The organism is Bacteroides timonensis (assembly GCF_000513195.1).
Classification (GTDB): Bacteria; Bacteroidota; Bacteroidia; order Bacteroidales; family Bacteroidaceae; genus Bacteroides; species Bacteroides timonensis.
Genome location: NZ_CBVI010000063.1, coordinates 1 through 57,671 on the forward strand (window position 1 = coordinate 1; position 57,671 = coordinate 57,671).

A 57,671-nucleotide genomic window follows, 5' to 3' on the forward strand; every position below is an offset into this window, starting at 1 on the left:
ATGTGCAGGTCGTTGCAACGCCAGAACACTTCATCGGCATCGTTCATCTCGACGTTCTCCAGGTCGATGTCGTTCATCTCGCGGAACATCTTGGGGGCGTCGATGCGGGTATCTTTCATCTTCAGGTGGTCGGAATACCACAGGGCCGAGCGTCCGCCCACGTCGAAGAAGCAGCGGTCGATGGTGAAGCCATGCACGTGCCAGAAGGGGTAATTGCCCTCGAAGCGGCAGTTGGTGGCGATGATATTGCTGCATTCCTTGATGGCGGATTCTCCGGCACGGATGATTACGTTTTCCAGTTGCAGGTCGTGTGTTCCAAACAGCGGACGTTCGCCGCCAAATTCTTTGTCTTTTATCAGTTCCATTGTTATCTATTTATTATTGTATTTCAAAAGTCACGCTCACATTCCCCGCCCCGAGGGCTGCGGCAAGTCCCGAAGCATCGCTCATCCGCCCCAAGCGTGTATAGTTATAAGAGGTGCTGAACGTTTCGTAGAACAGCACCAGGCACGACGAGCCGTAGAGCATCAAGTCGCCCGCCCCGATGGTTCCCGGATGGACGGATGCCGTGGGCAGGCTGCCGGACAAGTAATAGTATTTCTCGTTGCCGTTCAGTTCGGACATGTTCACGGTCATGGGCAGCAGTGCCTTGAAAGCCGTTGCCGCCGCATTGTTCTCTAAAGCGACGCTGAACGAGGCAGTGCCGACTGTTATCTTCAGATGATTGCTCATGGTAGGGTTGTTATTATCATTATTATTATTGTCATCAGGCGTTTCCGGCTGCCCTGCCTCCACTATCGGCTCGTCCGTACCACATGATACGGAACTCACCGAAAGGGACATCATTATAAAAAGGATTGAAAGTAAACGTTTCATCAGTTATCTGTATTTCATTTCTACACCGCAAAGATACGGCAGAAAAAGTATCGGCTTTGTAGATAAATTACAGACATATTAACCCGAATTACTGAAGTTTGCCCAGCTTCAACCATTTCCCCCTCCAGAGGCGGAACAGGAAGATGCTTCCACGGAAACAAAGCTCGATGCACATAGCAATCCACACCCCTTGCAGTCCTATCATCGGGGCAAGCCATGCGGCAAGCGTGAGGCGCACCGCCCAAATGCTGCCCAAGTTCATTGCACTGGGTATCAACGTATCGCCTGCCCCCACAAACACGCCGTAGCCCACGATGGAAGCGGCAAACATAGGTTCGGCAAAGGCTTCGATGCGCAACGCCATCACGCCCAGCGACAAAACTTCGGCATCGGGCGTCATCAACCCCATCATCCACGGAGCTGCCACGTACATCACCACGCCCATCACCCCCATCACCACCATGCCCAGTAACACTGTGATATGGGCGAAGCGTTTCGTCAGTTCCCGCCGTCCGGCACCGATGCTCTGCCCCACCAGCGTGGTGGCGGCATCGGCAATGCCATAACCGGGCATGTAGCAGAGACTTTCGGCAGTAATGGCAAAGGAATTGGCGGCAATCGCCAACACGCCCAAGGGTGCTACGATGACGGTGGTCATAATCTGTGCGCCACATAATATAATGTGTTCGGCACCCATCGGCAGACTGATGCGGAGTGCCCTTTTCAGGCAGTCGGCCTTGGGCAGAAAGTTGCCGTGTTCCTTCGTCAACTTTAAGTCGGGAGAACGGAAACAGAGAAACCACATCATGAGTACCGCTGTCACTACCTCGGCAAGTCCCGTACCTAGTGCCGCACCCACTACACCCAGTCCGGCACCCGGCAGGGAGAGTGTGAAGTCGAGGCATTGCCACTCACGGGAGGGGAAGATGAGGAAGAGATTGAATACCACGTCCAGCACACACATCAGTACGTTCAGCAGGCTGGGCACAAACATATTACCGCTGCATCGCAGCATGCTGCCGCCCAAGAAACTAAGTTGGAGAGCCGGAAGGGACACGGCGAATATCAGAAAGTAGAGCGAAGCATCGTGCGCAATGGAAGTATCGCCTCCCAGCCACATGGGCAGCACGCCACTAATGCCACACCCCACGGCAAGCAGCAGGAAGCTGAACAGCAGTGTCGCCACAATAGATTGGCGCAGCACCGTCCTTGCCCTCTTCCGGTCTCCGGCACCGATGCTGTGCGCCACCTGTACGTAGAAGCCCGTGGCAACCGAGGTGCAGACACCCCAGAACAGCCAAGTGGTGGTGGATACCAGTCCGATGGAAGCGGAAGCGTTGGCTCCCAGGCTGCCCACCATCGAAGCGTCAATATACTGCATGACGATGGAGGACACCTGCGCCATAATGGCAGGCATACTTAGTTGAGCGGTCAAGCGCAACTGCTGTTTCAGTGTCATAGGTTGTCCGTCACGAATGAGGGACAGGAAGGTATTGCTTTGTTTCTCCAGATTCATCTACTTTAGAAGTTTGAGCCACTTGCCGTAGGTCAGCATCCGCCAAATCCATTCCAGCGGACCGAACAGGCAGTAACGCAGCCACAGGTGGCTGAAAGCTATTTCAGCGGCATATACGCCGGTGGCTATCAGCAGCACATGGACTAGCCCCATATCTGCCCCCAGTCCCCAGCCGATGCCATAGAAAATGAACATTCCCCAAAGGGACTGCCCGATGTAGTTGGTAAGAGCCATGCGCCCCGGAGTGGCGAGCAAACGGAAAACGCCGTATTCCTTATTCCGAGAATAGCAGAGAGCAAAGCCTGCCGCATATGCCATACCCATGGGAAAGACGCTGAAGGTATAAAATAAGGTATGTACTGCCAATCCGCAAGGATGTGCATTGAGCGCACTCCACGCATACAGCAGCGAAGTGGGTAGACCGATGAAAAAGCCCCAACGGGTGACTTGTTTCAGCAGTTGGCGGTTCTCGTCCAGACGGGCATATAAACGATTCTTACCGATATAGAAGCCTATCAAGAATAATCCCATCACCTTGAATATACGGTTGCCATCGATGAATTCCTGTATCCGGACCAGCGCACCTTGTATAAGGAAATGAAAGACCTCTTTATAACTTTCCGCATCACGCAGCCAATAAGCAAAATTATCGTCCGTAATGCCGTAACGGGCGCAGTAATATTGCTGTGCTCGTACCACGGAGGCAGAAGGATAGATGCCCGTCGCTTCAATGAAAGCATCAATTCCTATTGGCAACAACAAAAAGATGGTAGCAGATGCAAGCAACCCTCTGCTGGAAACATTGCGGAACAGTGGCAGAAACAGCCCAAGCAAGGCGTAAAGCATCAGTATGTCTCCACTCCATACAAACATCAGGTGCACGAAGCCTATCAGCAGCAACATCATCATCCGTCGGTAGAAAATCAGGAAACCGTTGATATGCTTCTGCATGGCATTCGAGATGATGATGGAAAATCCTATGCCAAACAGCAAAGAGAATAAAGTATAGAATTTACCATCAATAAATACGTATTGCAGATAGCGAACGATACGGTCTATGCCTCCCGTCGCCATTCCGGCGGCAATATCGGGGTGCAAGAAGGTGTATAGAGAAAATTCGGGTAAGTTCGCCAGGCAAATGCCGAATAATGCCAGTCCGCGTAAGGCATCCAAAACGATGTGCCTTTCCTTTCCACGGACGGGAGCGGCACTTTCTGTGTGTATAAGATTTTCCAATATTCTATGTTCTATTTTTCCGATGCAAAGATCATGCGAATAAAGCAATGTGCAGGTAGATAAATTACAGATATATCAACCCGAATTACAGAATTTCACCAATAACCTCTTATTCCTTATATATTAGGATACAATCGGCAGAAAAAGTGGCTTTCAGTAATTGAGGTTATTAAATCCGTAAACGGGGTATCTCTGCATCTACCAAATCTCCGTAATTTTGCACTCAAACAAGAACAGAACTTAATATGAGGACATTATTAATGACAGCAGCTTTCGTCGTAGCAGGTGCTACGGGCATGATGGCACAAAGCACTAAGATTATGGATAATAAAATTGTGAAACAAGAACTGCAACTCACGCAGGAATGGGACAAGACGTTTCCACAAAGTGAGAAAGTGAATCACCGCAAGGTTACGTTCGTCAATCGTTATGGCATTACGTTGGCGGCAGACCTTTACGAACCGAAGACTTACAACGGTAAACTCGCTGCCATTGCTGTGAGCGGTCCGTTCGGTGCGGTAAAGGAACAAGCCAGTGGACTCTATGCACAGACCATGGCAGAACATGGTTTTCTCACCATCGCCTTCGATCCCTCGTTCACTGGTGAGAGCGGCGGCACGCCACGCCGTACTGCATCTCCGGACATCAATACAGAAGATTTCATGGCAGCTGTCGATTTCCTTGGACTTCAGCCAAACGTTGATGCTGAGAAGATAGGTATTATCGGCATTTGCGGATGGGGCGGCATTGCAATTAACGCTGCAAGCATTGATACCCGTATCAAGGCAACAGTTGCAAGTACCATGTATGATATGACTCGCGTAGGCGGTAACGGATACTTCGACGCAGACAACAATGAAAAGGCTCGTCATGCCGCACGTGAAGCGTGGGCTGCCCAGCGTACCCTCACTGCACAAAAGGGTGAAGCGACTCCTGGCGGCGCACTCCCTGAACAGGCTCCGGAAGGTGCGCCACAGTTCCTGATTGACTATGTCGCCTACTACAAGACTCCCCGTGGATATCATCCTCGCAGCGGAAACTCAAACGACGGATGGCATACCTTTGGGACGCAGGCTTATATGAATACTCGTTTCCTCCATTACTCTAATGAGATCCGTTCGGCTGTCTTGGTGATGCACGGCGAGAAGGCTCATTCCCTCTACTTCGGCAAGGATGCTTATAAGTATATGGTAGAAGGCCGTCCTGAGGCTGGCATCAAGCCCAATCCATGTCCTGAGAACAAGGAACTGCTCATTATCCCCGGTGCGAGCCATTGCGATCTCTATGATGGTGGTGAGAAAAAGTGCATTCCTTGGAATAAGCTGATCGATTTCTTTACAAAGAATTTAATGTAATTCTTCCTTCCGGCCATTTTATCACGGGTGGACAAGCGTCTATTCTTCGGAAGTCCTCAAGGATATATTTTTCCAGCTAGTGGTCGAAGCGAGAAATCAGTTCCTGGTTCAAGTCGGTGCGCAGATAGAACTGCCACCGATAGAATCGGGAGTATATTTAAATGAAGCGTCTGAGGAAGTTCATAGCTCAACTGAAATTAATAATGGTTTTATCTTTGTACAATTCTCTTATTTTGTTCATTGTACTTTGAAGGAGGAATGCCAAACTGTTCAGTAAAATGTTTCCTGAATGTATTCGGATCATTGAATCCCACCATTTCCGATATCTCCAAAATAGAGTATTTATGCTCCGTAATAAGTGAAGCCGCTTTACTCATCCTTACACTGCGAATCACTTTACTAATAGATAGTTCACTTCTCTCCTTAATCTTTCTGAACAAGGTCGGCTGTGACATATTCAATTGAGTGGCAAGCGTCTGCACATTAAAGTGTTCATTAGTCAGATTGGCTTCTATGATATTAATTACCTTCTGCATAAAATCATCCCCTTCGGTTTCCTGCGCTGTTTGTTTCAGCATCAACGATTTGGTATAAATCCGTTTCAGATGTTTTCTACGCAAAATTAGATTTTCAACTTTAGCTTTCAGGATTAAAGGATTAAAAGGTTTCATCATATAGTCATCCACTCCAAGCTGGGTTCCCTTGATAATATCAGTATCTTCCGCTTTCGCCGTCAACATTAAAAGGGGGATATGCGCCGTCTCGACTTGTTCTCGGATTTCCTTGCAGCAAGTAAAGCCATCTTTTATCGGCATCATAATGTCGGAAATAATCAAATCCGGTAGATGCAAGGTAGCCAGTTTCACACCTTCTTCCCCATCATCAGCCTCTAATACATTATATTCACTTCGAAAGAGGCTCACAATATACTGACGAATATCGAAATTATCCTCCACAACCAATAAGGTAGCCTTATACCTTGCGGTAACTTTGTCTTCTTTAGTCATCTGTTCCGGTTCGGAAGTTCCTTTCTCCAAATTCGTTTCATCGCTCGCAAGCTCATATACAGTTTCTTCGTAATTATCATCTGCGAAATGTGCTTTTCCTTTCGGAAAGTTCAAACTAAAAATGCTTCCTTTGCCCAACTCACTCTGCAAATCTACCGTACCATGGTGCATATCCATCGTATTTTTCACAATATGCAGTCCAATACCTACTTTGGTAGAAAAGGAAGGAGCAGTCGCTCCGGTAACAAACGAATCGAACACCCGATATTGCAGTTCATCTGGAATTCCCCTACCTGTATCAGAAACAACAATCCGGCAATACTCTTTTTCATCCACCGTATTCTCGACCAGAGAGAGAGTGATTTTACCTCCCGCTTCCGTATATTTAAAGGCATTCGACAGCAAATTGCGCACAGCAGAAGCCACTTTCTCCACATCCACCCATAGAGGAATAGACCGATTCGGTAAATCAATGACGAAATCAATCTTCCTTGATGCAGCCATTTGCCGGAAAGTATCTGCCGCTTCTTTCAATAAAGCTACAATATTAACTTCGGAAAGACATAATTTCATCATCCCCGCCTCAATCTTCTGCACGCTCAACAGGTCATCCACCAAACGATGAAGCGAATTACCATTTTCATACATCAATGACAAAGCCTTATAGTCGGGATCGTCCTTTTTTTTCCGATGCAATAACTCCTGTAACGGAGAAAGCACCAATGTCAACGGAGTCCGCAACTCATGAGCCACACAGGTAAAGAAGTTCTCTCTTTCTTCCCGAATCTGTTTTTCTTTTTCGCATTCTATATGGGATATATGCAGTTCATGCTTTAGAAGTAATTCGCGTTTAGCCCTCCGTTGTTCCCGGCGGACACGATAAATGCCATAACCGGTTATCAAAATAAGAACCATACACACCCCTAAACGGAACCAGATCGTTTGACTCCAGTGAGGTTGGATGCTGATTGCCAACATATCTACAATATTATTCGAGCTATCAGCATAAACACTCTTTACCTCAAACACATAATTACCTGCGGGCAAATTAGTGTAAGAAGCCTTTTCTCCTCCATTGCACACCACCCATTCATTCTGATAAGGCAGCAAACGATAATTATATTTCTGATTTTCTTCTGAATAGAGAAGATTGCTAAAAGACAGCGAGAAGTCACGATTAGCATAAGCCAGCACAATCTTATCCGTATAAGGAAGTCCTTTCTCCAATAGTACCTGCCCATTCACCTTTTCTCCGATTGCCACGAGCTTATTGTTCACCTCCAAGTCCAGCAACAGGTTTTTCTTTATCCTTGGCACAGTTTCTACCGCTTCCGGATTAAAATAAGTCAAAGCATAGTTATTTCCGAAGAACAAAGTTTTCCCGATATGCAATACAGAACGGTTACTACCCGAGATATAGTAATTATAAAACAAATCCAAATGACGGCTATAACGGGAAATACCCGAGTTAGTACCTAACCATACATATCCTTTTTCATCTTCCGCAATGCAAGTGACAAAGTTACTGCACATTCCGTCATGAGTCGTGTAGAAATGCTGGATCGAATCCCCACTTTCGGATAAGACTCCCAGTCCGTCCGTATAACCGACATAGAGTTGTCCGTCCCCGGAAGCCAATAAAGCACGGACATACCGGGCTCCGATCCCTGCCTTAACTTCATAATCTCCCTTCACCTCTACTTTTTGGGTACGGGTATCTACACTCAATTGATATAATCCGTCAGGAGTACCCAGCCAAAGCTCTCCATTTATGCCTTCGGCTATAGCACGTATCGAACATTTCTCCAACAAATTGTCACTTACTGTAAGAACCGGAGAGAAATTCGTTGTTTCTCGGTCAAACAGCAACAACCCATTGCGTGTCCCCACCCAAAAACGATGCTTACTATCAATGAACAGTTGCCATACATAAGTAGAATATTTCAGGTTATTATTCTTTCTGTATTCAGGAGGCAAATTATAATCCACGAATTTCCCGGAGGAAGACTGATAACAAGTGATGGACGCATCCGAATTGCCGAACCATAAATTGCCGTCTTCATCCTTCATGGCACAAAGCGCCGCTTTTCCCTCTGCTACAGGCATCCTTTTCGCTACAAAATCCAAATTCCCTGTCTGTTCAAACGGCAAGGTACTGCGCATGATTGTCCCGTTGAATGTGGCCAACCAGACATACCCTTCATCATCGGACACAATATCGCAGATTTCATTGATCTCCCCCTGCGAGAATCTCTCATAAAATTGCTTTCTAAGGTCGAGAACTATGACTCCTCCGCCATGCGTCCCGAAATAAACCAATCCGCGAGAATCATAATAGACAGCAAGCATGCGGGATTCAAAATTATAAAGATAGGCAAGTTGATTGTTGATTTCAGTAGTTGTTTCCCCACTCTTCTTATCTACAGAGAGCACTGTATACCCGTTCCATGTAGCCGCCATATATTCATCCCCCACAGCCGTAATAGCATATACATCGTTATGTGACAAGTCCGGTTTTTCTTTCGGACTATTGTTCGTAAAGGAATCTAAAGTATGGCTCTGTAAATGATAACGCAACACCCCTCCCCCAATCGTTGCCATCCACAAATAATCTTTATCGCACACCAACGAAGAAATCTGATAGGAATCAGTCCGACTGGCATACAGCTTCACGGTTGTTTCCAACTTTCCCGACGGCACGTCAAATATAAGCAGGCTGCTTTTCTTGGTTATCAGGAAGAGTTTTTTCTTGTCCGGCGAGCTACAAATCTTAGTAATCACTTCCTGTTCATCCGTCAATGCGAACTCTTTCAAAACTTCCAAGGAGAACAGCCGTTCTTTATTCTTAGGATTCTTACTGAGAACCCGTTTCAACAGATGCAGTTTATTCTTTGAGATTGACCAATACGTCGAATCATTCAGGAGCACTAGCCCTTTTGTATTATAATACCGTTTATCCCTAAAATTACCAGTCTCTACAAAACATTCCCGATAACGGTCAAAACAGTGCAAATTACTGTTCGTTATAAAAAGAAGTAATCCGTCCGACGTGTCATACATATACTCAATAGTCATATTGTACTTGTCCGAAGTAAAGCTACGTATATTCTTCCCGTCATACCGACTTAACCCGTCTCCCGTTCCAAACCATATAAACCCGTCTTTATCCTTAAAGATGGAATAAACAGAATTACCGGCAAGACCGTTCTGCATATTCATCTTTTTATAGTTCTTTTCCAAAGATGCATGAAGCATGATAGGGAAAAGAAGAAATAGCATCAATAAGAATATTTGTTTTGCCTTGCTCATTGGATTTAGATTAGAATTTATGTACAAAGAAATAAAAATTAAGTCTAAAGCACTAGAAAAAGCTCAATTAATTGTAATTTGAATGAAATACTAGGTCTAAATGAATAGAATACTCATATATACCGAAGACGGTGAGGGCACCCTCGTTCAAGCGGATTTGCAATCCGCTTGTTTTTTATTTGGAATGACGCTTAAGGAAAGAAGATAAACATAAAGAAAAGTTTTTTCTGCATTGTTACGACTTTTCTCTATATCACTTCTTATCCGGCAGTTATTCCCCTCCGTCAATTCCTTGCTTTGCCATGCATTTTCGTATTATTCTTAATGCTTCCTAAAGGCATCTTTATGGTCTCAGAACTAATCATTTAGATCTTCCTTATGGCAGGCAACTATCGTTTCCAGCAGGAGAAACCGCCGTTCCCATTAAGAGAAACCAGCGTTCCCATTAAGGGAAACGCGAGTTCCCATAAGGGGAAACTGCCGTTCCCTGCAGCGGAAACGGATCTAAATATAGGAGGGTTGCGGCTGAAAAAAGGGCTACACCATTTGCCCGAAAGGGTGTAACCATGTGCCCCAAATGGTGTAGCCATGTGCTTGAAAGGGTGTAGCCCTACCGGATAAAAGGTTATTTTGCCCGAAATATGAGCGTAAGTTTCCTCTGAAAAAGGTTTTATCCGCTACTTTCCGGTATATCCCGTTCGTTTTCGAAAAGTCTATTTGACTGAGAATTCACCTTAAACAGACTTTTTGAATCTTTTATAAGAATATTACCATGCAATATCCTTCTCTTTTTCCACATACGCTTTCTATTTGCATTTTCCCAATAAGGATTCCTTGCGTTCTTTTTCATCAAGCACATACGGACGAGCAATCTGCACCTAAAGAAGAAAAAGGTGCCAATTAATCGCAATTTGAATGAGACACTAGGTATAAATGAATGAAATGCTCATGTTCTGAATCCCATTCTCTCTCTAATTTTGTAACGATTGCCAGAGCAATGTACAACAAACCTGAAGATAAAAGAATAAATTAAAAGCATATTATGAAAAAACATGTAAGGAACACCTTTTTACTATTGCCGATAGCGGCTAGTCTCCCTATTCAGGCACAAGAAAAAAATGAATCCCCCAATCTCGTATTTATTATGGCAGACCAATGGAGAGGTGACGCTTTAGGTTGCATCGGTAAGGAACCTGTACAAACTCCCCATTTAGACCGACTCGCATCCGAAGGAGTACTTTTCACCAACGCCATCAGTTGCTACCCCGTTTCGTCACCGGCGCGGGGAATCTTGATGACAGGCATGTATCCCATGAACAATAAGGTAATAGGGAACTGCAACTCGGAGACTGCCCCCTACGGAGTAGAACTGCCGGAAACAGCCCGTTGTTGGAGCGACGTGCTGAAAGATAAAGACTACCGCACAGGGTACATCGGTAAGTGGCATCTCGACTCCCCGCAGCAACCATTTGTAGACACCTACAACAATCGTGGGAAAGTGGCATGGAATGAGTGGTGTCCGCCCGAACGCCGTCACGGTTTCGACTTTTGGGTAGCTTACGGCACTTACGACAACCATCTCAATCCGATGTATTGGGAAGCGTCTGCTCCGCGTGACGGTTTCTTCTATCCGAAGAAATGGGGACCGGAGTATGAAGTAGACCGTGCCATCGAATTTCTGTCCAAGCAGGAAGAGAGCAAATCCCCCTTCGCATTGGTCATATCCATGAATCCCCCGCATACCGGTTATGACTTGGTACCTGATAAATATAAAGAGATGTATAAGGATCTCGATGTAGAAAGCTTGTGCAAAAACCGTCCGGATATTCCGGCTAAAGGGACGGAAATGGGTGACTATTTCCGCAATAATATCTGCGATTATTATGCCTGCATGACTGGAGTGGATGAGAATGTAGGACGCCTTATTGATGAACTGAAACGTCTGAACCTATTCGACAATACCATCGTAGTTTTTACATCCGATCATGGAATATGTATGGGAGCGCATCAGTCTGCAGGAAAAGATATTTATTACGAAGAATCCATGAAGATTCCCATGATCATTTCTTGGCCCCGACAAATCAAGCCACGTGTAGATAAGCACACGATGATTGCTTTCGGAGATATGTATTCCACCTTATTATCTATGATGGGATTCTTCAAGGAGATTCCACAGGAGGTACAGACTTTCAATTTTGCTAATTCTATCCTTTCGGGAAAAACGGATAAAAAGACCGTGCAGCCTTATTATCATGTGCAACCAAGTAATCCGTCTACCGGTTATCGTGGCCTGCGTACATCAAGATATACCTTTGTCGTACGCGCAAAAGACGGAATAATCGATCAGACAGTACTGTTCGACCGGAACAAAGATCCGTATGAAATGAACAACATAGCAGCAGAGCAACCGAAACTAGTCCGTTCTTTGCACAAGCAACTCAAAGAGTGGCTGACACAAACGAACGATCCGTTTGCCGCTTACCTTTCGAATGAACCATAAAACGATTCGATACAGTCATGAGCCGACAGTTTTCAATAATTATATAAATATTTCTCACTTAACACACTCGGGCAGATAGTCCCCATCTATGCTATCTGCCCGAAAAAAGAACCTTTTTACTAAAACTATATTAATTCACAAAAAACAATTACATGAAAAGAAAAAGCAAAATTCGAGCAGGATGGCTTAGCTTCTTTGTATTGTCATTTATCTTTATTTTTTGTAATTCTATGTCGGCAATCGCACAGAATGGTATAAAAATCACAGGTAAAGTATTTGACAATACACAGTTGGAAGTCATCGGTGCAAACGTGCTGGTCAAAGGCACTTCGACCGGTAGCATCACCAATGTTAATGGCGAATACACAATTACAGTGCCTGACGAAAAAGCCGTACTGGTGTTCTCTTTTATCGGATATCAGAAACAGGAAGTTGTCGTAGGCAAGAACCGGGTAATCAACGTAACGTTGGAAGACGATTCCCAGTCATTGGATGAGGTAGTCGTGGTTGCATACGGCACGCAATCCAAAGCCACGCTGACAGGAGCCTTGTCCAGCATTGACACAAAAGAGCTGATAAAGGCTCCTGTAGCAAGTATCAGTAATGTTTTGGCAGGTGCTATGCCGGGTGTATCTACCGTGCAGACCAGTGGTCAGCCGGGAGCGGATGCAGCCGCTATTTATGTACGTGGCAGCGGTTCTTTAACCGGAAGCGCTTCCTCGCCTCTTGTACTGGTAGATGGCGTAGAACGTGACTTTTCACAGATTGATCCGAATGAGATTGAAAGTCTGTCCATCTTGAAAGATGCCTCTGCCACAGCAGTATTCGGAGTGCGTGGAGCTAACGGCGTAGTTCTGGTTACCACACGCCGCGGAAAAAGTGGCAAACCGTCTATCAATGTAAGTACCATTACCGGTGTGCAGCAACCATTGTCCTACGTTGAACAGACAGGAAGTTATGAATTTGCCCGTTATTGGAATATGAAACAGCAAAATGACCAGGTAACAGACCGGAAAACGTATTTTACGCGAGAGGCAATAGAGGCCTACCGCACAGGTTCAGACCCGATCATGTACCCTAATACCAAATGGGGAGATTACATGTATAACGATTTCTTCATACAGTCCAAGAACAATATCAATATATCCGGAGGTAATGACGTGGTCAAATACTTCGTGTCTTTAAGTTATCTTTATCAGAATGGTATTTTGAAACAGTTCAATGCACTACCTTATGATAACAATTTCAAGTACAACCGTTATAACTATCGTGCCAACTTGGACTTCAAACTGACCAAGACTACCACTATGAAGCTGAATATCGGCGGTAACGTGGGACAGAAACAGGAACCGAGAGCTTCCAGTGACAATCCGTGGGTGTACACCCAGATATGGGCGCTGCCTTTCTCCGGTCCCGGCATAGTCAGCGGGGTACGCACGCAAGTGCCGGGAGCATTGACACCGGTGGGAGTAAACCGTGACGGATTAAGTATTTACTGGGGACAAGGATATAACCAAGAATACCAGACCACCCTGAATACGGATGTGGACATCACACAGAAGCTGGATATGCTGACTAAAGGACTCTCTGTCTCAGTGAAAGGTTCTTATGACAACCTGTTCAAACTGAATAAATACCGCGTCGGAGGAACAGTGGAATCTCAAACGGCATATTACAAATCATTCAAGGATGATTCTACCAAACCGCAGACAGATCCGGATTATGACAAAACAATCATCTACGTACCGAGTGGGAGTGTTTCCCCGCTTGTTTACTCTGAAGCTTATAACAGAGACCGCAACTGGTATATCGAAGGTAGAATCAATTATGACCGGACATTCAACAATGACCACAAAGTCACCGCTCTGTTTCTTTATAACCAGTCGCGCAATTATTATCCGAAAAAATCAGATGGGACAAATGCTGCCTATCAATATATGCCGCGGGGATATGTGGGTTTTGTAGGACGTGTTACCTACGGATACAAATCCAAATACCTGATAGATGTCAATGCCGGATATAACGGTTCCGAGAACTTTGCTCCCGGTAAAAACCGATACGGTTTATTCCCGTCAGCTTCCATCGGATGGGTAATGTCGGAAGAAGCTTTTATGAAAAAGCTAAGTATGATTGATTACTTGAAATGGAGAGTTTCCTGGGGACGCGTAGGTAGCGACACCGGAACAAGCACCCGTTTCATGTATATGCCGGGAGTCTGGACACAAAGCAACGGTTACAGTTTCGGAGTATCCAACCCGACCAACAGTCAGACATACTTGCTCGGAACTTCGGGTAATATGGATGTTACCTGGGAGACAGCCGACAAGCAGAACTATGGTATCGACCTGAAAATGCTTCAAAACAAGTTGTCGTTCAGTTTCGACTACTTTGTGGAGAAACGTACAGGCATCCTGATCTCACCGAATTCTACTCCTTCCATTATCGCTACCGGACTCCCGAATCTGAATCTGGGTAAAGTGGACAACAAAGGATATGAGATTTCGTTGGGATGGGATCAGACATTAGGAAACGGACTCCGTTATTACGCGAATGCCAATATGTCTTTCGCCCGCAACAAGATTATATATATGGACGAAGTGCCTAACGAGTATGATTATATGAACCAGACCGGAGGCTCTACCGAACGCCCGACCAATGTATATCAATTTGTCAGACTGTATCAATACAGTGATTTCACTAAAAACAGCAATGGCGACTTGGTGCTTAATCCTTCACTTCCGAAACCGTCCGTCACCGTTTATCCCGGAGATGCCATGTATGCAGACTTGAATGGCGACAACACGGTGGATGGCAGTGACCGGAAGGTAACCGGCTATCCGGAACGTCCGGAATACACATTCGGATTCAATGCCGGACTCGACTACAAAGGATTCAACTTCAGTATGCAATGGAGCGGAGCGGCACACGTGAACAAGATGCTTCAGATTGAATACCGGATTCCTTTCACCAATGCGGGCAAACGTGGTTTGCTAGACTACTTCTATAAGAAAGGATGGACGGAAGAAAACCAGTTAGGAGCGGAATATCCCCGTGCGGCAGAGACTTCCGAAACTTGGAACTCGGAGAACTCTACGCTTTGGCTGAAAGATGCTTCTTATATCCGCTTAAAGACATTAACTATCGGGTACACCTTTACCAAGAAGCGTTTCTTAAAGGCTATCGGTGCAAGTTCTCTCGGTCTCTCACTTAATGGATATAACTTATTAACGTTCTCTCCTCTCGATATTCTCGACCCGGAAAGTTTGGGAAACAATATCGGTGCATACCCGCTTGTCAAAGTGTATAGCGTAGGAGTCAATCTTAATTTCTAATGATTAAAATAAAATGAAGAATATAATCAAACTATTATCAATCTGTTTCGTCTGCAGCATGTATTCTTGCTCGGACTTGACATTTGGAGATAAATTCCTGGGAAGCCAGCCCGAAAGTTCGGGTGCGGTGCTCGACTCCATGTTCAACTCCAAAGTCAATGCAGATAAAGTCCTGTCAAGTGCCTATGCTTATCTGCCATACGGACTACCGACAGCCGCGGCGCCCTATAACAAAATGGGAGTAAACATACTGGAGGCAATCACTGATTTATATCAAAGTTGCCGAAATAATGCGCAAGACGGTCCCGTCAATCTATATTATAATGGGCTACTTAGCGCAAACAACACACTAAGAAACTGCGAAGCCTACCGATATGGTTCCGAAACGCAGTATAACGCTATCCGTTATGCATGGATCTATATTGAAAACGCAGCTAGAATACCGGATATCAGCGAAGCCGAACGTAGTCAACGTATCGCTGAAGCTAAGATGGTGATAGCCTTGAGTTATGCGGAAATGCTTCGCTATGTAGGTGGTGTTCCCTGGATAGACCATTCTATCGATCCTAACGAAGACATGACATTCCCACGTCTCACCTTTGCAGAAACCGTGAGTAAGATTGTCGGTCTGTTGGACGAAGCTATTCCTTACTTGAAATGGAAGCAAGACGAAGTGGACGACGGACGTATGACGAAAGCCGGAGCAATGGGTTTAAAACTCAGAGTGTTGCTGTTTGCCGCCAGTCCTACCTTCAATTCGGATACAAAATGGCATAGTCAGGCTGATGAATACACTTGCTACGGCAACTTCAGCAACCAGCGTTGGGAAGAAGCCATGAAAGCAGGAAAAGCTTTCTTTGACGAATTGGGAAGACAAAGGATCTATGGCCTCACACAGCCGACAGAAGATACACACCGGGCACATCGTCTGGCTTACCGTTCGGGATATTATGACAGAGGAGGTACGGAAGTGCTGATTTCCACCCGACGCGGTTATGATGTCAGCATTCACCAGCAGTTCTTTGATCAACGTTTATATTCAGGTCCAACCTTGAACTACGTGAATATGTTTCCATGGAGTGACGGAAGCGACTTCCCTGCCAACTTTGACTGGGAGCATCCGTCCAAGCAACCGTTCTTCGAGAATGGAGAACCTACCCGTGACCCGCGTCTATATGAAAATGTAGCCGTACCGGGAGACAATTACTTCAACGATACGCAAGCACCTATATATACCAATCACCAAAACTATCGTGCGGAAGGTACAGGTTTCTTAATGATGAAGTTCATCTTGCAGTCTGCCAGCGACCGCAACGAGCGTCCTGTTCAATGGCCTTATCTGCGCCTGCCGGAAGTGATGTTGAGCTATGCGGAAGCAATCAATGAATTTGAAGGGCCACGCAACGCGGTGACTTACGTCAACCAAGTGCGCAATCGCGTCGGACTGTCCGATCTGCCTTCAACCATCGACAAAACAACATTGCGGGAAGCTATCTTGCGCGAACGTACGTTAGAGTTCGGTTTTGAAGAAGTACATTGGTTCGACCTTGTCAGATGGGGACGCAAAGATGACTTCCAGAAAAAGCTGTATGGCTTATATTCCAAAGGAAATCAAGTGAACAACCCTACCTCTTTCACCTTCTCAACGTATGAACTGGCCGCCCGTTATTGGGTGAACAGCTGGGATAGTAAATGGTATCTGGCTCCTATCCCTCAATCGGAAATCAACAAGGAATATGGAATGACACAAAACCCCGGTTGGTAATCTTACATAATAAACTAAGTTAAACATATCTTATGAAGAAATATATAATCATAGCATTAATCGGTGGCTTCACAGTTCCTGCGCTTGCACAGGAGCCTGTAAAAGCTAGTCGGCCGGACACGATGCAGTTGGGCTACCAGATGGAGATGCCCGTCAGCAAGATTGCCGGCTCCGCTAGAGGTATCAGCAGCAAAGTGCTCGATAAAGCCCCGGAGATAGACATCGCCAAAGCATTATATGGCAAGATAGCCGGATTAAATGTATATCAGGGAAATGGTTCAAGTGCCGAAAACATCCCTTCATTGAGTATTCATGGAAACGCGCCCCTCATCTTGGTAGACGGCTTTCCACGCAGCTTATCGGATATTACTTCTTCCGAAATCGAATCTATCCGGATATTGAAAGATGCCGTTGCGTCCGCTCTTTATGGAGTAAGAGGAGGAAACGGGGTTATATTGGTGACCACCAAGCACGGTCACGACGACAAGTTGAAAGTAACCGCCAACTATCAATACGGTATCAGCACCCAGTTCCGTAAGCCGGAGTTTGCCGATGCGTACACGTATGCCAACAGTCTGAATGAAGCGCTGAAACTTGACGGACTGGATACCCGTTACAACGCCAACGAGCTGGATGCTTTCAGAAACAACACGTATCCTTATGAATATCCGAACGTAGATTGGTGGAATGAGGTGTACAACAAAACATCCGACAATCACCGCCTGAACTTGACATTTGATGGTGGCAGCAACCGTTTCCGCTATTATGCGGTAGTCGACTATATGCACGACAAGGCATTCTTTAACGACGACCAGTCGGACGGACGTTACAGTACCAAACCATCGGACGTCCGTTTGAATATCCGCACGAATATTGATGTGGATTTGACTTCGAGCACGTTCTTTAAGGTCGGTGTTCTCGGAAAATTACAGGAGACTAACGATGCTTATTATCTTCGCAGCACCGACAACCGGACAAATGCACTCTCCAACGTTATTTACAATACTCCTTCCGCTGCATTCCCCATCCGTCATGCAGACGGTACGTACGGCGGGAACAGCATTTACGGAGCAAATAATCCGGTAGCATTGCTCGAAAGCACCGGTAGTCTTCGGACTACCTACGGAACTCTGCTTGCTAATGCTACGTTAAAGCAAGAGTTGGATGTGTTATTGAAAGGACTGTCGGCTGAAGTGTCCGTTGCCTTCGATAACGTCGGCTCCATGTTCGATGTAGCCCAGAAACAATATAAGTATATGGATACGCAAGCTTCCATACTTAACGACGGAACGCTGGTCACTACCCCTGTCACTTATAGCAAGGATTCTGAAATCCTCAGTCACGCTCAGCCGTTCAATTCCCTCTATATGCGTTCCAATATACAAGCAAGAATCAACTACTTGCTGCAAAGCGGTGCGCACGATTTGAATACCTCTTTGATTTATGACCAGCAGTCTTATACTGCCGACGGGAGAAATAACGGAGCTAAACGTCAGTCCGGTCTGTTGTATGCCACTTATACATATAACAACCGCTACACCTTGAACGGAGTGCTCAACTATTCCGGTACAGCCTATCTCCCGGAAGGAGACCGTTTTCATCTGTATCCGGCCGTATCCGCAGGATGGGTTGCCTCTAACGAAAACTTCTTAAAGGATGTAGAAAGCATCAATCTGCTGAAACTTTATGCTTCGTATGGTATTTCCGGATGGGACGGTAATATGCAGCATGAACTTTATCGCCAGTCTTACGGCAATACCAACGGAAGCGGAGGAACTTATTACTTCACCAACAATGCCAGCGATTATTACGGCTTGGCAGAAGGAGCACTCCCCGTTGAGAACCTGACGATTGAACAATCGAAGAAACTTAGTTACGGTATGGAACTGAACGCATTCAAAAACCGTCTTTCTTTCTATCTGGAAGGATTCTATGAGAGAAGAAGCGACATTCTGATCAACGGATCATCTTCCGTTTCCAGTATTATCGGTATAAGCGTCAACAAGATCAATGCCGGTGTTCAGGATTATAAAGGCTTTGATGCTTCCATTACATGGAATGACAGGATCGGCAAGGACTTCAGCTATAGCATTGGTGCTAACACATCGTATGTAAACAGTGAAGTCATCAACGACGGACAAGAATATCAACAGTATGATTACCTCTATACCAAAGGCAACAGAGTCGGTCAGCAATATGGGCTGGAAGTCATCGGGTTCTTCAATGACCAACGTGAGATAAACAACAGCCCGGTGCAGACATTCTCAACGGTACGTCCGGGAGACATCAAGTATAAAGACCAGAATGGCGATAACAAGATTGACGCACAGGACAAGGTCAGAATGTTCGGCTCTACCGTGCCGAAATTCTACTTCGGAATCAACTTGAGCGCTTCTTACAAGAACTTTGAAATCTCTGCGGATCTTCAGGGAATGACCGGTGTAACCACCAGTCTGCTGAATTCACCGCTGTATAAGCCATTGGTTAACAACGGTAATATTTCACAAACGTTTCTCGACAACGAAACAGCATGGACACCGGAGAATGCCGGTCGTGCTACCATGCCCCGCTTGACTACATTGGCTAATGCCAACAACTATCAGGCTAACTCGTTGTGGTATCGTGACGGTTCTTTCATCAAATTGAGAAATTTATACCTTAGTTATACTTTCTCCAGAAAGATAATTCGCTTTGCGGATATGAAACTCTACCTGCAAGGCAGCAACCTGTTCTCTTTGGACAATATCGGCTTTGCCGACCCTGAACAACTGGGAGCCGTGTATCCTTCCGCACGCTCTTACTGGATGGGAGTTAAGTTCAACTTTTAACCTGAAATATGAATAGATATATGAAAATTAAACATTGCATATTAGCATATAGTGCCATCGTCCTGCTTGCATCGTGCAACTATCTGGATTATGATGAAACTAGCGGTCTGAATACCCAAGAAGATATTTACAGATATTTCGACAAGACCAAACAAATGCTCACTCATGTATACACATACATGCCGCAGGATTTGGGAACCATTGAGGGAGCCATGAGAGACTGCGCCAGTGATGACGCAGAATACGGAGCTACCGGAGGCAACATACAAGATATGACCAACGGTAACTGGTCGGCTCTCCAAACCCGTGACGACCAATGGAAACTATACGAGGGCATCCGTGCAGCCAACGAATTCCTGCAATCGCTGCAGAACGTAGACTTGTCACGTTATGAATATGACCCGAACTATGCCAATTGGACAAAGCAACTCGCCTTCTTCTCTTACGAAGCAAGGGTGCTACGGGCACACTACTTTTTTGAGCTGGCACGCCGGTATGGAGACATCGCCATGCCGCTGACCATGTTGACAACGGATGAAGCGAACGCTATCGGGAAAACATCTTTCGATGATGTAATCAGTTTCATTGTTTCCGAATGCAGCGACGCAGCGCAACATCTGCCGGATACTTACGTCGGACAACCGAGCAACGAAACGGGGCGCATCACCAAAGGTTTTGCCATGGCGGTTAAATCGAAAGCATTATTATATGCGGCAAGCAAGCTCCACAATCCGTCCAACAGCACGGATAAGTGGGAAGCCTCTGCCAAAGCGGCTTATGACATCATCAAGTTAAACCTCTATCAACTTGACCCGAATGAGAAGGTAAACGATACTTCTTCTCCGGAAGTGGTGCTGTTCCGCATGAATGGGAACAATACAGCATTCGAACTGAATAACTTCCCTATCCGCTTCACAGAAGGAAGACGGACAACACCTGCCACTGCGACTTTTCCGTCACAGAACTTGGTAGATGCTTTCCAAACCGTCAACGGATATCCCGTCACTTTGGGTGATAACGGTTGGGAGTGTGAAGATCCGGCTTTCAATCCTCAACAGCCATACGCCAACCGCGATCCCCGCTTCTATCGCACTTTACTTGCCAACGGCAGCGAGTTCAAAGAATCAGAGATAGCTGTATATAGAGGTGGAAGCGACTATGCTTCTATATCAGAAGGCGGTTCGCCAACCGGCTACTTCCTGCGTAAATACATTCAGGAAAGCACCAGCTTCGAGCCGGACAAGGAAGTAAGCAACAAACATCATTGGATTATCTACCGCTATGCGGAAACATTGCTGACCTATGCGGAATCTATGGTGATGGCATTCAACAGTCCACAGTATACGAGCAGCGAACTTCCCCAATCAGCAGAATGGGCACTCAATGAAGTCAGAAGAAACGCCGGAATGCCCGCCGTATCTATCACGAATAAAGAGGAATTTATCCAAGCATTGCAGAATGAGTGGCGTGTCGAGTTCGCTTTCGAAGACCATCGTTTCTGGGATGTACGCAGATGGGAAATAGCCGAAGAGACTCAAAAAGAGCTTTACGGAGTAAATATTGAAAGAGCAACAGACGGCACGCTGAACTTTAAAAAAGTACTTTATAAAAGCCGGAAATGGAACCAGCGCATGTATCTCTACCCCATCCCGCAAAGTGAACTGTTCAAGAACACGAATTTGAATCCGCAGAATACCGGTTGGTGATCTGCCCTTAACTCATATCATTAATAGCAAAAAGAATACATAATATGAAAAAGCTATCATTTTATACACTACTGTTCTGCTTAGCGGCAGTATGTACATTCAGCCTGAATTCATGCCAAGAGTTCAATATAGACTCTCAAAGTGAATTACCTCCTACTATAGATATTGATGCGCAAGCAGAATATGAAGTACTGGCAGAATCGCCCAATACGATTGTCTTCAACATCAGTTCCAATACTCCCTGGAAAATAGAGAGCAACCAAAACTGGTGTGTCCCTACTCCGGCAATGAGCGCCGCCAGTTCTCTTGTCGCAGAAGTCAGCGTCCACATTGAAGAGTATGCAGAAGAAAGCGGCGACCGCACAGCTACCTTGACCATCACCGCCGACGGAGTGGAAGGAAGCAAAATGATCACAATCACACAAGCTGCCAAAGGCGCATTGTATGTGACCAACTTTGCAGAGCCCTTCCCGAGTGCAGGCGGAGAAGCCGAATTCTCCATCACAGCCAATAAGGCATGGAAGATTATCAATACGGAAGGATGGCTGACACTTGATGTTGAAGAAGGGACAGGAACAGGAGAGAAAGTAATGATAAAAGCAACGGCCTTGCCCAATACGGGTTTAAAACGTTCTGCAACATTAACAATCGTATCCAACGGAAAAGAAAAGGAAATAGCAGTCACACAGAATGGCATCACACTGGAATTTGGAGAAACTACGCCAGAAGACCTGACATTTGACGGAGGAAAGGATAAGGAAAGCAAAGTTTATCAAGTCATTTCAAACATTGATTATGAAACTGCATCGGATGCGGAATGGCTGAAGATAGAAAAAAATGAGGAAGGTAATGTAGTGGCTACCAGCCAATCGGAAATCTACTTTACCACCCGCAAGGCTGTGATAACTTTAACTCCTAAAGACAAGACCTTAGGTATAGACCCTGTCACGATGGAAGTTGAACAAGCAGGCGGAGCCTATGTATTGGACGCTAAAGAAGAAAATGTAACTGTGGATGAGACAACCGGAGCCATTACTTTTACCGAAAACACCGGAACTGCCAATTGCCGATATTATATCAATAAAGGACGTAAATTAGCAATCCATGAATGGCATTTCTCTGCTCTGACGGTAGATGGCAACCGATGCTTGAACATGAATTGCGTAGCTCCTCCAAAACCGAGCTGGAACTTCTGGTTAGGCGTAGGAGCCAATCCGTGGATTTTCAAATACCGTGGCGGCAAACTGAATGAGAATACAGCTTGCAATCCGTTCGAAATGAATAACCTAAGGGCTTTGAAAGTAGAGCACAATTATGTTGACCCCAATGACAGAACAACAGCCAACATTCAAGTATTCATCAAACTCGAAGGAGAAACGGAATGGACCAATATTATCACGACTCCGACTTATGAGAATTTGTTTGAAACTGCAGCTTCAGCCGGAAATGTTCCTTACTTTGGCTTTATAGGCGGAAGTGCCGGTAAGAAAGGTACAGTAACTATCAGTTCATACGAAGTCACCAACATTGAATAATACTGAAAAGAGAATTTTATGAAACGGACTATAAATATTAGAATCAATCGGCGTACCTGTATAGGTACGCTGATTATCCTGCTTTCAATGTTTGCCCAGTCCTGCCGGGACAACGAGGCAATGAAATGGGTGGATTTGCGCTATAAAGCTGATGACAGCTATACGATTACTGCAGATGGTACGCAAACAGTGAATATTCAGGTAAAGTCCACTGACCCGTGGATTGTTTACAGCAACCATAGCGACTGGTGTACCATTTCACCGGACAAAGGCGAAGCCAGTGAACTCTATGATGTACAAATCACCTATAAGCCCAACACCGCATTGGATGACCGCACGGATACAATCACTATCAAAAGCGATTATTGGATTGGCAAAGAAGTAGCCGTAATCCAAAAAGGAATTGCTTACATGGCGTTGGAAGGCGACCAGGATTTCTTCCTGACGAAAGAAGATAACAGTACGAGAACATTTCAGGTAAAATCCAACCAGAAATGGAGCGCATCCGTTACCGAAGGCAGCGGATGGCTCTCTATCGCATCCGGTGAAAGCGGTGAGTCGGACGGAGAAGTCACCGTAAAATGTACAGTGAACAAGGGTGAGAAACGATATGGCAAAGTAGTCGTATACGACCGGCATGGCATAGCCACCGCCGAGGTAGCGTGTACTCAAGACGGCGTGCAACTTGATCCGGAAAACACTTCGATTCGTACCGGCCATACAGCCCACGAAATCACCTTGCCGGTTGTTTCCAACACTGAATGGACAGTTACCAAAGATGACGCAGATGCAGAATGGTATTCATTCGAGCAAACAGAATTTGAAGGCACACAGAACCTGGTTATCCGACTTAATGCCAACACAGGATCTTCTGTTTTGAAAGCATCATTCACTCTGTCTACCAAGGTAGTGGAAGGTATTACTCCGGTCACTCGTACCATCACGCTGAAGCAAGCGAACGAAGCGATTGCCGTACGGCATGAGTTCGATGACCCGAATAACTGGGGCATCAACAACGGAACCGGCATGGCAAACGGAGACCTTACTTGTACCGCCGCACGCGTGACACGCGGCAGCTTTGCTCCGGGATACTACTCATTCCGTATCAAATCGATGACCGATGATGCACAATCTACCTTATTCTTCACCTATGGCTCCAATGAAATCAGATGGCATCTGAATATGAGTACAGGAAAGACCAATTACAGTACTTCACCTTGGACACCTATCATTGAAAGAAACAAGGCATTCGACAAGAGTTTGAAATCATATACATTAGGCCTTAATCTCACAAAGAGCGAGACAGCCGGTCTGATGAAAATAGAGTGGTACTTGGACGGTGTACTCATGGACAGCCATGACAATGGCAACGGAGTATCATTCAATTATGCAGATGCGTTCATCTATCTTGGCGCGAGTGCCGGAACCGTGGTATATGACTGGTGGGAATACACCGCCCCAATCGACTGGGGAGATGAATAACAACAAATAACTAAAAAAATGAAAATGAAAACATTATTTATATTATTTACTCTAATGGCCACTTTCTGCATGGGGTGCGACGACAACAGCAATGACGCAACTCCCGGGAAGCCGGAAGCCAAAATCGAGCAATTCACATTGCAATGTGGAGGCACTTATTATCGAGGAAGTATCAATGAAACCTCCAAAGTAATCAGTATCAGTGGCATAACCAGCCGAACGGCAATCACCGGGGTTAAATATCTATTATCAGGGGGAGCTACCATCTCCCCCAACCCACAGGACATAAAACGTTGGGAAATGGAACAGAAATTTACGGTGACAAGCAGTGATAACCAAATAGCGGAATATACTCTTTTACTGCCGGAACTGCAAAACGAGCCGGAACCATCATCAAAAGTAGTTATCGGCTATCTGCCTGCCAACGACTGGGAATATAATGACCAATTCGATAATATACATTGGGAATATCTAACACATATCAATGTCAGTTTTGCATTAGCGAAATCCGACGGTACATTGAATACAGACAGAGTGGCCACCAACATCAGGCAGATTCGTGACAAAGCACACGCGGAAGGTGTAAAAGTTTTGATTTCTATTGCTAAAAATACCGCAGGTGAATTTACAACAGCTATCAGTAACGAAACTTCCCGAAGCGCACTGATAGCCAATATTATACAGTTCACCCGAACAAACCAGCTCGATGGATTCGATATTGACTACGAAGAGTACACAAACTGGAATGCTAATTTTCCGTCACTCCTTGCTTTCATCCAGGCATTGCACGCAGCTAAAGACGAGAATATGCTGATGACTTGCGCAGTAGGCAGCCGATGGCTGACATATACTGAGGAATGGCAGCAGTATTTCGACTATATCAACTTAATGAGTTATGATAACGGAAGTTTTACCACGACCCCCGTACAACACTCTTCTTTTGATGATTTTGTTGCAGATTTAGCTTATTGGCTGAATACGAATCTGACTCCCAAAGAAAAAATTGTAGGAGGACTTCCTTTTTATGGTTATTCTTGGGATGAAACCGTTCCCAAAGATGAAGTAAGAGCCGTCCGCTATCATGGAATTCTCGAATATTTCGGAAAAACGGCAGAAGTAGCCGACAGTGATGTACAAAGCAAGACTTTCTACAATGGTAGAGTCACCATTCGGAAGAAATGCCAATATGTAATGCATGAAGGTTTCGGTGGTGTCATGATCTGGCAATTGTTCCAAGATGCACACGAAGAAGACTGGAAGCTGATTAATGTAGTGGGTGAAGTGATGTCTCAGCAAAAATAAGAGAAGGACATTGTAGCTCCATGAGAAGGCATTCTCAATAATTAAAGAAAAGAATATGACCTTATAGAGGCAAGAAATAGATAAATTTGGAATTTAAAGGGAGGTCCTCTTATCACCTCCTTTTTAAACAATAAAGTAAGCTAAATTTATAGGTTAAAGGTATCTTCCCATATGAGATGATATTCTTTTCTTGAAAGCACGAGCTAAAAACAGCCCGAAAATCCCGAAAGATAGCCATGCCCTAAACCTTTCCTTTGGTAGTGAATGACAATGAAATAGAGATATAATGGGATATAACAATGAAACATAGAAAGTTCCTTTTTTGTAAAAGTAACTTTTTCGAGACAGGTTTAGGATAAGAAATCCCCAAACATCCTCTAATCATCTTATAAATATAAAACGTTTAGGGATGTTGGGGAACAGCATTAACAGAGTTTCTTATATTATTTTCTTATTTCCCTTTGGGGAGCAGCCAGTATTTTCCAGACGATGGCAGATAGTGCAGCTCCTACGCATGGAGCAGCAATAAAGAGCCATAGCTGTGCTAAGGCTTCACTGCCTGCAAACAGAGCAGGTCCGATACTGCGTGCCGGATTGACAGAGGTTCCGGTTATAGGAATACAAACGATGTGGACTAAAACCAATGTGAGGCCAATGGCTAGCCCGGCAAACTTAGGTGCCGAATTTTCATTGGCTGTTGTACCTAGTACTACTAATACGAAAATAAAAGTAAATACCGCTTCCGCAATAAAAGCGGGGACGAGTGCAGCTTCTCCGAAACTGTTTGCACCGGTGCCTGTTATGCCTAGTCCTGATGTTATGGCATAAAGGATGGCCGAACCGGCTATGGCACCTATTACTTGCGACACCATGTAACCAATTGCTTCACCGGTTTTCATACGTCCGGAAAGCCATACTCCAAGTGTGATGGCTGGATTGATGTGGCAGCCCGATATGCCTCCGATGGTATATGCCATTGCTACGACCGATAGGCCGAATGCAAAGGCAATGGTTAGCACGCCGGCAACTGAAGTTGCCCCTCCATTAAGAACAGCTGCTCCGCAGCCCATCAGAACAAGCACCATTGTTCCAAGTGCTTCTGCTAAAAATTTCTTGTTCATAACTTTTTTTATTTATGGAAATAGTAAATTCTTATTCAAAACTGTATTTTCATTCTTCTCATACGCAAACTAAACTCCCGTTTTATGAAGCATCTCAATCAAGGCATTCTTCTCCAGTGGTTTAGGCAGGAATCCGTTAAAACCTCTGGACAGCACTTTTTCCTTATCGTCATTATAGGCAAAGGCTGTAACGGCTATAATAGGAACATTTGATTCGAGCTGCCTGATTGCATCATCTGTTATTAATAGTAGTTTGTTAAGATTTACTTTGCTGATGTACCTCCCGTTTGCACAGATTTTATTACTTAAGATAAGTATCAGTAAAGAAATCTAGAATATTCTCGTACAAAAATAGACAATATCCCTTTCTTTATTCAATTTTTATGATGAATAAAAGGGCAAGGTTCCAAATAGGTATATTTTTTACCCGAATGGATATACCCGCCGAGCAACCAATTCGCTAATTTCGCTAATATTATATTTAATATTAAAACCTTCTGCTAAAAAGAACGGATACAATGCTTTGAAGAAGAGAGGTAACAAGTATGGATAAACTCTTATAAATAAAGGTGACACCCAACAAACAACAACAATAAATATGAAGAAAGTACTGTATATCATTTTGTTATGGCTTGGAATGACCGGGAACTTATATGCACAAGATAAAGAGGAAATAGATTATATATTGGTTTTGAATTCTATTAATTTTAACGAGGTCAAGACACGTCTGCTCTTCGAAACTATTCGGGATGAGTTTACTTCAGACCACGTTAAAGTAGTCAGTGAAAGCTTGGGCTTAAAACTGGCTGTTAAGGAAGAAGCTCTTGCCGTGCCGTCTCTGCAGTCTTTGGAGGAAGCTGATGCCAAGCTCCATTATTTACGGGAAAAGTATGAACACAAACGGAAACCGCTGGTTTTACTGTTTATAGGTGATCCGGGCTGGTTGTTGTGCAAACCTTTATTTGAGGATATCTGGAAAGATGTACCGACTGTCATCTGTATGGCACGTGACCGTATGGCTCCTGACATAAGTGTGATGTTGGACAAAAACGAAATGCACCTGAAATCGGAATTAAGACCCACTAAAGAAGTCCTGAAACCTTATAATGCAGTAGCGCTTAAACAGCCGGTATTCATAAGAGAAACGGTATCGCTGATGCGTAAGTTGATGCCTGATATGGATAAAATAGCTTTTGTTTCCGACCAACGTTATATCAGCCTTTTCACACGTATTGAACTGAAAGATACATTGGGTATATATTTCCCTGATATAAAGCTCCAGGAGTTGACCAGCCCTCAGTTGAACACGCAAGATCTTCTGGACACGCTTTCAACAGAAAAGAAACATACCGGGCTGATTTATTACTCTTGGTTTGTACCAATGCGCAAAAGTATTGATACCTATCTGGATGACAACATACAAACCATAGTTTCTGCTTTTTCCAAGGCTCCGGTCTTCACATTAACGGATTTGAATCCGGAAACAGGCAGTTTTGCCGGAGGGCATTATATTAATGTGAAATCTCTGGCAGAAACCTGTATTGATGTACTATATCGTATCCTGAATGGGGAACAGCCTCGTGATATGCCCCTTATGATGGGAGGAAAACCTAAGACGATACTGAATTATACGCACCTCTCGCACTATGATATTCCGGTAGAGTTGTTCCCTTCAGAGGCGGTTTACGTACAAGCGCCTCCAAGTTTCTGGGAAAAAAATAAGTGGACTATTATTATGCTGATAGTCATATTCTCATTGATAGCCATCATCATTATGATGCGAATGTGTGCCTATGCTCTCAAACAACGCTCACGTGAGCGGAAAATCAAGACGTTGAAAGATAATAAGGTTTTTCTGGAGAATCTGTTCAGTAACCTGTCAGTGGCGGTTGCGGTGCGGGATATACAAGATGGGTTACGATTCCTTTTTTGGAATAAAGAGGCCGAACATATATTCGGGGTCAGCCGGAAAGAGGTAATGGAAAACATGGATGTGGCCTTGTCTTCCAGTGAGATGATGCTGACCATGAATCGGAACGATCTGGAAATACTTGAAAAAGACAAGCGGTTTTCCGGCTTATGCCGGTTCAATGCTCCGGATGGTAACGCACTTTTCCTTTATGTAAACAAACGTATCATTTCACACCCGGATGGAAGAAGATGGTTGCTTATGACCGCCTGGGACATGACGGAACAACAACAGAATGTCGAAAAGCTGGCAGAATTGAACAAGCGCCTGCAAACGGTCATGGAGGTTTCGCAGATGAGCCTCTGGACGTATGACATCAAGAAAGATATACTTACTTATGATGGTATCTCAGGAATCATGCCTACAGGTAATCAATGCAAATTGAAAAACTTTTTGGACCTGATTTCTCCTGAAATGAGAGATTGTGTCAGCAGAAATGTTTTCAGATTCTTGAAAGGGGATGTACCTTCACTTCACGAGGAATTTACTTTGTACAAAAGCTTTAGCCGGACATTGGATACTCCTGTCTGGATATGTAGCCATTCAACGGTATTGAAATATGACGCTGAAGGAAATCCTGCAATAATAGTTGGTGCTAATAAAGATATCAGTGCGCAGAAGGAGCTGGAAGAGACTCTCCTTCAGGCAAAAAGGTCGGCTGAAGAAGCGAATAGGCTGAAAGATGTATTTTTGGCGAACATGAGTCACGAAATCCGTACACCGCTCAACTCCATTGTCGGTTTTTCCAGTCTGCTGGCTGAAACGGAGGATTCTGACGAACAAGCCGAGTATTCGGGAATCATCCAGAACAATACGGAGTTATTACTCCAGTTGATTAATGACATATTGGATCTTTCTAAAATTGAAGCGGGAACAATGGAGTTCGTCTATAAGGATGCGGATATATATGCCCTGTTTTCAGAACTCGAAAAGACAACCCGCTGGCGTGTGAAGGAGTCTGCCGTGGAAATTATCTTTGAAGACTCTCCCCAAGGAGTGATGCTGAGGATTGACCCGAACAGGTTCATGCAGGTGGTCAATAATTTTATGACAAATGCCATAAAGTTCACCCACTATGGCAGTATCCGTTTTGGATATAGGCAGCAGGAAAACGGTGACTGGTATTTTTATCTGACGGATACAGGTGAAGGAATACCTGCCGAGAAAGTAAAGGCAGTCTTTGACCGTTTTGTAAAGTTGGATGCTTTCAAACAAGGAACGGGACTGGGACTTTCCATCTGTAAGAGTATAATAGATCGCTTTGGCGGAGATATCGGAGCCGATTCGCAGCTTGGCGTAGGTTCAACCTTCTGGTTTACCCTACCTGATAAAAGAATGGCAATAGATTGATTGAACAGGTAAAATTACGAGTTATGTATAAGATAGTAAAGAGTCGTTTTTGGTTCCTTTTGTTTGTAATGTTGTGTGAAGTTGTATGGATAGGGGCAGTGCAAAGTGCCCCTTCCAGACAGCTGGTTATCAAAGGCGACCGGGCTTTTCCGCCTTATGAGTTCATCAATGACCAAGGAGAGCCGGATGGTTTTAATGTCGAACTGATCCATGCTGTCATGAAAAGAGTGGGTATGCCCTATACGCTTTCTCTGGAGTATTGGCCACAAGTGGTAGAGGAGTTTCAGACTGGGAAAGTGGATGTTATAACAGGAATCATGTACTCTAACCGTCGGGCGGAAATATTCAAATTCGGAGCAATCCATACCTTTGTTTATCAGGATGTAGTATTTCGCAAAGGGCGTGCCCCTATTACCGGGTTGGAAGATTTGGAAGGACTGGAAATTATAGTACAGGACGGAGCCATTACTCAGGAGATATTGGAGGATATGGCGATTAAGGCACATATCATTGTTGTACCGGACTTATATGCAGGGCTTCGCATGTTGTCCGAAGGAAAACATGACGTAGCTTTGTGCAACGAAGAAATGGGATTGAGCATCATAAAAAAATTAGAACTGGACAATCTGGAAATGTCAGAACTTGACTTACCTCCCGACGAGTATTGTTTTGCAGGGAAAAGCGATTCGTTATTGACAGTCATAGACAAGGCTTTTTATAAGTTGCAGCGTGAAGGCGAGTATGACCGGATTTTCAACAAGTGGTTCAGCACTCCTATTCACAAAGTTCCCTATTGGATTTACATCACATTGGGTATATTGGTTATAGTGGTTGCCATCGGTTATCTGTTTATAATCTTGTTGCGCAGGCAGGTAAGGAAAGCAAATAACGAAGTGAATGAGTATGTACGGAAGATGCGTTACGTATTTAACCATAGCAACATTTTGATATGGGAGTTCGATGTTGTCACCCAAATGCTGCGACTGGACTTTGGCGACGAGAGCCTGCAAGAGATTATATCCGTAGAGGAACTACTTCAGGAGCGGATTATCCCATCCCAACGGGAAGAAGTCCGCTTGTTTATGAAGCGTCTGGCCGATAGGCAGGAAGAAGATTTCACCTTACAATGGGAAATGCTTCCACAGAAGAATAGTGAAAATAAGGATGCACGCTATGCCATCATCAACGGGATGCCGATGCGGGATGCCAATGGAAAGATTATAGCTTACTCCGGCGTAAGGCGTGATGTGACAGACCTTATCTGTACACAGAACCGGCTGGAGCACGAAACGCAGCGCGCTTTGCAAGCCGATAAGTTGAAATCGGCTTTTTTGGCCAATATGAGCCATGAGATACGTACTCCGCTGAATGCGATTGTCGGCTTTTCCGGATTGCTGCAAGAAACTGACGACCCGCAGGAACGGAAAGAATATTCGCAGATTATCAATACAAACAATGAGCTGCTGCTTAATCTGATTAACGATATATTGGATCTCTCGCGTATAGAATCCGGCGAGGTAACACTGTATAATGAACATTTTAACCTGGCTTGCTACTTCGAGAAGTTATCTGCCTCCTTACAGCAACGGTGTGTGAATCCTGATGTGGAGTTTATTGTAGACAAACCGTATGCAGAGTGTAATGTCTATCTGGATCGTAGCCGTTTGGCACAGATATGTACCAATTTTACTACCAACTCCATCAAGCATACTCAAAAAGGCAGCATTAAAATAGGCTATTTATATAAAGACGGCGGCATTTGGATTTATACGGAAGATACCGGCAATGGTATACCGGCAGATAAGCAATATCTTGTCTTTCAACGGTTCGAAAAACTAAACCCTTTCGTACAAGGTACAGGATTAGGATTATCTATTTGCAAGGCGATTGTAGATGCTTGTGGCGGTAAAATTGGATTTACCTCCAAAGAAGGAGAAGGTTCCAGATTTTGGGCATGGCTGCCATGTGAAGCCGAGATTGTTTGCTAAAGATGAATTGTAAGATGAAGCATAAAAGAGTATATATCTTATTTCTGATAGGGTGGACGATGAGCCTTTCCCTGCAAGCACAGAATAACCCTTTCAAGATAGATGATAAGCTATATGCGGACTATCAACGCTGCAACAAAGTATTGAAAGAGAAGGTTGTTCTTGCCATGGCCGACTCCCTGTTTCACAAAGCAGCCCGGAAAGGGGATGTGAAAGCGCAGTGTTTGGCGTGGCATGTCAAATGCGACCACTATTATTATATAGAGGATATACCCTCTCTTCAGAAAGCGATAAAGGATGCACGGAAGTTTATAGAGAAAACGCCCTTTCATCAGTACTTGTTCAGTACCTGGATGAGGTTGATAAGTTATTACGAACGGCAAAGATGGTATGGCAGAGCATTGGAAGAGGTGCAAGCCATGCAAGGGGAAGCCATCCGCTTGAACAACGGGTATGGCATCTCATCAAGCTACAAGCACATGGCAAATATCTATTCCTTCCAGAAGAATTATGCAAAGAGTTTGGAATTGCATAAAAAGGCATTGGAATATGCAATCTCAAATAAAGAAACCAATAGCCTGAGTAGTATCTATCAGAATATAGGAGCCATTTATAGCAGATACCCGGAGCGGAAGCCAAGATTGGATTCTGCTTTAGTTTATTTTCAGAAAGCGTTGGAAACAGCATTGAATGGAATGCAGAAAATAGGAATTTATGCCCGCATGGCTTCCGCTGAACTGGATGCAGATCACCCGGATGCTGCATGGCCTTATTTGCAAGAAGTAGCATTCCTACGGAAAAAATATCCGCTATATGGAGCAACAAGCGATACATATTTTATCACTTTGTCCAATTATTACCGGAGAAAGGAAGATTTGGACAAGGCTATTTTATTCAGCGATTCCATAACCAGTAAGATAGTACAAGCCCATCTGAAAAGGTTGATTTATCAAAGCTTGGGGGATTATAAGCAAGCTTATGAGTGGTACGACACTTATATCGGCTTAAGAGATTCCACTCGTACAGAAGAAACAGACCGATTGTTAGCTGATCTGGCCTCCCGTTTCGATAACGAGCGGTTAAATGCGGAAAAGAGCCGCTTGGAATTGCAGAATTCCGAGATGCGCATTGCCCAAATGACCAGCGAACGCCGCTTGCTGGAAATAGGTTGGGAACGTGACACGCTGATTCTGAGAGCTACCCGTCTGGAGTTGAACAATAAAAAACTGGCATTGCAGCAAAAGGAGGAAGAAGTAGCGCATAACCAAGTAGAAGCACTCCGGCAATCGGAACGTGCGGAAAGCACCATCCGACAAAATCATTTGAAGAATATCATCCTGGGCATAGTGGTGCTATTTTTATTCCTGGTCATTCTTTTTCTCTGGCATTACATCATACACAGAAGAAAAACGGAGATGATTGTCCGGAAAGAAAGAGATATTGCCTTACAAGCTCAAAGTGAAGCTGAACAGGCACGTCAGGAAGCCGTAAACGCCAACCAACTGAAATCTCTCTTTCTGCAGAACATGAGCCATGAGATTCGTACACCTCTCAATGCAATAATAGGCTTTACCGAGGTGCTCAACAGCGATGAAGAATTGGTGGACTTCGAACCCGAAGAGCGTAAGGAAATGTTAGGGTTGATTGAAACTAACACCGAGCTGCTTACCACCCTGATTAATGATATTTTGGACTTGTCTAAATTGGAAAGCAATACCTATGTATTAAATCCAACTCCCGTCGGTGTGAGCGAACTTTGTCATTCGGTTATAGCCAGCATGGCTCACCGCGTACCGTCCGGAGTGGATTTGCGTCTGGAAGAACCCGATGCAGCCCATCAGATGGTATTGAATACGGATGCGGCACGCTTGCAACAAGTGCTGAATAACTTTCTGACTAATGCCTGCAAATACACCGAGCATGGAAGCATCACTTTGGCCTATCTCATGGTGGGTAACGCTATTGAGTTTTCGGTAGCTGATACCGGAAGTGGCATTCCGGCTGACAAGGCAGAAAGTATTTTTGAGCGTTTTGAGAAGTTGGACAATTTCAAGCAAGGAACGGGTCTGGGCCTGAATATTTGTCGCCGCATTGCCGGTTTGGTAGGCGGACGTGTGTATGTGGATACATCCTATACAGATGGTGCACGCTTTGTTTTTCTGCATCCGATTCTTCCGTAAAATAGAAAAAGCGTATTTTTGCAGGATTTTTTTAGAAACAAACAATATGCAATACTTAGGTGAAATAATATCGTTGGTCGTAGCCTTCTCGTGGACTATCACCGCATTATGCTCGGAGGTAGCGAGTAAGAGATTGGGGGCTTTGCAACTAAATGTTTTCAGAATGTTGCTATCCATGCTATTATTGTCTGTTACACTATGGATATTTACCGGTAACCCGCTCCCCATGTATGCAGATGCGAAAACGTGGCTGTGGCTCATTCTATCCGGGGTGGTGGGTTATGTGTTGGGCGATTACTGCCTGTTTAATTCCTATATACTGATAGGCTCCCGCTTCGGCCAGCTCTTTATGACGCTCGCCCCCATCGCTGCGGCCATTTCCAGTTGGTTCATTCTGGGTGAAAGACTTTCCTCTCAGGCGATAGCAGGAATGGTAGTCACCGTAACAGGTATCGGAATCTCTGTACTCAACAAAGGGGCTACCCACAAAGTCAGTTTGAAACTCCCCTTAAAAGGGGTGTTGTTTGGTATAGGTGCCGGTGTAGGGCAAGGTGTAGGACTGGTTTTGAGTAAGGTAGGCATGAATTATTATGCCAATTCCATCCCTGACGGTATGGATAGTGTTACCAACCTGCTCCCGTTTGCTTCTACTTTTATCCGCGCCATTGCCGGGTTGGTCGGATTTGTGGCGGTAATGGCCGTGAGAAAAGAATTCTATACTATGAAGTTAGCTATGAAAGACCGAAAAGGTGTCAATACTGCCATTGGTGCTACGCTGACGGGACCTTTCATTGGAGTGTCTTTGTCACTGATGGCTGTACAATATACCGAAGCAGGAATTGCTTCTACACTGATGGCATTGACTCCGATATTTATTCTTTGGCCGGCTTATGTACTGTTCAAACAACGGGTAACTGTTAAAGAAATCATTGGTGCTGTCATTAGTGTTGTCGGAGTTTCATTGTTTTTCTTATAATGTATGTTTTATGCCAGACCATAGTCCCCCCTACTCCATATTCATGGATACGTTTTGTATCTGTCATTGTAAAATTAGCCCGACTCACTCTTATGCGTACTTTTTTTACCCCAATATGTACATTTCATGAAAATCTTATCGTTTACCTTTGAAATGTACTTTTAATCAAGAAATTATTTTTAATAAAATGGAATAAAGGAAGTATCTTTGATTTAATATTAGTATGAAGAGTATGACCTGTAAAAAAAATATTGTGGAGTTATGCACACGCAAGCAAGAAGATTGTATCTACTTTACTCCGTTTTCCCCTGTCGGCTTTGAAGACATATATCTTTCGGGACCTGGCTCCCAGTTTGTACATAATACAAACGATAATTATATGTTGTTTGTATTATCCGGGGAGATAAAAATGACATTCGGGCAGTTCCAAAATAAGATATTCAAAGAGGGTGATATGTTTTTTCTTCCCCGGAATATGAGTTTCTTGGGCACAGTGGTTACCTCGTCCCATGTAGCCTTATTAAAATATAATGGCATAAAGTTTGAATGTATGGAGGATCGGATACGCTTGCTCGTGAAGAAAAAAGCGGAAGGCAATTATTCGTGGGACAAGGTGGCTATTAAGCCTGAATTAAGGCAGTGTGTAGAAGAACTTATTCATTATAGAAAACATGGTTTATCCTGTAGTCATATCTATGTTGTGAAATCACAGGAAATATATCTGATTTTCAAACATTTTTATACTGATGATGAACGTATACAAGTTTTCTACCCTTTCATCGGTCAAGACCCGAACTTCTCCGAATTGGTGATAAGCAATTATATGCATGCCAAGACAGCTGAGGAACTTGCTGCACGTTTGGGATATGGTATCAAAACGTTCCGTGAGTTATTTAAGGAGAACTTTGGAGAGACTCCATATAAATGGATGCAGGAGAAAATGGCTCAACAGCTCAAGGGGAGGTTGATGAAGAAGGAAATTCCGTTTAAACAGATTATGTTAGAGTTCAGGTTTAGTACCACTACCCATTTCATAACATTCTGTCGTAGACATTTTGGGGGAACTCCAACGGAGATACGTAATGGAAAAGTCGGTGACAAACAACCGTTAACGCCCAAGAACGAAAGAGAAATGTAATCAAATTGGATATTTCCATAGACGGTATGTCTGAATATAAGAGGAATGGTTCGCAATAAGTACCTGTCCTACGACACATCAATAATGCAGAAATGGGATATTGAGAACTTGATGATTATGTCTATGCATCTGCTAATGCCTTGATGAAGTCATCCAGCGAGTCATCCTTCTCCAGTCCCAGCTTCTGGCGCAGGCGATACCGGGCCATGTTGACGCTGCGGTGGGCAATACCCATAATCTGTTCTATCTGGAAGGAATCCTGTCCCAATACTATCAGCATACAGAGCAATTCCTCCTTACGTCCGATGTTCGGTGCTTTCGCCCTTAATACCGGAAGGAATGAAGGATAAAACTGTTCAAACCGTTGGCGGAACTTCGGTTCGCCTTTCTCGTGCAACAACTGCGGAGTGACGGCCTCCACTTCTTTACGCCCGTCCTTGTCTGCAAGCAATCCGGACAATTGCTGTTCCATGTCGTTTTTTTGCTCCTTGGCATTCTGCAAGTCATCAAGGAGGGCAGACAGGCGCTGTTCCATGAGTTGCTGTTTCATCCGGTAAAGCCTTCTCTTATAGAAGAACATGATTACAAGCAATGTGATTGTACCTATGAAGGCGAAAAGGTAAAGCCGGATGTGCAATCGGTTATTGTCCAACTCCATTTGAATCAGACGCAATTGTTGTTCTTTCTTCTCTGTCCTGAATTTCACGATGGATTCGTACATTTTGGAATGGGCATCCTCATCGTGAATGAATTTGCATTCCTCCACCAAATCAAGGGTGTAGCGTTCCACATTGGGCATATCGTGTTTGCTTATGTAGTGCTTGAGCACAAGGTCGTAGTCTATTCCTATGCGGACGGGCGAATCGAAGCCGTGGAGCAGATGATACATGCTGTCGAGCATGGCTTCGGCTTTCTGTTCCCGGTGCTGTTTGAGATATCCGATGGTAAGTTGGTAACAGGCTTTCGCGCGGTTGGCAGGAGTCGCTTGTCCGGCTGCCCGTTGCAGCCTTTCCATCCCCAGTTGCAAGGAGTCACCCGTACAACGTTCTACCATCAAAGCCCCCATCAGGCAGTCCACATCCACCTGTCCACTGTTGTAAGGCAGATTCCGGCAGCGGTCTTCCGCCTTTTGCCAGTAATAGACTGCCGAGTCGGGATGTTCCGTTTTCTGCATCACTCTGCCTTTCAGCAGGAGAGACTGGGCAGAAACCATCGGATTGTCTTCTCCCCGCTCCGCATTTTTCAGGATAGCCAGTGTAGCACAGCTATCTGCATAATCCGGGATATTCCAATAGAGATAAAGCTCCGTCAGCGAGTTGCAGGCATTGGCTTCCCCCAGCAAGTCCCCCTTCTTCCGGGCTTCGTCCACACTTTGCTGAAAGAGATCTATTGCCTCTTCCAATCTTCCGGTACGTTTGTACAGCGTGCCCAGCAACGAGGTCAGCCATTGTACTCCCGAGGCGTTTTCACAGAGTTCGGCCTGTGCCATTGCCTGTTTGCACCAGTCGATGACCTGTTCTTGCTTGCCCGGATTGCTGAAAAACACGGCGGCGGCATAAGCATAATCACGGAAAAGCCTTTCGGGTGTGGAACGGTAAAGCGGCAAATCCAGTGCCTTTTCCATTATTTTCTCACTTTCGTCTATCCGGTCGGTACGTGAAAGCGAGTAGGCCAGCAACGAATAAAGGTCGCGTTTGCAATACTTGCGGACAAGTGCTGTAGAAGAGTCCTGCAAACTGCTGAAGTATTCCACGCAGGCTTCGGGGGCTCCCTTGCTTTGATAAGTGTTCATCAATTGCAGCATGGCCTCTGTCACGATGGGTTGCAGGCTGTCTTGAACGTTGTGTTGCTCTGAGTCGAATGTCAGGCAGGCTTTGAAGGCTTTGATAGCCTCGTCATACTGCCGGTCACGCTGCAAGGAACGGGCATGAGCATATTGTGCCTTGCAATGTTCCACTAAAGAATCGGCATGGGTAGTCTGTAAAGAGGAAGGTCGGACCTGCCTGTTACAAGAAGAGAGAATGCAAGCGGTGCCGAGTGGCAAACATAACAGAGCGAGGATGTATAGAATCTGCCTTATCATAATATTATCAAGATGTCTGATGTTAAATTATCTCCCCTTAAGAGTGCGGCGGCAAATTTAACTATTAAATTCCATGCAAAAAGGATCTGAGAATATTTTTAATGATTATCCGTAATTTTACTATTAAATGATAATTTATCAGCCTGTGGTATTTATGCGGATAATCATTCTGCTTTTTCTAAATAAGTCCCCAATATATATCCTTTTAGACGGCTTTGCAGCATGCGCGTTCAATTTATCCGCATCGGTTTTTGCAAAGGGAAAAGGCGGAAACAAGGAGAAAAGAAGGGACAAAATGAAATATCCCTTGTCTTTCTCCATTTGTAACTTTTTGATTTATAAGATGTATTGAAATGTAGATTGTTTTGTAGACAAGTCCTTTTTTGCGATGTCAGGAGCTATTCGTAGCTTTCGATCACAAAACAAGCAATATCAAGAAAATATTTATGGAAATATCTCGGAAAGTCAGGTTCGCATTAGCGTCAGTTTTACTATGTTTGTCTTTCATCAGTTGCAGTTTCAACTCCCCGGCAGCGGCAGAAAAAGAAACCGCCATTGAGTCGCGTATGAGGGAGATGGGATTGGTAGACATTGCAGAAGTCGATTCCGCCATAGCCGTACACTTGGTTTATGCCACTCCTTATAACTTCATGGGATGCCGGTTATATAACGGGCTGAACAAGGCTTTCATGCTGCCCGAACTGGCAAAGAAACTCTCGCATGCACGTAAATTATTGAAGTCCATCCGCCCGGACCTGAACTTCATCGTATATGATGCCGCACGTCCCCTCAGCATTCAGCACGATATGTGGAACATGGTGAAAGACACCGATATGCGTGACTTCGTGGCCGACCCTACCGTGGGACAGGGAATGCACAACTACGGAGCTGCGGTGGACCTTACGCTGATGGACTGCACGGGGCATCCGCTACCGATGGGGTCGGAGTATGACTATTTCGGCGATGAAGCCCGTACCAATATCGAACAGCAGCTTCTGGAAGAGGGGCGCATCACGAAACGAGAGTTGGAGAACCGCTTGTTACTGCGCCGGGTCATGACGGAGGTCGGACTGTTGGTTTTCGAATCGGAATGGTGGCATTTCAACCTGATGACACCCGAAGAGGCACGCCAAAAGCTGAAACCGGTGGAATGACAGATACTGATAAAAACAGGAGTAAGATTCTCTAATATTCATTATAACTAAAAACAATTCAAAACATGAAGACAATCAAATCGTTAATGGTTGCAGCGTTGATAACGCTTGGAACCGCCGGTGCGTTTGCACAAAGTTCGGATATGTTCACTTACGGTGTGAACAATGTGTATGTACAATACAATGATGTAAAGCTTAAAGGCAATATCGACTCCTCTTTAGGCGGGTTCTCCGTAGGCTACAACCGTATGTTCGGCCTCACCGAAAAAGCTCCCCTCTATGTGGAAGTAGGCGGTGCATTCGAGTATGCAAACGTGGAAGAAACCCTCGAAGTAGCAGGTGTAAAACTGGGTGATACGGAAATGAACCTCTACACCTTCAAGGTGCCTTTGAGCATCGGATACCAGTTTGCCATCGGCCAGTCAGGATTTTCCGTGGCTCCGTATGCAGGATTCGACTTGCTCTACCACTTCAAGGGAGAGATAAAAGACAATCAGAGCGGCGAGACACTGGACATCTTCAAGGATTCGGATGATAGCAACATCGATGACAGCAACCGCTTTCAGGCAGGCTGGCATGCGGGTATCAACCTTGCCTACAAGCATGTTTTTGCAGGCGTAACCTACGGAGAAACCTTCAATGGAATGACGAAGATAGAAGGCAGCAAGTCCAAACTTGGCACCACTTCCGTTTCCATCGGTTACAGATTCTAAAAAAAAGAACAAATATCTCAAAAACATTATGCTGGTGGCGATAGCCGTATTGGGTATGACCACATTGTTCTTTAATGCAATGATTTCCGGCTTTTTACCCGAACCTCTGCCCAGAGAGGGATGGACTGTTAAAGTCCGTCCCTTTCCTATTCCTGCCAATTGAGATAGATGTTTCAATTATTTGAATATAGAAATGTTCAGCCGGCTTCTTTCTTTTTTAATATTTGCAATCCTTGCCTTAATACATATATTTTTTGCCCGAATGTGAATATTCTATCCGCTATTGATTCCCTACCTTCGTACACTAAAAATAATATACCTCAAGGCTGGCTTGCAGGCGTATACACATTTATCACACGAATATGAAGAAAATAGGAATATTATTCCTTCTGTTTCTTTGGATAGTTCTGCCTATGCAGGCTGTTTTGAAGGAGAAGGATCTTGCTCGCACCCTGGGAGTGCTGAAAGCAGAGTTGGAACGTACCTATGAAGAACAAAAGGTAAATATTCTGCGGTACGAGCAGATGAATCAGGCACAGCACGCCCAGTTGATACAATTCATGCAGCGGAGCGACCAGATAGCGCTTATGCTCTACTCGCAGAAGACGGACTTCACCTTCGACCTCGCTTATGCTTGTCAGGAAGCCACAGAACAATACAAGACACTTCGCGCCACTAATCTGCCTTACGATAAAATTAAAAGCCGCATTATGGAAGAGGTGGCACGTTACAACGGATTGATAAAATCGTTGGAAGAACTGCCTCCTGCCGTTGGCAAGAAAGAACAACCTCCCCACCCTGCCCATGCGGTAGATAGTCTGTTGCTTGCCATTCCCGATAGTTTGCGTCGGCAGGCTCAGGCGCAGAAAGAAGATGTACATCCTTTCCTGCTGGATGACCAGCAGAAGGCTGACCGCGAATTGTGCCTCACGTATGCCCGGACCATCCGCGACAATCTTATACATTTGCAAAATGCTATTCTGAAGGACAGTGAACATTACAACCAGGTATCCCAGAAATTGAAGGAACTGAACGATTACGCCATGACACGTTACGAAGCTCTGCAACAAAATATCTTTGTAAACGGTGGCAACAACTATATCACTATGATTCGTAAAATCCGCACCAACTATCTGCTGGCAAAGAAGGATGTAAGCGACAAATATCTGCCTCTGAAGTCCGGAGCTTCGGGAGCTTCCGAATGGCGCGGGCCGATTGTGTTCAGTGTCTCCATCTTCACCCTGTTCTATATCTTCATCGCCACCTTGCTGAGCAACATCATCCTGCGTTGGCTATTACCCAAACGACTGCGCTCCTCAGAGGCATTCAAGGCTAAACGTCCTTTGCTGATGCTGACAGTCGGCGTAGCTATCTTTGCAATATCTGTTATGATAGCAAAGGTTTCCGTGAAGCAGAATTTCGTCTTGATGGCTTGCGGACTGCTGATAAATTTCGCGTGGTTGCTGGCGGCTATCCTGCTTTCACTGCTGGTCCGTCTGAAAGGGCGGCAACTCAAAGGCGGGTTGAGGGTTTATGCCCCTTTCCTATGGATGGCATTTTTGGTGATTGCCTTCCGTATCATACTGATACCTAATAATGTGGTCAATCTGATTTATCCTCCGGTACTGTTGATGTTCACTTTGTGGCAATATATAGTGCTGAAGCGACGCAAGACACAGCTGCCCAACAGCGATATGGTTTACTCCGGCGTTTCATTGGCTGTGATGATTGCCGCCAGTGTGGTATCGTGGTGCGGTTACGTATTGTTGGCCGTCCAGATTATGATCTGGTGGATATTCCAGTTGGCAGCCATACAGACCATTACTTGTTGTTACGATTTGATGAAGATGTTCGAAGCGCATTACATGGTAAAGCAAATACTCGCCGTTCATGGCACGGCCGCCCGGAGCAAAGGGAGGCTGTATTGGCAAAACTCACTGCATGGAGGTGAATTCATCCATAAGACATGGCTCTATGATTTCATCAACCGGGCAATGATGCCCATACTCGCCGTTCTTTCCGTCCTGGCAAGCATCTATTGGGCTGCCGGCGTATTCGATATGACAGCCGTCTGCCGCGAAATTTTCTTCTATAATTTCGTCGATCAGAAAGGTGTCATTCAGCTTTCTCTCTTCAAGATCAGTTTGGTTACCGCTTGCTGGTTCTTTTTCCGGTATCTGAATTATGCGGCCGGAGCCTTCTACAAATTCTATAAGCGTAAGCAGACCAGAGAACAAAATTACAATCTGACGTTGGCACGTAATGTAATCGCCATTTCTGTGTGGGGAATTTATTTTATCTTCGCATTGGTATTGCTGCAAGTCCCCAAGAGCGGCATCTCATTGGTAACGGCAGGCCTGGCAACGGGTCTTGGTTTCGCCATGAAAGACTTGCTGGAGAACTTCTTCTATGGCATCTCACTGATGACCGGACGTGTCCGCGTAGGCGACTACATCGAATGTGACGGCATCTTGGGCAAAGTGGAGAGCATCACTTACCAAAGTACGCAAGTCGTTACCTGGGACGGCAGCATCATTGCCTTCCTGAATACTTCGCTTTTCAACAAGAATTTCAAGAATCTCACCCGTAATCATAGCTACGAGCTGGTAAAGGTACCGATTGGCGTGGCTTATGGAACTAAGGTAGAAGAAGTTCGTCGCTTGCTCATAGCTGCCATCGAACCGCTGACGGGTGTCAATGCAGAGGGAAAGCAGATTGTCAGTACCCGGCAAGGCGTCAAGGTAGTAATCAGTGATTTTGGAGACAATAGTGTTAATTTACTGATAACTTTCTGGGTATTGGTGGAAGAGAAAGTTGGTTTTGTCAGCCGTGTAAATGAGGTGATTTACAATACACTGAATGAGAATCATATTGAAATACCGTTCCCACAACAGGACATCTATATCCGGAAAGTGACAGAAACACCCCGGTAATGGATTGCAATAGCAAATAAATCAAGCCTAAATGATAAAAATGCCACCCAAGAAAACAGATTTCGGTTATCTGCGTAACCTGAACCGTCTTAGGCCCGAGATGCACCTTGCTTTGCATATGGCTGTACTTACCATTATTGATAAATATGGGACAGGAGTACTGCATCTGGAACCTCATATCGATATTTACCTGCTTGATATTGAGACAGAACGGATTGAGTTGCAGAACAGCGCCCCCGGAAAAATGGCGAAATATCGGACAGCCCGTTATTCCACAGACAGACAGTTCAGGTGCATGATACATGTTGTTTATATGTTCAATGCCTGTATGCCTTCTGAAGAATCGGATGCATTTATCATCGAACTCAAGGAATTCTTAAAAGAGCGGTTGAATATACGCTGCCGATACCGGAAATGCAAGAAACCCATAGAAGAAAAGAAATAATAAAATAGTACAAACCGCCTCTCCCTCAAAAAGGCAGCTACCAAGTCGATGTCAAGGTAGCTACCTCGACCACCACTTGGTAGCTACCTCGACACCCTAAAGGTAGCTACCTCGGCAAGGCCAAGTCAGCACCCCCTCTACAGATGCCTGTAGCGGTCTTTCGGGACAGCGGGCGATGATGAGCAAAATAGTAAACAAGGCGGCAACATAGGGAGGAGAAGATTCCATCATGAATCGCGACCCTGAATGTTGCGATATTGCTGCATAACGTCGTTTCTTATTTCCGTTTCCTCCTTTGTCAATGCGAACCCCATATATTTGCAGGTGTGGTCGTTACGCAGGATGCAAATGCACATTCGTTTATAAGTAGGAATCTCACGGAACTCCGGAATATCAATGTCATCCAAGTAATCCATCATGACCGGCTTTTTGGCCGTCTTATAGTTTGTATTGTCGGCCACGCGTATCGGGATATTGCGCTCTCTTAGTTTCTGTATCACCTCTTCGCTAAGGCAGCCTCCTTTGTTCTTCCAGAACCTGATACTGGTCTCCAGCTTTTTCTCATACTTCCGGCGGATCCGTTCCGGCAAAGTGGACAGCAGGAATTCCATGAACGACTTCCAGGTATATCCTTCGGGAAGGGTGATTTTTTGTCTCCCCATGGCCTGCGTGTTTCCGTAGATTCCACTGAAGTTCACTCCGTTCACTCTCCCAATCATCCGCCCCCACATAGCGGGGTCAATGACTTTGTATAGTGAAAGGCTCTCTATGGCCTCGCTGATGAAAGGACTTGCCACACGCTGGCGGTCAAGGCTTACGCCTGCCTGATAGTAGAGGTCGTACAAGCGGTTGTAATCCCATCCGAATTTTCCGTTTGCTACCCAGATGTCCGTAGTTTTCCAGTCGTAAATCGGATAGAAGTTATAAACGTCCTCATCAATCATCGTACTCCATTCATAATCCTTATAATGTCTGTTTGCACCCCTGTAGATGGTACGCCATCGGTTATAACTCTCTTGGGTGCGTATGCCTACCAAGCAGCATGTGCGTGTCGCCTGCTTTTGCTTGTGCAGCCAACGCGAGAATTCTGTCTGGAAATCATAATCCCACATCCGGCTGTTGTAGAAAGAAAAGTCATGCAGGGTCATCGCATCCTTCGGCATCGGACGCACCCAAGCCTCTTTCTTGCCCTCATCCCATGGACGCCAATAGTTCTGATACATTGATGTACAAGTGGTTACCCTGAAAGGTACGCATATCCTATATACATCAAGGATATCGCGGTTCTCGTTGAACGTACGTTCCACATAGTCTATTGTCATGCTGTATTGTATTTCGTAATCCATGTGAAACACGCCTAACCGAATCGGCAGATTATGCTTGCGGATATAGTCAATGCACAAGTTCAATAGCACGCCACTGTCTTTCCCGCCGGAAAAAGATATATAGATATGGTCAAATTCACGGAAGATAAATTCCAACCTCTTTTGCACTAATTCATAAACATTCTCTTCTCTTTGAGTACCCATAACCGTTTTCTATTATTCAATTAAATCATTCAGATGTGGGGCTATCCTGACATGAATACACATGTATTGGTCTATTTCATGGGATGTGTGAAAATCAGCCGTGCACCATTATTATAATCGGGATCCACCCAAATATCGCCACCCAGATGGCGTATTACCATTCTGCAAATAGTCAGCCCGAGCCCCGTCCCTTGTACGAAATCATCAACTTTCGTAAAGCGTTCAAAAATGCGTTCGTGCATACCCTGGGGAATACCACATCCGGTATCGGTTACGGAGAAAACCAGCATGCCATGCTCATCATCCTTCTCAACAGACAGTGTCACCCGTCCACCTTCGGAAGTGAACTTGAACGAGTTATACAATAGATTTTTCAAGATCTGTTGTAACCTTTGTGAGTCGGTATATACCATGCAGCTATCATATTCCGACTCAAACGAAACCATCAGCTGTTGTGCCGCAGGAGCCAGTCTCAAGGAATCCACAACCCCGCGGCCAAGTGCTATCACATCACAATCCTCCATATAAAAAGAAGGATGTTCCGACTCCAGACGGGCAACATCCAATACATCATCAACCAGACGTAACAGTGCGTCTGAATTCTTACGGATAATATTAACAAATTCTTGCTGTTCCTTATCTTCACCCGCATACATATCGACCAATACGCATGAAAAACCAACAATTGCATTTAATGGCGTGCGTATCTCGTGACTCATGTTTGCAACAAATGCACTTTTCATCTGGTTTGCATCCTCTGCCCGTTTTCTCGCCTCTTCCGCATTGTCTTTTGCGATACGCAACTCTGCCTCGGACTGCCGTAGTTTTGACTCGGAGGCTTGTAATAAGTGTTTGTCTTCCATCAGTTGACGGTTACTCTCCAGTAAATTGTTTTTCAGCTTCTTTGTCTTTATATAAAATGAAAATGAAACAATAGTGCCTAACAGCAAGGATATGACGACAAACAACAATATTTTCAACTCTATTGAATAGACTTCAAAGAAGCTTAGGGGACGATTTAAGAAATCCGAATGTTCCGGAAGTTCATTTGCACTAACTTTAAGCTCCTCCAATTTATTGTAATCGAAGAGATAATGCATCGGCAATACATAATACTCCGGTTTTACCTGATGTCCGGAGTGTATTATCTCATACGCTTTTTTCCCGACACGTCCTGCCAAGTCATCGTATAAAGGAACATAGCCGCCGACAGACCAATAGCCAATACTACTGGATGTAAGGCTGAAAGCCGGAACTGAGGGAACGACATGGGTAAACGCATAAACGGAATTATTAATATAAGCCATGTCATTGCTGTCAATGCGCCAGATGCCTACCAGGATGGCCGTGTTGGCAGGTATTTCCTTTAGGGTATCTACCGCTTGGTCAAGGGACAACTTGCGCCCGTCAATCATAGTAACTTCCAGTTCGGGAGATGCCTGCATATAATCATTGACCAATGCCCACTGGATAAGTCCGTTATAGGTATTGTCTGATAGAAAAGCTATATGATTGGTTTGGGGGTATAGACGTTTGATTAATTCTACCGTTTTGTCCATATCATATTGGTATGCATAGCAAGCTGCCACATTGGTACGCCTGCGCATCCTGTCAATCAAATCTATACTGTGTGGAGAAAAAGTTTTTAGGTCAATAGAGTCATTTGGAGGCAGCATGACTCCATGTCGTGAAGCGCGTGAACATATCACAGGCAAGTCCGTATGGTCTTTGGTTTCATATTCCTTACTCAGATAGGCAGTCCATGCCTCTCCGCCTAAAAGTAACATCAGTTTTGCTTGTGGATGTTTGCAGCGGATTTCATACAGCCGTTGGGGCCAGTAGAACATACCTTTCAGATTGAATACGTTCATATTTTCAACTACAACCGGCAATGTTCCTCCTAAGTTATTATAGGTTTCTATAAAATTGTTGATCCCGTCGTATATATATTTGGTATCTGACGTATAAGATGTTACAATCAGAATTTCTCCATCGACCGGATTACTTGTCCTTTCTGAAGATGAAGATGCTTTCAGTGTGTTTGAATAACAAAAAACTAAGAGTGCTACAAGCAATAATAGCCTAAGTTCTTTGGCATGTTTTTCCATTAAAATATGCAATTATATTGTCATGCAAATATAAGTCTTTTTTCGGTTATAAATATTATTTGTGAACAAAATGAGTGGGGGCTATTGGATGAACACATCCATTGGCCCCCACCCATCTTTAGCCTTGATTAAAAATCATCCTTGTCATCAAAGCAATATCCGGCCACACAAAAGCCATCCCGCAGCAGGAATGATAAAGTCCTTCCGGATACTCTTGCCTCAATGACTTTCTCACCTTGCCGGATGCCTGGTACATCATTTATTTCTTTGTACCGTTTTTTAAGGTCTATCTCGGAAAGCCCACGACTCTTCGGGATGAGGGTACATGTTGGTAATGGCTGGCTCATAAATGTCAAAGCCAACAAGGCTGATAAATTTCCGGCCAACAGTTGTTGTTTCATGTTAAAAGTGTTTGTTTGCTCGATGTTCCGAAGCTTGTTGCTAATGACAGAAGCGCAGAACACCTCTTTCCGTTTTACTGACTGCCAAGTCTGAATTCCTCAAAGTTATATCTAATTGTTTCAGATACTATCTTTGAAACGGTTGTTTCAGAATTGACTGTTTTGTACAACTTGTAGATAACGCTTCCATTCGGACAACCCTCTTTTGGTTGTTCGATAATAAAAACATTGTATCAGGTCAATAGTTGGTACAATTCGGGTAAATCTTGTACCTAAACGGGTATAATTTTTATTATAGGAAATTGCATCTCTACCACAGTAAAATAAGATATCTATTACGTATAGCATACTTAGCGGATGCTCTAACGGACATTCTAACAATAAAAGAGTATTTGCGGGAAATAAAAGTGTTTGTAAAATAGTTGTCCTGTTATCGGATTAATTTGCGGTTTTATTATTACCTTTGTCTTCTAATTAACTAGAAACTAATAATATATAACCTATGACAAAAGCGGATGTTATAAAAGAAATAGTCCAGAAAACGGGTATCGACCAAGAGGCGGTATCACAAGTTGTGGAAGCGATGATGAGTTCCATAAAGGAAGCAATGGCTGGTGGTGATGAAGTGTTCCTGCGTGGTTTCGGCAGTTTTATCATCAAACGTCGTGCGGAGAAAATGGGTAGAAATATATCTCAAAATACAAGTATGATCATTCCTGCCCATAATATTCCTGCTTTTAAACCGGCTGAATCTTTTGTGAAAATGATAAAATAGCTTTGTTTGTTAATAGCTTTAATAATTAGTAAGAATGCACCTCTGAGTCCGAACTTTTTAAGTGGAGATTCAGGGGTTACTTATGTTTCCGCTAATAGACGCTTCACCTTAACGGTTATAATCAATATTTAGTAAGATTATACTTTTCTCTAAGAAGAGTCTGTTCTTCTGCTGTCAATGAATTGAAATAACCCTTCCATCCTGGGCAAAAATTAATGTGCCAGCGCCAGAAACGTCCGGGCAACGACCTCGGCTTCTTTTCATACTTGGCTCTTAATGAGCAATTTTTACACTTCTGTTCCATAATAATGCATATTGGTTATATTTTTATTGCAGGATGTACTCATATTAAAATTGCTTGACGGTATGATTCATCCTGCCATCTTGGACAAAGATAGGTCTTTGGGGGATACGGTTTGCAAATAATGGCTCTTTTTTTAGAAGCTTTTCTACTTTAACTGCTTACATCTTCGATGCCTATATTTACAATCAGTTGGATAATATTGTACATATTGATGAGCTGCAATTTATTAGTACTTATTTTACCTAAATAGATACCTTCCAATATCAGCTAATCGCTATTTTTGCATTAGCTAAGACTGGTTAGTTCAAAAGTCTACAGATATGGTGGAATCATCTGCTATTGAGGGTATAGAGGCCCTTCTGTAAACTTGAGATTTTTCAGTTGGAAACGTCAGAATAAGAAGATAGTTTGTGACACGTTGATATTGCATTTAGCTTTACGATGCAGTGGCATTTTTATCTTCTGTATAATTTATTGAACAATAATCATAGTTAAGTAAGAGGCATTATAAGAAAGTAGAAATTATTGTTTAGTTAATAAATGGGGGAGTCCTAACCTCCATATATAAGATGGGTTAGTTGTGAAGCTTATCCACTTGATAAAGCAAATAAATAAAAAGTTTATTCTATTTATAGAGGCTTTTTTAATGTGCTGGTCGGAAGGATGAACTGTGACAGTCCGTCCTTTCGGAATTTTAAAGGTTTGATAATATAAAAACTCTATCTATATATAGGAAAAATGAGTCTGTGATCTCTTAGATTTGTATTCATATTTTATTGTTCTATCGTTTTGTGGTGTTATTTCTTATTTTTAGATAGAGTTCTTATACTGTGTGAAGTAGTTTCTCCTCAATGTATGAGGATAAAGAAAGGGACGGACTGTGATAGCCCGTTCCTTCTTACAATAATAAGAATAGTGTAGTCAGTCATATTAGCTTTAGGCATTTATCCTACAATAAATTAGGATAAGCTTCGTGCCAAAAGCTGGGAAGAAAGGTGGAATATTTATTGTTATTTTGCGTTAAAAATATTATTTTTGTAAATTAACTTAATTAGCGATATATAATATCACTAAACCAAATATCCTTATTTCTATATGAAAAAGATTATATATTTTTTAGGACTGCTGTTTCCTCTATTCTGCCATGCCCAGATTTACAAGTATATCGGAGTAGAGGAAGGCCTGAGCCACCGACGTGTATATGCCATAAGTAAGGATTCTAAAGGATATATGTGGTTTCTTACTCATAGTGGCATAGACCGCTATGACGGGAAGAATATCAAAACCTATCATTTGATGGATGGGAATGAAGAGTTGAGTTCACTGATCAATCTGAATTGGCTGCATTTGGACAATGAAGGTCGGTTGTGGGAAACCGGACGCAAAGGTCGCGTATATTGTTATGATATAAGAAGTGATATGTTTCGTCTGTTGTATAAGATTCCAGAAGAAAACACTTCTGTACCCATACTTGTCACTCATAGTTTCATTGACTTGAATGAGGTTATATGGTTATGCAATGACCGTTACATTTATCTGTACGACACCAATTCCCGAACTGTAGAAAGATTGGAAAACCGTTTGAATGAAAGTATAAAAGGCATTATACAGATAGCCCCCGACCGTTATTTTATAGGTACCGAGAAAGGGGTACACCATGCTCGATTGAGAAATCGGGAAATGACCCTCCTCCCCTGCGACAAACTCGACAACCTGAATATAGAGGTTAATAGCATGTATTTCGATAAAGTCTTACGTAAACTGTTCATTGGCACTTTCCAACAAGGAATATATATCTACGATATGAATACAAAAACCACTTTACGGGGAGCTCCGGGAATGGAAGAAATAAGTATTCTCCGTATATGTCCTTTTGAAGAAAACTCATTGTTGCTGGCTACGGAAGGTGCAGGTGTTTTCTGCATGAACAAGATTACTTATAAAGCTATCCCTTTTATTGTTTCCGGTCATAAGGATTATGCAGGTTTAAAAAGCAACACGGTTCCTGATATTTACATTGACCATGAAAAGCGTATCTGGATGGCAGATTTTCCTTTTGGTGTTACTTTATGTGACCGTCGTTACAGCAATTATAATTGGATGCGGAATATAGAAGATAATCCGCAATCCTTAGTGAACAATAAAGTGAATGTCATTATGGAAGACAGCCAAGAGGACCTGTGGTATGGAACCGGAGATGGGATCAGCTTATATTCCCGGCATACAGGAAAATGGCATACTTTTTTCTCTCCTATAACAAACCCTGCTGCTTACAAAAAGGATCAGATTTTTATAGCCTTATGTGAGGTGAAACCAGGCATCATCTGGGCGGCAGGATATGGTTCGGATATTCTACAGATAGACAAGCATAATCTATCTGTAAAATTATTGGATATTTCTGAAATGGAGTCAGACAAAGTACGCCCGGACAAATATATCTGCGAGATTATTAAAGACTCAAAAGGCAATATCTGGTCGGGCGGTTATTACAATCTGAAATGTTTTGATAGTACACTGCAGAATGTCAGGCTATATAGGGGATTGAATTTTATCACGGCATTGGCAGAGAAGGATGCACGACATATATGGGTAGGTACGGCAGTTGGCGTTTTCTTGCTGGACAAGCAGACCGGAAATTTCAAGGGACTTGAGCTACCTGTAAAAGCCAATTATGTCAATGCATTGAATCAAGATGCTGATGGCAAACTGTATATTGCCACTAATGGTTCCGGATTGTTGGTTTATGATAGTAAGGAAAACAAATTTAGCCATTACGATACAGCAAACAGTTCTTTGATATCAAATAATGTCTACAGCGTATTATTCAGCATGAATGACATTGTAATGATGAGTACCGAAAAAGGGCTTAGCGCCTTTATTCCCTCTAAACAGATATTTCACAACTGGACAAAAGACCAAGGACTTATGCCTAGTAATTTCAATCCGCAAGCAGGTGTTATAAGGAAGAACGGGAACTTGGTCTTCGGCAGTTCTAACGGAGCTGTGGAATTTAATCGAAAGATTAATATTCCGGAACGAAAAACGTCCCGTATGGTATTCCACGACTTAAGGATTCTTTATCAGAGTGTGAATCCCTCCACGGAGGAATCACCGCTTACCAATGATATAGACAGTATAAAGGTCTTGAGGCTAAAAAGTTCTCAGAACACGTTCTCGCTGGGTATATCTTCTATTAATTACGATTATCCCTCCAACATTCTTTATTCATGGAAGTTGGAAGGTTTTTATGATGAGTGGAGCCAGCCTGACCGTCAAGGCATTATTAGTTTTACCAATCTATATTCCGGTGACTATAAGTTGCGCGTCCGGGCGATTTCTAACGAAGACAGTGGATTGATACTCGAAGAACGTTCCATAGATATTATAATAGAAAAGCCGATATGGTTAAGCTGGTGGGCAGTCGGACTATATATACTGCTGTTCATATCCGGATGTGCAATAATCATGCATTTCTTGTCTTTAAAGAAACAGCGTAAGTTGTCTGAAGAAAAAGTACGTTTCTTTATCAATACGGCACATGATTTACGGACTCCTATCACACTGATCAAAGCTCCGCTGGAAGATATTGATTCCAAGGAATCATTAAGCCGGGACGCAAAACTGAACTTGCAAACGGCACTGAGAAATACTAATTCACTTTTCCGGATGACTACTAATCTCATCAACTTGGAAAGGATAAACATGTATGCTTCCGAGCTTTATGTAGCGGAATATGATTTAGATGCATTCATGGCAGAAACAATTGAGGCTTTCCGTGCCTATGCGGCTGTGAAAGAAGTGGAACTGCGGTATAAACGGAATCTCAAAGATCTGCATGTATGGTTTGACCGGGATAAAATGGACTCTATCTTGAAGAATCTTATATCAAATGCCATCAAATACACCCATGCCGGAGGAAGTGTCACTGTTTCGGTTGGGGAAACCATTCAGTCATGGACTGTAGAGGTGAGTGATACGGGTATTGGTATTCCGGGGAATGAGCAGCATAAATTGTTCCGTTACTTCTTCAGGGCTACTAATGCTGTCAATTCAAAACTTGTAGGAAGTGGCATCGGATTGATGCTGGTAAAAAAACTGGTAAATATGCATCAGGGATATATTAACTGGGAAAGTACGGAAGGAGTGGGCACTACGGTGCGGATAGGCTTCCCAAAAGGTAAAAGGCATCTCAAAAATGCAAACTTCGTTTCAAATGAAATTGGATCCAATATAGGTGCTGTTTCCGGTCAAGAAGAAACGTTCCCTCTTCCTGAGGAAGAAATGCTTCGAACCGACGAAGACCGTTACCGGTTACTGATAGTGGAAGATAATGATGAGTTGCGCCATTACTTGAAACGTACTCTCTCTGATCTTTATCAGGTGCAGACTTGCATCAATGGGAAAGAAGCATTATATATAATCAAAATTTATCAACCACACCTCATCTTATCTGATGTAATGATGCCGGAGATGGGAGGCAATGAACTGTGTTCGGCCATTAAAAGTGATATAGAAACTTCACACATTCCCGTACTATTACTTACCGCACTGAATGACGAAAAGAATATTCTGAAAGGACTTCAAACAGGGGCTGACGAATATATTACCAAACCTTTTAATCTGGAAATCCTGCGTACAATTATTGCTAACACACTGGCTGCCCGTGCTACTCTCAGAGCAAAATACGGGAGTCTTAGTGAGTTGGAAAAGGATGAATCCTTTGTGGAAATGACAGGTGAATTGGGCCCTCTGGATTGGAAGTTCATCAAAGAGGTCAATGCGGATATTGAGAAGAACTTGCAGGAGACGGAATATAATATAAATACATTAAGTGCCTCTTTATGTATGAGCCGTACCAGTTTTTATAATAAGATTAAAGCGCTAACAGGGCAGGCCCCTTCGGAATATGTCCGTCTGATACGTCTTAAACACGCGGCACGCATGTTAAAAGATGGAGTCTACAATATAACCGAAGTGGCCGAACGGACGGGATTCAACGACCCGAAATATTTCCGCGAGGTATTCAAGAAATACTACAAGGTTGCTCCAAGTCAATATGCCAGTGGAGAGTCGTCGGATACAGTGTAAGATTAGGCTTTGCTATTTATTCCTTACAGAAACTTCTACCTGGCTAGTTTAATATGTGGGTAAGTAGTTTTTATATAAATCCGCCTAAGGAAAGAAATCTTAAGGAAAAACAGGTTATAGTAAAAAGGACTTCAGTAATTGTATGCCGAAGTCCATCGTCATCGATACACATCCGCTGAACAATCCGTGGCTGAATTACTCCGTATATCTGTGCAACACATTTGCACCGGGGGTATTGATGCTGCTTATATTTATCGGTTTATTCCATCGGTGTGGAAATAAAAGACCGTACCATACGCGAATGGCTTCGCAAGGGGATGGGTGTACTGATGATAGGTACATTGCCTACCCTGCGTCTGGGAGTGAGTTTTGCATCCTTATGGGGAGTGCTTTCATTCTCTATGTGCGGATTATCATTCCCTGCGATGGCAATGCATCCGGTTCTGCAAGGATTAGCCAATCTGTTCCCGCTGCGTCACTATTTCCTGATCTATGTAATCAGGCCCTGAACGGTTATCCGATGATTTATTCGTGGATAAACTATGTGGCGTTACTTATTTTTATGATGCTTCCTTTCTTTGTCGTACACCGGCTCAAAGAAGCGTTGATTTATTATAAATACGTGCCCTAATGAAACATCTGACGTTCAAACAGAAAGTAGTACAAGGTATCCACGACCTATTCTATATCTGGATACGGGAATTCCGCACGACCTTTCGCGATCAGGGTGTGCTCATCTTCTTTGTGCTTGTCCCGTTGGTGTATCCATTGATTTACGCTTTCATTTATACCAATGAAACCATACGGGAAGTACCCGCTGTGGTAGTGGATATGAATGCAGACATCAAAATGCAACGTGCCGGTAATACCACCAACCGCCAGGATGAGATTACCGCCTATCCGATAAGATATGAAGATGTTACCTTATTCAACCCTGCAAACGGTTTTGCGGCTTTCCTGATACCTGCGGTATTGATACTGATTATTCAGTAAACCTTACTACTGGGTATCGGACTTTCTGCCGGAACAGCCCGCGAACAGAATCGTTTCAAAGATTTGGTTCCTATCAACCGCCACTACAACGGCACATTACGTATCGTACTGGGTAAAGGTTTAAGTTACTTCATGGTGTATGCACTTGTATCCGTATACGTGCTCTGTGTAGTGCCACGTCTGTTCAGTCTCATCCAGAGAGCTCAACCGGGTGTACTGACCCTCTTTATGTTGCCTTATCTGGCAGCATGTATTTTCTTTGCCATGACAGCTTCGATTGCCATACGCAACCGTGAAACCTGCATGTTAATATTCGTCTTCACATCCGTGCCTTTATTGTTTCTTTCAGGTGTTTCCTGGCCGGGAGCCGCCATGCCGGATTTCTGGAGATACTTCTCTTATATCTTCCCGTCCACTTTCGGCATCAATGGCTACGTACGCATCAATAGCATAGGAGCTACACTCAATAGTCTTTGAATACCGTGCATTATGGATACAGGCAGGCATCTACTTCCTGACTACTTGCTGGGTATATCGCTGGCAGATTATCCAGAGCAGGAAGCATGTGATTGAGAAATATAAAGAGTACAAGAATAAATAACACGTTGTAGCGTTTCATAGAATAAATGTTTAGCACAAAAGATTCCCTTTACGAACTATAAAAAAGCAGCAGGCATATCGCCTGCTGTTTTTTTATAGTTCGGTATGCTGTTATTACTTTTCAGCCCACTCCTTCGCTCCCTGCTCCTTCAGTTTAGCGGTAAACGCCTTCGCCTTTTCCATTGAAGCGGCTTCCTCTTCCGGACTTGCATAAGCATGCTTGTAGCCTTTCACCACATTCCATTCACCACGGGTGAAATCGGGGAATGCCACAGCTGCACAACCGTTGTCCATGGAAAGTTCTCCCAATTCTGCAAGGCAGCACCACTCAGCAAGGTCGTATACATCCATATCCAAAGGAAGACCGTTCTGCAGGCAATATACCAGACGGCTGTCCATCACGAAGTCCATGCCTCCATGACCGCCTACTTCCTTGGCCATTTCACCGTACTTCTTCAAGATGGGATGCTGGTACTTCTCTACAAGCGCTTCCATCTCTGCTTCCGGCAGGAAACCGTGTGAATTCAAGTCATCTACCTTGGGTTGAACGCCCGATGCACTCAACTGGTCAGCGTCAAGCGCATATCCTTCCACCGGATATTTATTAGCGAATCCCTTGGTACCCGTAAGCTGATACAGACGGTTATAAGGTTGAGCGGTCATTACATTGTGCTGGATCTCAATCACTTTTCCATTAGCAGTACGCAATAAAGTAGTGGTGTGGTCACCGTTACGGAAGTTGTTGCAAGTTGAATCAGTACGTTCCTCTACCAATGCCTTGCCAACTACGGACTTCGTATCCATAGCTACCAATGTAATCAGACGGTCTCCGCGATGGATATCAAGTGCCTGTGCCACAGGGCCAAGACCGTGAGTGGCATATACATCACCGCGATGCTTCATGTTATAGTCCAAACGCCAGCCCAGCTTGTCATCCTCACCTTTCTTCCAATAATAGTCCCAAAAAGGCTCCAAGTTGTGGATGTAAGCGCCCTGAGCACGGATAACCTCACCGAAAACTCCTTGCTGAGCCATATTCAAGGTATTCATCTCAAACCAGTCATAACAGCAGTTCTCCAAGATGAAGCAATGCTTGCGGGTAGATTCACTCAAGTTAATCAAGTCCCAGCATTCCTGCAGGTTCATGGCCGAAGGAACTTCTATCGCCACATGCTTGCCATTCTCCAAAGCACACTTGGCAACGGGAAAATGATGAAGCCAGTCGGCAGCAATATAAACCAAGTCTATATCATCACGTTTGCAAAGTTCCTCGTAACCTGTAGCACCGGAATAAACGGCAGCCTTGGGCATAGAAGCCTTCTCCAGAATCTTCTGGCATCCCTCCGCACGTGACGGTTCATAATCACAGAGGGCAACCACCTGCGTGCCGGGAATATAAGTGAAACGCGCTACCGCACCCGGTCCGCGCATACCCAAGCCTACAAAGCCCACACGCACTACTTCCATTTTCGGAGTAGCCAGTCCCAATACACTTTTCTGTCCGGCAGGACGTTCAGGAGTCCGCACGACAATCGTACCGTTTTTCCACTCCCACTGTGTGCCTTTTTCCGTTGTCTGCACAGTAGTGGCGGTTTGTGTTGAACATGCGCCAAAAGCGAAGCATACACCCAACACCAAGAGTCCAATTTTCTTCATTGTTTTGCTAATTTAAAATTAAAATTAATTATAGTGTGTACCCATTTACTCCGTAAAGGTACACAAGCCATATATACGGAGCGAATAAACGGCTTTATTTTTTAGAACTTATGTACACCTAACAATTTATCCACCAAGAAGCCGTCGGTCACTTTCAGATCAAATTTCACGTTCCACCTGGCTTTAAGCCTGATGACAAACAGGTCGCTGTCACCTTCAAGCGCTTCACGTTCTCCAATATTCACAAACGTAGGATACAAAGACTTGACGCCATTGGTATGGAGTCTGTCATTTGTCAGGTTCTCCATCCCCTCTATGCCCAAGGGATGTACACCAACAAACTCATAATCAGCCGGATTGTAAGGCAAAGCAAAGCTGATCGCATTTACAGAACGCAGTCCCGTACCTTTCACCAATA

General features: G+C 44.1%; 34 protein-coding genes and 2 pseudogenes (1 of these 36 running past the window's edge). 23 read left to right on the forward strand and 13 right to left on the reverse strand.

What is annotated here, in order from left to right; genetic code table 11:
- The 4 genes from BN161_RS12485 to BN161_RS12500 form a co-directional block, all read right to left on the reverse strand.
- Positions 1 to 365: DUF3737 family protein (locus tag BN161_RS12485; RefSeq protein WP_044266635.1), on the reverse strand; the 365-nt coding region annotated here is incomplete at its 3' end.
- Positions 366 to 378: 13 nt separating this feature from the next.
- The gene (locus BN161_RS12490; protein WP_044266638.1) at positions 379 to 876 is read right to left on the reverse strand and encodes a cyclophilin-like fold protein; all 498 of its coding nucleotides are present in this window, start codon (positions 874 to 876) and stop codon (positions 379 to 381) included.
- An 88-nt stretch (positions 877 to 964) separates the two neighbouring features.
- Complete coding sequence (locus BN161_RS12495; RefSeq protein WP_044266641.1) at positions 965 to 2,392, reverse strand: MATE family efflux transporter; 1,428 nt, start codon at positions 2,390 to 2,392, stop codon at positions 965 to 967.
- On the reverse strand, positions 2,393 to 3,628 hold the full coding sequence (locus tag BN161_RS12500) for a DUF418 domain-containing protein (RefSeq protein WP_044266643.1): 1,236 nt from the start codon (positions 3,626 to 3,628) through the stop codon (positions 2,393 to 2,395).
- 245 nt (positions 3,629 to 3,873) lie between these two features.
- Here BN161_RS12500 and BN161_RS12505 point away from each other — a divergent pair, with 245 nt between their 5' ends.
- Positions 3,874 to 4,983 carry an alpha/beta hydrolase gene (locus BN161_RS12505; protein ID WP_081743691.1) on the forward strand — a complete coding sequence of 370 codons (1,110 nt, stop codon included), beginning with the start codon at positions 3,874 to 3,876 and terminating at the stop codon, positions 4,981 to 4,983.
- A gap of 209 nt (positions 4,984 to 5,192) precedes the next feature.
- Here the strand turns inward: BN161_RS12505 and BN161_RS12510 are convergent, their stop codons facing one another.
- Complete coding sequence (locus BN161_RS12510; RefSeq protein ID WP_044266645.1) at positions 5,193 to 9,299, reverse strand: hybrid sensor histidine kinase/response regulator transcription factor; 4,107 nt, start codon at positions 9,297 to 9,299, stop codon at positions 5,193 to 5,195.
- A gap of 1,042 nt (positions 9,300 to 10,341) precedes the next feature.
- Here BN161_RS12510 and BN161_RS12520 point away from each other — a divergent pair.
- The 8 genes from BN161_RS12520 to BN161_RS12555 all read left to right on the forward strand — a co-directional run bounded on the left by BN161_RS12520 (position 10,342) and on the right by BN161_RS12555 (position 25,749).
- The gene (locus BN161_RS12520) at positions 10,342 to 11,799 is read left to right on the forward strand and encodes a sulfatase-like hydrolase/transferase (protein WP_044266648.1); all 1,458 of its coding nucleotides are present in this window, start codon (positions 10,342 to 10,344) and stop codon (positions 11,797 to 11,799) included.
- A 230-nt stretch (positions 11,800 to 12,029) separates the two neighbouring features.
- Positions 12,030 to 15,131, forward strand: a complete 3,102-nt coding sequence (locus BN161_RS12525) for a SusC/RagA family TonB-linked outer membrane protein (RefSeq protein WP_125910807.1) — start codon at positions 12,030 to 12,032, stop codon at positions 15,129 to 15,131.
- A gap of 13 nt (positions 15,132 to 15,144) precedes the next feature.
- Complete coding sequence (locus BN161_RS12530; protein WP_044266654.1) at positions 15,145 to 16,896, forward strand: RagB/SusD family nutrient uptake outer membrane protein; 1,752 nt, start codon at positions 15,145 to 15,147, stop codon at positions 16,894 to 16,896.
- 32 nt (positions 16,897 to 16,928) lie between these two features.
- Positions 16,929 to 19,724, forward strand: a complete 2,796-nt coding sequence (locus BN161_RS12535; protein WP_044266656.1) for a SusC/RagA family TonB-linked outer membrane protein — start codon at positions 16,929 to 16,931, stop codon at positions 19,722 to 19,724.
- Positions 19,725 to 19,744: 20 nt separating this feature from the next.
- On the forward strand, positions 19,745 to 21,430 hold the full coding sequence (locus BN161_RS12540) for a RagB/SusD family nutrient uptake outer membrane protein (protein WP_052356262.1): 1,686 nt from the start codon (positions 19,745 to 19,747) through the stop codon (positions 21,428 to 21,430).
- A gap of 44 nt (positions 21,431 to 21,474) precedes the next feature.
- Positions 21,475 to 22,965, forward strand: coding sequence for a BACON domain-containing protein (locus tag BN161_RS28105; RefSeq protein ID WP_052356263.1), 1,491 nt, complete (start codon positions 21,475 to 21,477; stop codon positions 22,963 to 22,965).
- 18 nt (positions 22,966 to 22,983) lie between these two features.
- Positions 22,984 to 24,447: a BACON domain-containing protein gene (locus tag BN161_RS12550; RefSeq protein WP_052356264.1), complete on the forward strand. Its 1,464-nt coding sequence runs from the start codon at positions 22,984 to 22,986 to the stop codon at positions 24,445 to 24,447.
- A 24-nt stretch (positions 24,448 to 24,471) separates the two neighbouring features.
- Positions 24,472 to 25,749, forward strand: coding sequence for a glycosyl hydrolase family 18 protein (locus BN161_RS12555; RefSeq protein ID WP_074435136.1), 1,278 nt, complete (start codon positions 24,472 to 24,474; stop codon positions 25,747 to 25,749).
- Between the two features lie 443 nt (positions 25,750 to 26,192).
- On the opposite strand, the gene BN161_RS12560 is transcribed toward BN161_RS12555, so the two are convergent.
- Both BN161_RS12560 and BN161_RS30915 read right to left on the reverse strand, forming a co-directional pair.
- Positions 26,193 to 26,870: an MIP family channel protein gene (locus BN161_RS12560; RefSeq protein ID WP_044266661.1), complete on the reverse strand. Its 678-nt coding sequence runs from the start codon at positions 26,868 to 26,870 to the stop codon at positions 26,193 to 26,195.
- 69 nt (positions 26,871 to 26,939) lie between these two features.
- On the reverse strand, positions 26,940 to 27,200 hold the full coding sequence (locus tag BN161_RS30915; RefSeq protein ID WP_081743693.1) for a response regulator: 261 nt from the start codon (positions 27,198 to 27,200) through the stop codon (positions 26,940 to 26,942).
- Between the two features lie 268 nt (positions 27,201 to 27,468).
- Between BN161_RS30915 and BN161_RS12565 the strand changes: the two genes are divergently transcribed.
- The 5 genes from BN161_RS12565 (at position 27,469) to BN161_RS12585 (ending at position 36,471) form a co-directional block, all read left to right on the forward strand.
- On the forward strand, positions 27,469 to 30,189 hold the full coding sequence (locus BN161_RS12565) for an ATP-binding protein (protein WP_044266664.1): 2,721 nt from the start codon (positions 27,469 to 27,471) through the stop codon (positions 30,187 to 30,189).
- 23 nt (positions 30,190 to 30,212) lie between these two features.
- Entirely contained in the window at positions 30,213 to 32,177 is a 1,965-nt protein-coding gene (locus tag BN161_RS28110) for a transporter substrate-binding domain-containing protein (protein ID WP_052356265.1), read from the forward strand.
- A gap of 14 nt (positions 32,178 to 32,191) precedes the next feature.
- Positions 32,192 to 34,357, forward strand: a complete 2,166-nt coding sequence (locus BN161_RS12575; protein WP_167332528.1) for an ATP-binding protein — start codon at positions 32,192 to 32,194, stop codon at positions 34,355 to 34,357.
- A 46-nt stretch (positions 34,358 to 34,403) separates the two neighbouring features.
- A complete protein-coding gene (locus BN161_RS12580; protein WP_044266666.1) occupies positions 34,404 to 35,333 on the forward strand; it encodes a DMT family transporter in 930 nt (309 codons plus the stop codon).
- A 379-nt stretch (positions 35,334 to 35,712) separates the two neighbouring features.
- Entirely contained in the window at positions 35,713 to 36,471 is a 759-nt protein-coding gene (locus BN161_RS12585; protein WP_167332529.1) for a helix-turn-helix domain-containing protein, read from the forward strand.
- 121 nt (positions 36,472 to 36,592) lie between these two features.
- Here BN161_RS12585 and BN161_RS12590 read toward each other — a convergent pair whose 3' ends face one another.
- Positions 36,593 to 38,554, reverse strand: a complete 1,962-nt coding sequence (locus BN161_RS12590) for a tetratricopeptide repeat protein (protein WP_125910808.1) — start codon at positions 38,552 to 38,554, stop codon at positions 36,593 to 36,595.
- A 446-nt stretch (positions 38,555 to 39,000) separates the two neighbouring features.
- On the opposite strand from BN161_RS12590, the gene BN161_RS12600 reads away from it, so the two are divergent.
- The 5 genes from BN161_RS12600 (at position 39,001) to BN161_RS12615 (ending at position 43,799) form a co-directional block, all read left to right on the forward strand.
- Positions 39,001 to 39,708, forward strand: coding sequence for a M15 family metallopeptidase (locus BN161_RS12600; protein ID WP_044266675.1), 708 nt, complete (start codon positions 39,001 to 39,003; stop codon positions 39,706 to 39,708).
- Between the two features lie 65 nt (positions 39,709 to 39,773).
- The gene (locus BN161_RS12605; RefSeq protein ID WP_125910809.1) at positions 39,774 to 40,421 is read left to right on the forward strand and encodes an outer membrane beta-barrel protein; all 648 of its coding nucleotides are present in this window, start codon (positions 39,774 to 39,776) and stop codon (positions 40,419 to 40,421) included.
- A gap of 28 nt (positions 40,422 to 40,449) precedes the next feature.
- Complete coding sequence (locus tag BN161_RS30815; RefSeq protein ID WP_262483909.1) at positions 40,450 to 40,584, forward strand: hypothetical protein; 135 nt, start codon at positions 40,450 to 40,452, stop codon at positions 40,582 to 40,584.
- Positions 40,585 to 40,783: 199 nt separating this feature from the next.
- A complete protein-coding gene (locus BN161_RS12610) occupies positions 40,784 to 43,354 on the forward strand; it encodes a mechanosensitive ion channel family protein (RefSeq protein WP_044266677.1) in 2,571 nt (856 codons plus the stop codon).
- A 31-nt stretch (positions 43,355 to 43,385) separates the two neighbouring features.
- Positions 43,386 to 43,799: a hypothetical protein gene (locus tag BN161_RS12615; RefSeq protein WP_044266681.1), complete on the forward strand. Its 414-nt coding sequence runs from the start codon at positions 43,386 to 43,388 to the stop codon at positions 43,797 to 43,799.
- A gap of 227 nt (positions 43,800 to 44,026) precedes the next feature.
- Here BN161_RS12615 and BN161_RS12620 read toward each other — a convergent pair whose 3' ends face one another.
- The 3 genes from BN161_RS12620 to BN161_RS12630 form a co-directional block, all read right to left on the reverse strand.
- The gene (locus BN161_RS12620) at positions 44,027 to 45,328 is read right to left on the reverse strand and encodes a DUF3440 domain-containing protein (RefSeq protein ID WP_044266684.1); all 1,302 of its coding nucleotides are present in this window, start codon (positions 45,326 to 45,328) and stop codon (positions 44,027 to 44,029) included.
- A 71-nt stretch (positions 45,329 to 45,399) separates the two neighbouring features.
- Positions 45,400 to 47,436 (reverse strand): sensor histidine kinase, encoded by a 2,037-nt coding sequence (locus BN161_RS12625; RefSeq protein ID WP_074435137.1) that lies wholly within the window; start codon positions 47,434 to 47,436, stop codon positions 45,400 to 45,402.
- Between the two features lie 128 nt (positions 47,437 to 47,564).
- The gene (locus BN161_RS12630) at positions 47,565 to 47,837 is read right to left on the reverse strand and encodes a hypothetical protein (RefSeq protein WP_044266686.1); all 273 of its coding nucleotides are present in this window, start codon (positions 47,835 to 47,837) and stop codon (positions 47,565 to 47,567) included.
- A 502-nt stretch (positions 47,838 to 48,339) separates the two neighbouring features.
- Here BN161_RS12630 and BN161_RS12635 point away from each other — a divergent pair.
- The 4 genes and pseudogenes from BN161_RS12635 (at position 48,340) to BN161_RS12650 (ending at position 55,598) form a co-directional block, all read left to right on the forward strand.
- The gene (locus BN161_RS12635; protein ID WP_044266688.1) at positions 48,340 to 48,612 is read left to right on the forward strand and encodes an HU family DNA-binding protein; all 273 of its coding nucleotides are present in this window, start codon (positions 48,340 to 48,342) and stop codon (positions 48,610 to 48,612) included.
- A gap of 1,399 nt (positions 48,613 to 50,011) precedes the next feature.
- Positions 50,012 to 54,004 carry a hybrid sensor histidine kinase/response regulator transcription factor gene (locus tag BN161_RS12640; protein WP_044266691.1) on the forward strand — a complete coding sequence of 1,331 codons (3,993 nt, stop codon included), beginning with the start codon at positions 50,012 to 50,014 and terminating at the stop codon, positions 54,002 to 54,004.
- 154 nt (positions 54,005 to 54,158) lie between these two features.
- Positions 54,159 to 54,635, forward strand: a pseudogene (locus BN161_RS12645) (ABC transporter permease); the annotation flags it as partial.
- A pseudogene (locus tag BN161_RS12650) lies at positions 54,635 to 55,598 on the forward strand (ABC transporter permease). The pseudogenes BN161_RS12645 and BN161_RS12650, both read left to right, overlap by 1 nt.
- Positions 55,599 to 55,711: 113 nt before the next feature.
- Here the strand turns inward: BN161_RS12650 and BN161_RS12655 are convergent.
- Both BN161_RS12655 and BN161_RS12660 read right to left on the reverse strand, forming a co-directional pair.
- Positions 55,712 to 57,253, reverse strand: a complete 1,542-nt coding sequence (locus BN161_RS12655) for a Gfo/Idh/MocA family protein (protein ID WP_044266692.1) — start codon at positions 57,251 to 57,253, stop codon at positions 55,712 to 55,714.
- A 101-nt stretch (positions 57,254 to 57,354) separates the two neighbouring features.
- Positions 57,355 to 57,671, reverse strand: the 3' end of a protein-coding gene (locus BN161_RS12660; protein WP_044266761.1) for a TIM-barrel domain-containing protein. It continues 3,544 nt past the right edge of the window; only the last 317 of its 3,861 coding nucleotides appear in the window; the start codon falls outside the window, past its right edge; its stop codon occupies positions 57,355 to 57,357.

What these genes read in the sequence shown, in the direction of transcription:
- BN161_RS12625 (WP_074435137.1), bottom strand. Translation starts at nt 47,436, where the DNA reads ATGGAAAAACATGCCAAAGAACTTAGGCTATTATTGCTTGTAGCACTC.
- BN161_RS12575 (WP_167332528.1), top strand. Translation starts at nt 32,192, where the DNA reads ATGAAGCATAAAAGAGTATATATCTTATTTCTGATAGGGTGGACGATG.
- BN161_RS12580 (WP_044266666.1), top strand. Translation starts at nt 34,404, where the DNA reads ATGCAATACTTAGGTGAAATAATATCGTTGGTCGTAGCCTTCTCGTGG.
- BN161_RS12565 (WP_044266664.1), top strand. Translation starts at nt 27,469, where the DNA reads ATGAAGAAAGTACTGTATATCATTTTGTTATGGCTTGGAATGACCGGG.
- BN161_RS12640 (WP_044266691.1), top strand. Translation starts at nt 50,012, where the DNA reads ATGAAAAAGATTATATATTTTTTAGGACTGCTGTTTCCTCTATTCTGC.
- BN161_RS12590 (WP_125910808.1), bottom strand. Translation starts at nt 38,554, where the DNA reads ATGATAAGGCAGATTCTATACATCCTCGCTCTGTTATGTTTGCCACTC.
- BN161_RS28105 (WP_052356263.1), top strand. Translation starts at nt 21,475, where the DNA reads ATGAAAAAGCTATCATTTTATACACTACTGTTCTGCTTAGCGGCAGTA.
- BN161_RS12490 (WP_044266638.1), bottom strand. Translation starts at nt 876, where the DNA reads ATGAAACGTTTACTTTCAATCCTTTTTATAATGATGTCCCTTTCGGTG.
- BN161_RS12600 (WP_044266675.1), top strand. Translation starts at nt 39,001, where the DNA reads ATGGAAATATCTCGGAAAGTCAGGTTCGCATTAGCGTCAGTTTTACTA.
- BN161_RS30815 (WP_262483909.1), top strand. Translation starts at nt 40,450, where the DNA reads ATGCTGGTGGCGATAGCCGTATTGGGTATGACCACATTGTTCTTTAAT.
- BN161_RS28110 (WP_052356265.1), top strand. Translation starts at nt 30,213, where the DNA reads ATGTATAAGATAGTAAAGAGTCGTTTTTGGTTCCTTTTGTTTGTAATG.
- BN161_RS12610 (WP_044266677.1), top strand. Translation starts at nt 40,784, where the DNA reads ATGAAGAAAATAGGAATATTATTCCTTCTGTTTCTTTGGATAGTTCTG.
- BN161_RS12540 (WP_052356262.1), top strand. Translation starts at nt 19,745, where the DNA reads ATGAAAATTAAACATTGCATATTAGCATATAGTGCCATCGTCCTGCTT.
- BN161_RS12560 (WP_044266661.1), bottom strand. Translation starts at nt 26,870, where the DNA reads ATGAACAAGAAATTTTTAGCAGAAGCACTTGGAACAATGGTGCTTGTT.
- BN161_RS12615 (WP_044266681.1), top strand. Translation starts at nt 43,386, where the DNA reads ATGATAAAAATGCCACCCAAGAAAACAGATTTCGGTTATCTGCGTAAC.
- BN161_RS12555 (WP_074435136.1), top strand. Translation starts at nt 24,472, where the DNA reads ATGAAAACATTATTTATATTATTTACTCTAATGGCCACTTTCTGCATG.
- BN161_RS12495 (WP_044266641.1), bottom strand. Translation starts at nt 2,392, where the DNA reads ATGAATCTGGAGAAACAAAGCAATACCTTCCTGTCCCTCATTCGTGAC.
- BN161_RS12630 (WP_044266686.1), bottom strand. Translation starts at nt 47,837, where the DNA reads ATGAAACAACAACTGTTGGCCGGAAATTTATCAGCCTTGTTGGCTTTG.
- BN161_RS12510 (WP_044266645.1), bottom strand. Translation starts at nt 9,299, where the DNA reads ATGAGCAAGGCAAAACAAATATTCTTATTGATGCTATTTCTTCTTTTC.
- BN161_RS12550 (WP_052356264.1), top strand. Translation starts at nt 22,984, where the DNA reads ATGAAACGGACTATAAATATTAGAATCAATCGGCGTACCTGTATAGGT.
- BN161_RS12535 (WP_044266656.1), top strand. Translation starts at nt 16,929, where the DNA reads ATGAAGAAATATATAATCATAGCATTAATCGGTGGCTTCACAGTTCCT.
- BN161_RS12505 (WP_081743691.1), top strand. Translation starts at nt 3,874, where the DNA reads ATGAGGACATTATTAATGACAGCAGCTTTCGTCGTAGCAGGTGCTACG.
- BN161_RS12605 (WP_125910809.1), top strand. Translation starts at nt 39,774, where the DNA reads ATGAAGACAATCAAATCGTTAATGGTTGCAGCGTTGATAACGCTTGGA.
- BN161_RS12520 (WP_044266648.1), top strand. Translation starts at nt 10,342, where the DNA reads ATGAAAAAACATGTAAGGAACACCTTTTTACTATTGCCGATAGCGGCT.
- BN161_RS12525 (WP_125910807.1), top strand. Translation starts at nt 12,030, where the DNA reads ATGTCGGCAATCGCACAGAATGGTATAAAAATCACAGGTAAAGTATTT.
- BN161_RS12620 (WP_044266684.1), bottom strand. Translation starts at nt 45,328, where the DNA reads ATGGGTACTCAAAGAGAAGAGAATGTTTATGAATTAGTGCAAAAGAGG.
- BN161_RS12635 (WP_044266688.1), top strand. Translation starts at nt 48,340, where the DNA reads ATGACAAAAGCGGATGTTATAAAAGAAATAGTCCAGAAAACGGGTATC.
- BN161_RS12585 (WP_167332529.1), top strand. Translation starts at nt 35,713, where the DNA reads ATGTTGTTTGTATTATCCGGGGAGATAAAAATGACATTCGGGCAGTTC.
- BN161_RS12655 (WP_044266692.1), bottom strand. Translation starts at nt 57,253, where the DNA reads ATGAAGAAAATTGGACTCTTGGTGTTGGGTGTATGCTTCGCTTTTGGC.
- BN161_RS12530 (WP_044266654.1), top strand. Translation starts at nt 15,145, where the DNA reads ATGAAGAATATAATCAAACTATTATCAATCTGTTTCGTCTGCAGCATG.